The sequence below is a fragment of the Pseudomonas sp. S2_H10 genome (assembly GCF_054668285.1).
Map to the genome: position 1 here is coordinate 3,429,181 of NZ_CP162754.1, position 56,000 is coordinate 3,485,180.

At 61.0% G+C, this 56,000-nt stretch carries 54 protein-coding genes (2 of these 54 only partly in view); 26 read left to right on the forward strand and 28 right to left on the reverse strand.

Features of this window, described 5'->3' with window-relative positions:
• Nucleotides 1-876: the 3' portion of an exopolyphosphatase gene (ppx, locus tag AB4O16_RS15380; RefSeq protein WP_460155266.1), read on the forward strand. Its footprint begins 627 nt before the window's first position; only the last 876 of its 1,503 coding nucleotides appear in the window; the start codon falls outside the window, past its left edge; it ends in the stop codon at nt 874-876.
• A gap of 647 nt (nt 877-1,523) precedes the next feature.
• On the opposite strand, the gene AB4O16_RS15385 is transcribed toward ppx, so the two are convergent.
• From AB4O16_RS15385 to hemB, 3 genes are all read right to left on the reverse strand, one after another.
• The gene (locus AB4O16_RS15385; protein ID WP_460155267.1) at nt 1,524-2,939 is read right to left on the reverse strand and encodes a PAAR domain-containing protein; all 1,416 of its coding nucleotides are present in this window, start codon (nt 2,937-2,939) and stop codon (nt 1,524-1,526) included.
• Nucleotides 2,940-3,331: 392 nt separating this feature from the next.
• Complete coding sequence (ppk1, locus tag AB4O16_RS15390) at nt 3,332-5,554, reverse strand: polyphosphate kinase 1 (RefSeq protein ID WP_460155268.1); 2,223 nt, start codon at nt 5,552-5,554, stop codon at nt 3,332-3,334.
• Between the two features lie 18 nt (nt 5,555-5,572).
• On the reverse strand, nt 5,573-6,586 hold the full coding sequence (hemB, locus tag AB4O16_RS15395) for a porphobilinogen synthase (RefSeq protein WP_160390859.1): 1,014 nt from the start codon (nt 6,584-6,586) through the stop codon (nt 5,573-5,575).
• A 207-nt stretch (nt 6,587-6,793) separates the two neighbouring features.
• On the opposite strand from hemB, the gene AB4O16_RS15400 reads away from it, so the two are divergent.
• Complete coding sequence (locus AB4O16_RS15400) at nt 6,794-7,420, forward strand: DedA family protein (protein WP_160390860.1); 627 nt, start codon at nt 6,794-6,796, stop codon at nt 7,418-7,420.
• Here the strand turns inward: AB4O16_RS15400 and AB4O16_RS15405 are convergent.
• Complete coding sequence (locus AB4O16_RS15405) at nt 7,401-8,636, reverse strand: sterol desaturase family protein (RefSeq protein WP_460155269.1); 1,236 nt, start codon at nt 8,634-8,636, stop codon at nt 7,401-7,403. The genes AB4O16_RS15400 and AB4O16_RS15405 overlap by 20 nt on opposite strands.
• 115 nt (nt 8,637-8,751) lie before the next feature.
• Here AB4O16_RS15405 and elbB point away from each other — a divergent pair, with 115 nt between their 5' ends.
• Nucleotides 8,752-9,420: an isoprenoid biosynthesis glyoxalase ElbB gene (gene elbB / locus AB4O16_RS15410; RefSeq protein ID WP_160390862.1), complete on the forward strand. Its 669-nt coding sequence runs from the start codon at nt 8,752-8,754 to the stop codon at nt 9,418-9,420.
• A gap of 119 nt (nt 9,421-9,539) precedes the next feature.
• On the opposite strand, the gene AB4O16_RS15415 is transcribed toward elbB, so the two are convergent.
• On the reverse strand, nt 9,540-9,995 hold the full coding sequence (locus AB4O16_RS15415; protein ID WP_160390863.1) for a YaiI/YqxD family protein: 456 nt from the start codon (nt 9,993-9,995) through the stop codon (nt 9,540-9,542).
• Nucleotides 9,996-10,094: 99 nt separating this feature from the next.
• Nucleotides 10,095-11,993 carry a cytochrome c/FTR1 family iron permease gene (locus AB4O16_RS15420; RefSeq protein ID WP_160390864.1) on the reverse strand — a complete coding sequence of 633 codons (1,899 nt, stop codon included), beginning with the start codon at nt 11,991-11,993 and terminating at the stop codon, nt 10,095-10,097.
• Nucleotides 11,994-12,316: 323 nt separating this feature from the next.
• Here AB4O16_RS15420 and AB4O16_RS15425 point away from each other — a divergent pair, with 323 nt between their 5' ends.
• The 4 genes from AB4O16_RS15425 to AB4O16_RS15440 are packed head-to-tail and all read left to right on the forward strand — an operon-like array spanning nt 12,317 to nt 15,472.
• Entirely contained in the window at nt 12,317-13,714 is a 1,398-nt protein-coding gene (locus tag AB4O16_RS15425; protein ID WP_460155270.1) for a COG3014 family protein, read from the forward strand.
• Nucleotides 13,715-13,729: 15 nt separating this feature from the next.
• Complete coding sequence (locus tag AB4O16_RS15430; protein ID WP_150716264.1) at nt 13,730-14,101, forward strand: YcfL family protein; 372 nt, start codon at nt 13,730-13,732, stop codon at nt 14,099-14,101.
• Between the two features lie 36 nt (nt 14,102-14,137).
• On the forward strand, nt 14,138-14,725 hold the full coding sequence (gene lpoB / locus AB4O16_RS15435; RefSeq protein ID WP_150716263.1) for a penicillin-binding protein activator LpoB: 588 nt from the start codon (nt 14,138-14,140) through the stop codon (nt 14,723-14,725).
• Between the two features lie 3 nt (nt 14,726-14,728).
• Nucleotides 14,729-15,472 carry a penicillin-binding protein activator LpoB gene (locus AB4O16_RS15440; protein WP_460155271.1) on the forward strand — a complete coding sequence of 248 codons (744 nt, stop codon included), beginning with the start codon at nt 14,729-14,731 and terminating at the stop codon, nt 15,470-15,472.
• A gap of 61 nt (nt 15,473-15,533) precedes the next feature.
• Here the strand turns inward: AB4O16_RS15440 and rhtB are convergent, their stop codons facing one another.
• From rhtB to AB4O16_RS15455, 3 genes are all read right to left on the reverse strand, one after another.
• Complete coding sequence (rhtB, locus tag AB4O16_RS15445) at nt 15,534-16,166, reverse strand: homoserine/homoserine lactone efflux protein (protein ID WP_150716261.1); 633 nt, start codon at nt 16,164-16,166, stop codon at nt 15,534-15,536.
• A gap of 97 nt (nt 16,167-16,263) precedes the next feature.
• Nucleotides 16,264-16,845, reverse strand: coding sequence for a mechanosensitive ion channel domain-containing protein (locus tag AB4O16_RS15450; protein WP_460155272.1), 582 nt, complete (start codon nt 16,843-16,845; stop codon nt 16,264-16,266).
• Nucleotides 16,845-18,755, reverse strand: coding sequence for an ATP-binding cassette domain-containing protein (locus AB4O16_RS15455; protein WP_160390868.1), 1,911 nt, complete (start codon nt 18,753-18,755; stop codon nt 16,845-16,847). The genes AB4O16_RS15450 and AB4O16_RS15455 overlap by 1 nt, the downstream gene beginning before the upstream one ends.
• Before the next feature lie 50 nt (nt 18,756-18,805).
• On the opposite strand from AB4O16_RS15455, the gene AB4O16_RS15460 reads away from it, so the two are divergent.
• Nucleotides 18,806-19,270, forward strand: a complete 465-nt coding sequence (locus AB4O16_RS15460; RefSeq protein WP_160390869.1) for a TIGR02444 family protein — start codon at nt 18,806-18,808, stop codon at nt 19,268-19,270.
• Here AB4O16_RS15460 and AB4O16_RS15465 read toward each other — a convergent pair.
• Nucleotides 19,267-20,490, reverse strand: a complete 1,224-nt coding sequence (locus AB4O16_RS15465; protein WP_460155273.1) for an AlgP family protein — start codon at nt 20,488-20,490, stop codon at nt 19,267-19,269. The two genes, AB4O16_RS15460 and AB4O16_RS15465, sit on opposite strands and share 4 nt — an antisense overlap.
• 192 nt (nt 20,491-20,682) lie before the next feature.
• On the opposite strand from AB4O16_RS15465, the gene AB4O16_RS15470 reads away from it, so the two are divergent.
• On the forward strand, nt 20,683-21,348 hold the full coding sequence (locus tag AB4O16_RS15470) for an FKBP-type peptidyl-prolyl cis-trans isomerase (protein WP_160390871.1): 666 nt from the start codon (nt 20,683-20,685) through the stop codon (nt 21,346-21,348).
• 60 nt (nt 21,349-21,408) lie between these two features.
• On the opposite strand, the gene rsd is transcribed toward AB4O16_RS15470, so the two are convergent.
• The 7 genes from rsd to AB4O16_RS15505 form a co-directional block, all read right to left on the reverse strand.
• Nucleotides 21,409-21,867, reverse strand: coding sequence for a sigma D regulator (gene rsd / locus AB4O16_RS15475; RefSeq protein ID WP_160390872.1), 459 nt, complete (start codon nt 21,865-21,867; stop codon nt 21,409-21,411).
• A gap of 177 nt (nt 21,868-22,044) precedes the next feature.
• Entirely contained in the window at nt 22,045-22,596 is a 552-nt protein-coding gene (locus AB4O16_RS15480) for a disulfide bond formation protein B (RefSeq protein ID WP_160390873.1), read from the reverse strand.
• Between the two features lie 263 nt (nt 22,597-22,859).
• Nucleotides 22,860-24,098, reverse strand: a complete 1,239-nt coding sequence (locus tag AB4O16_RS15485) for a heme biosynthesis protein HemY (RefSeq protein WP_160390874.1) — start codon at nt 24,096-24,098, stop codon at nt 22,860-22,862.
• Nucleotides 24,095-25,261: a uroporphyrinogen-III C-methyltransferase gene (locus tag AB4O16_RS15490; RefSeq protein ID WP_160390875.1), complete on the reverse strand. Its 1,167-nt coding sequence runs from the start codon at nt 25,259-25,261 to the stop codon at nt 24,095-24,097. Before AB4O16_RS15490 ends, AB4O16_RS15485 begins: the two co-directional genes overlap by 4 nt.
• A 16-nt stretch (nt 25,262-25,277) precedes the next feature.
• Complete coding sequence (locus tag AB4O16_RS15495; RefSeq protein WP_160390876.1) at nt 25,278-26,045, reverse strand: uroporphyrinogen-III synthase; 768 nt, start codon at nt 26,043-26,045, stop codon at nt 25,278-25,280.
• The gene (gene hemC / locus AB4O16_RS15500; RefSeq protein ID WP_160390877.1) at nt 26,042-26,983 is read right to left on the reverse strand and encodes a hydroxymethylbilane synthase; all 942 of its coding nucleotides are present in this window, start codon (nt 26,981-26,983) and stop codon (nt 26,042-26,044) included. The genes AB4O16_RS15495 and hemC overlap by 4 nt, the downstream gene beginning before the upstream one ends.
• A 138-nt stretch (nt 26,984-27,121) precedes the next feature.
• Nucleotides 27,122-27,868, reverse strand: a complete 747-nt coding sequence (locus AB4O16_RS15505) for a LytR/AlgR family response regulator transcription factor (RefSeq protein WP_150716249.1) — start codon at nt 27,866-27,868, stop codon at nt 27,122-27,124.
• A gap of 460 nt (nt 27,869-28,328) precedes the next feature.
• Between AB4O16_RS15505 and argH the strand changes: the two genes are divergently transcribed.
• The gene (gene argH, locus AB4O16_RS15510) at nt 28,329-29,723 is read left to right on the forward strand and encodes an argininosuccinate lyase (protein WP_007992239.1); all 1,395 of its coding nucleotides are present in this window, start codon (nt 28,329-28,331) and stop codon (nt 29,721-29,723) included.
• A 101-nt stretch (nt 29,724-29,824) separates the two neighbouring features.
• On the opposite strand, the gene AB4O16_RS15515 is transcribed toward argH, so the two are convergent.
• Entirely contained in the window at nt 29,825-30,484 is a 660-nt protein-coding gene (locus AB4O16_RS15515; protein WP_160390878.1) for a glutathione S-transferase family protein, read from the reverse strand.
• A 124-nt stretch (nt 30,485-30,608) separates the two neighbouring features.
• Here AB4O16_RS15515 and AB4O16_RS15520 point away from each other — a divergent pair, with 124 nt between their 5' ends.
• From AB4O16_RS15520 to AB4O16_RS15530, 3 genes are all read left to right on the forward strand, one after another.
• Nucleotides 30,609-30,893: a hypothetical protein gene (locus AB4O16_RS15520; protein WP_046039010.1), complete on the forward strand. Its 285-nt coding sequence runs from the start codon at nt 30,609-30,611 to the stop codon at nt 30,891-30,893.
• A 208-nt stretch (nt 30,894-31,101) separates the two neighbouring features.
• Nucleotides 31,102-31,347, forward strand: a complete 246-nt coding sequence (locus AB4O16_RS15525; RefSeq protein ID WP_057712785.1) for a TIGR02647 family protein — start codon at nt 31,102-31,104, stop codon at nt 31,345-31,347.
• 193 nt (nt 31,348-31,540) lie between these two features.
• A complete protein-coding gene (locus AB4O16_RS15530; RefSeq protein WP_460155274.1) occupies nt 31,541-34,384 on the forward strand; it encodes a class I adenylate cyclase in 2,844 nt (947 codons plus the stop codon).
• Between the two features lie 7 nt (nt 34,385-34,391).
• Here the strand turns inward: AB4O16_RS15530 and rnk are convergent, their stop codons facing one another.
• From rnk to cyaY, 3 genes are all read right to left on the reverse strand, one after another.
• Nucleotides 34,392-34,802 (reverse strand): nucleoside diphosphate kinase regulator, encoded by a 411-nt coding sequence (gene rnk / locus AB4O16_RS15535; protein WP_007980800.1) that lies wholly within the window; start codon nt 34,800-34,802, stop codon nt 34,392-34,394.
• A 153-nt stretch (nt 34,803-34,955) separates the two neighbouring features.
• Complete coding sequence (locus tag AB4O16_RS15540; protein ID WP_160390880.1) at nt 34,956-35,174, reverse strand: DUF1289 domain-containing protein; 219 nt, start codon at nt 35,172-35,174, stop codon at nt 34,956-34,958.
• A 4-nt stretch (nt 35,175-35,178) separates the two neighbouring features.
• On the reverse strand, nt 35,179-35,511 hold the full coding sequence (cyaY, locus tag AB4O16_RS15545) for an iron donor protein CyaY (protein WP_007980802.1): 333 nt from the start codon (nt 35,509-35,511) through the stop codon (nt 35,179-35,181).
• Between the two features lie 319 nt (nt 35,512-35,830).
• On the opposite strand from cyaY, the gene lptM reads away from it, so the two are divergent.
• From lptM to AB4O16_RS15575, 6 genes are read left to right on the forward strand one after another with little or no spacing between them, the layout of a single operon-like run.
• Nucleotides 35,831-36,007: an LPS translocon maturation chaperone LptM gene (gene lptM / locus AB4O16_RS15550; RefSeq protein WP_007980804.1), complete on the forward strand. Its 177-nt coding sequence runs from the start codon at nt 35,831-35,833 to the stop codon at nt 36,005-36,007.
• Nucleotides 36,008-36,019: 12 nt separating this feature from the next.
• Nucleotides 36,020-37,267, forward strand: a complete 1,248-nt coding sequence (gene lysA / locus AB4O16_RS15555) for a diaminopimelate decarboxylase (RefSeq protein ID WP_218473149.1) — start codon at nt 36,020-36,022, stop codon at nt 37,265-37,267.
• A 4-nt stretch (nt 37,268-37,271) separates the two neighbouring features.
• The gene (gene dapF / locus AB4O16_RS15560) at nt 37,272-38,102 is read left to right on the forward strand and encodes a diaminopimelate epimerase (RefSeq protein WP_460155275.1); all 831 of its coding nucleotides are present in this window, start codon (nt 37,272-37,274) and stop codon (nt 38,100-38,102) included.
• A 13-nt stretch (nt 38,103-38,115) separates the two neighbouring features.
• On the forward strand, nt 38,116-38,841 hold the full coding sequence (locus AB4O16_RS15565; RefSeq protein ID WP_007980809.1) for a DUF484 family protein: 726 nt from the start codon (nt 38,116-38,118) through the stop codon (nt 38,839-38,841).
• A gap of 2 nt (nt 38,842-38,843) precedes the next feature.
• A complete protein-coding gene (gene xerC / locus AB4O16_RS15570) occupies nt 38,844-39,743 on the forward strand; it encodes a tyrosine recombinase XerC (protein ID WP_253558183.1) in 900 nt (299 codons plus the stop codon).
• Nucleotides 39,740-40,456: an HAD family hydrolase gene (locus AB4O16_RS15575; RefSeq protein ID WP_160390884.1), complete on the forward strand. Its 717-nt coding sequence runs from the start codon at nt 39,740-39,742 to the stop codon at nt 40,454-40,456. The genes xerC and AB4O16_RS15575 overlap by 4 nt, the downstream gene beginning before the upstream one ends.
• A 171-nt stretch (nt 40,457-40,627) precedes the next feature.
• On the opposite strand, the gene sutA is transcribed toward AB4O16_RS15575, so the two are convergent.
• From sutA to glnK, 4 genes are all read right to left on the reverse strand, one after another.
• Complete coding sequence (sutA, locus tag AB4O16_RS15580) at nt 40,628-40,951, reverse strand: transcriptional regulator SutA (protein ID WP_008050867.1); 324 nt, start codon at nt 40,949-40,951, stop codon at nt 40,628-40,630.
• A gap of 101 nt (nt 40,952-41,052) precedes the next feature.
• Nucleotides 41,053-41,478 (reverse strand): secondary thiamine-phosphate synthase enzyme YjbQ, encoded by a 426-nt coding sequence (locus AB4O16_RS15585; RefSeq protein WP_150724915.1) that lies wholly within the window; start codon nt 41,476-41,478, stop codon nt 41,053-41,055.
• A 213-nt stretch (nt 41,479-41,691) separates the two neighbouring features.
• On the reverse strand, nt 41,692-43,029 hold the full coding sequence (locus tag AB4O16_RS15590) for an ammonium transporter (RefSeq protein WP_160390885.1): 1,338 nt from the start codon (nt 43,027-43,029) through the stop codon (nt 41,692-41,694).
• 35 nt (nt 43,030-43,064) lie between these two features.
• Nucleotides 43,065-43,403: a P-II family nitrogen regulator gene (gene glnK, locus AB4O16_RS15595; protein WP_002555808.1), complete on the reverse strand. Its 339-nt coding sequence runs from the start codon at nt 43,401-43,403 to the stop codon at nt 43,065-43,067.
• 418 nt (nt 43,404-43,821) lie between these two features.
• Here glnK and AB4O16_RS15600 point away from each other — a divergent pair, with 418 nt between their 5' ends.
• The 4 genes from AB4O16_RS15600 to AB4O16_RS15615 all read left to right on the forward strand — a co-directional run bounded on the left by AB4O16_RS15600 (nt 43,822) and on the right by AB4O16_RS15615 (nt 46,966).
• Nucleotides 43,822-44,082, forward strand: coding sequence for an accessory factor UbiK family protein (locus tag AB4O16_RS15600; protein WP_008015521.1), 261 nt, complete (start codon nt 43,822-43,824; stop codon nt 44,080-44,082).
• 418 nt (nt 44,083-44,500) lie between these two features.
• Nucleotides 44,501-45,019: a BRO-N domain-containing protein gene (locus tag AB4O16_RS15605; protein ID WP_460155276.1), complete on the forward strand. Its 519-nt coding sequence runs from the start codon at nt 44,501-44,503 to the stop codon at nt 45,017-45,019.
• A gap of 108 nt (nt 45,020-45,127) precedes the next feature.
• The gene (locus tag AB4O16_RS15610; protein WP_178120892.1) at nt 45,128-45,298 is read left to right on the forward strand and encodes a hypothetical protein; all 171 of its coding nucleotides are present in this window, start codon (nt 45,128-45,130) and stop codon (nt 45,296-45,298) included.
• Nucleotides 45,299-45,472: 174 nt separating this feature from the next.
• Nucleotides 45,473-46,966: a YifB family Mg chelatase-like AAA ATPase gene (locus AB4O16_RS15615; RefSeq protein WP_460155277.1), complete on the forward strand. Its 1,494-nt coding sequence runs from the start codon at nt 45,473-45,475 to the stop codon at nt 46,964-46,966.
• A gap of 90 nt (nt 46,967-47,056) precedes the next feature.
• On the opposite strand, the gene AB4O16_RS15620 is transcribed toward AB4O16_RS15615, so the two are convergent.
• A complete protein-coding gene (locus AB4O16_RS15620; protein ID WP_460155278.1) occupies nt 47,057-49,033 on the reverse strand; it encodes a methyl-accepting chemotaxis protein in 1,977 nt (658 codons plus the stop codon).
• Nucleotides 49,034-49,220: 187 nt separating this feature from the next.
• Entirely contained in the window at nt 49,221-50,141 is a 921-nt protein-coding gene (locus AB4O16_RS15625) for a LysR substrate-binding domain-containing protein (RefSeq protein WP_160390889.1), read from the reverse strand.
• A gap of 159 nt (nt 50,142-50,300) precedes the next feature.
• Between AB4O16_RS15625 and AB4O16_RS15630 the strand changes: the two genes are divergently transcribed.
• Entirely contained in the window at nt 50,301-51,695 is a 1,395-nt protein-coding gene (locus AB4O16_RS15630; RefSeq protein ID WP_460155279.1) for a NorM family multidrug efflux MATE transporter, read from the forward strand.
• Nucleotides 51,696-51,740: 45 nt separating this feature from the next.
• Here the strand turns inward: AB4O16_RS15630 and AB4O16_RS15635 are convergent, their stop codons facing one another.
• Complete coding sequence (locus AB4O16_RS15635) at nt 51,741-53,414, reverse strand: putative bifunctional diguanylate cyclase/phosphodiesterase (RefSeq protein ID WP_160390891.1); 1,674 nt, start codon at nt 53,412-53,414, stop codon at nt 51,741-51,743.
• A 264-nt stretch (nt 53,415-53,678) separates the two neighbouring features.
• Between AB4O16_RS15635 and rep the strand changes: the two genes are divergently transcribed.
• Both rep and AB4O16_RS15645 read left to right on the forward strand, forming a co-directional pair.
• Complete coding sequence (rep, locus tag AB4O16_RS15640; protein WP_160390892.1) at nt 53,679-55,688, forward strand: DNA helicase Rep; 2,010 nt, start codon at nt 53,679-53,681, stop codon at nt 55,686-55,688.
• 57 nt (nt 55,689-55,745) lie between these two features.
• Nucleotides 55,746-56,000: the 5' end (the start) of a xanthine phosphoribosyltransferase gene (locus AB4O16_RS15645; protein ID WP_008022089.1), read on the forward strand. Its footprint extends 318 nt past the window's final position; only the first 255 of its 573 coding nucleotides appear in the window; its start codon is at nt 55,746-55,748; its stop codon lies off the right edge, out of view.

A 56,000-nucleotide genomic window follows, 5' to 3' on the forward strand; every position in this document is an offset into this window, starting at 1 on the left:
TGGGATGAGGCCATCGGCTCCTCGGGCACCATCCGCGCCATCGGTCTGGCGCTGAAGGCTGGCGGCCACGGCACCGGCGAGGTCAATGCCGAAGGCCTGGCCTGGCTCAAGCGCAAACTGATCAAGCTGGGCGACGTCGAGAAAATCGATTTTGAAGGGATCAAGCCCGATCGCCGGGCGATTTTCCCGGCCGGCCTGGCGATCCTCGAAGCGATCTTCGACTCCCTCGAACTGCAACGCATGGATCACTGCGAAGGCGCCCTGCGCGAAGGCGTGCTCTATGACCTGCTGGGTCGCCATCATCATGAAGACGTGCGCGAGCGCACCCTCACCTCGCTGATGGAGCGCTACCACGTCGATCTGGAGCAGGCGGCACGGGTCGAGCGCAAGGCGCTGCATGCCTTCGATCAGGTGGCCGAGGACTGGGATCTGGAGGATGGCGTCTGGCGCGAACTGCTCGGCTGGGCGGCCAAGGTCCATGAAGTGGGCCTGGACATCGCTCACTACCAGTACCACAAGCACGGCGCCTACCTGATCGAGCACTCGGACCTCGCCGGGTTCTCCCGCGAAGACCAGTTGATGCTCGCGCTGCTGGTACGCGGCCACCGACGCAACATCCCCAAGGACAAATTCGCCGATTTCGGCGACGACGGCATCAAGCTGATTCGCCTGTGCGTGCTGCTGCGCTTTGCGATCCTGTTCCACCACATCCGTGGCACCCAGCAAATGCCTCAGGTGGAGCTCAATGCCCATGGAAACCACCTGGAAGTGGTGTTCCCGGAGAACTGGCTGGACGAAAACCAGCTGACCCAGGCCGACTTCGAAATCGAAGCGCAATGGCTGACCCGGGTCGACATCGTGTTGACCGCTCGCTGAAACAGGTTCGTTGAAAACTAAATGGCGATCCATACGGATCGCCATTTTTCCCTCCAGTTACAATGATCCACTCGCAAGCTGTTTCGGAATCAAAACCATCTCCTGTTCAGCAAATAACGATGAAATCCCGCCAAACATGTACCAACCACCAAGGCGGCTGCCAGCGTTCGAGGTAAAGGATGCAGGCCTATTCGGGAGTACATCCAGTTAAAACTGGATGTATCGAGCGCTGAATTTGATTGTAGATTGTCGCGCAACGAACTAGCCGAGCTTCATTAGAACATAGCCAAACGATACCAAGATTGCACAACCAAAGAGCATCACTGCGTCAATTTGCAGAAGTCGCTTGAGATGAGGAGGGAAATTATTAATATCGACAGGATCCACATCTCCGATGCGAATGTAGGCTTTCGACCACAACACCATGCCCCCAATCTTATTGGTCAATACGAATCTTCCAAACCAACCCTGATCCCTCCATCTCATTCCCCAGATATGGATGTAGCGACTATTGTTCAAGGCTTGAATCATAGCGTCCAGGTGGCGCCGGCTCAGGTACAGACTGAATACGATATGCACAGCCCCCACCAGGATCGGGCCAGCCAGTAGCCAGAAAGCGAACCAGGATGTACGAAACTCTTCCCCCATCATTTCTGCGTTTTCTCGTACAAAATCTCACCAGCAAGCTCACCACCTTCACCAACATATGCCCCACCCGCCCATGCTCCAACTCCTATCACTGCAGCAACGCATATAACTCCTCCAACTACTGTAGTGACTCCCAGGGCGACGCAGATCGGGCCAGCGGTGCGCTGGGCAATTCCCGCACCTACAACGCTACCAACTGTTCCTCCCACGAATTTGCCTCCCTCAGTAAATTTCACTTTTTTGCAGACTGTTCCAGAATCACCAACGCAAACTTCCTGAACAGCAAGCAACGAAGAAACTCCACCAATACCAATACCGATGTAACCCCCCGCCTGCATGTACTTTGCAGCACGACTGATCGCGCTCACGTGATTGGAATACCCAGGTATCGGCCCCGGCGCACCAGCCTTGTCCCAGCGGTACACCAAGCTGTGAGTGGAAATGCCAAGGGCCGTTTTCAGTTTGGGGTGATCGCCCAAGGTAGTCTGGCCACGCAGGCGAGTGGAATTCAGCAGATGTGCATCCAACTGGGTTAGCAGGTGCTTGCGATCAGCGAAGAACGATGGCGACCGCAGATGGCCGTGCTGACGATAATTGTCCTGATGCAGGCGTTCGATGTCTTGAAGGATGTCGCGCAAGCTGGCTAGGTGTTTTTCCAACACCACCGCGCCAACGCCAAGCCAGGTCGACGTATCACCGGTAAAAATGGCGATCTCGGCCGCATGAAGATGCATGAAGTCGGCTTCTTGCGGTGTCAGCGGGTCAAGGGCGGTCTTGACCTCTTGTGCGACCCGCATCAATTGGGCTTCCTGATAGGTACAGGAAGTGTTGTTCGGATCGCTCAGGACGATCATCGAACCCGCCTTGATATCCCCTGTACCGGGGTTGAGCGCCTGAAATTTACTCATTACGGCAGCAGAGCGATAAGGAAACAGCGTGGCTTCCAGCTGTTCGCGGGTCATGCTGTTGGGGACGACGTAAAAGCCCGGCTCCGCCACATCGGCTGTGCTGAATGCTGTTGGCGCTGGTTGGCTGGACGGCGCAAAAGAGGACTGTTGCGGCGCTGTCGAGTGCGGGGTTGTCGCAGGCGCGCTCATCTGAGCGGCCTGCGTGGCGGCCTGCGGTGCAGGCCTTGCGGTATTCCCGTAGATAGCGGTGAGTACCGAGGGGATCAGTTGCGCCTTGCAAGGGCAATTGCTGTAGCTATCCAGCGTGCCCGCCATGCGTTTGCCATGGCTGATAATGTGCGATATGCCGCCGACGATTTGGTAAATCCCCTCACTCTTTCCGCAGGTTACCCTGTCGCCTTCCTTGGCATGGGCGATGCCATACAACATGATCCGGGTATCACCATCCAGGACGGTGCCACCGCAGGTGGTCTTGTCGTTCAGGCCGATGAAGTAACCTTTGCTCATTGGTTGTTTTCCTTTTCATCCGATCGGGTCCAGGATGTTCCGACCATTGGTTGCGACCATCACTGCGTGAGTACCACCTACTAAGGCGCTCAGCTCGACATGCATACGAGCTATGCGGGTGGTCACGTGTGAATAGTGCGATGGACGCTAACAGCGTCGCGATCCCGGCGGCAGGGCCGTCCTGCGGATAAGGAAATTTCGCCTAAGTAAATCAAACTTTTCCTACGACAATATATTGAGAAGGTGTTTCCAGAGGTGGCAGTCCATCATCCAACCACATGATCCGTGGTAAGCGCCCCCACGGTATGCAAAGAACTTTCTCCGCCACCAATTTGTTTCGCACACAAAAAAGGCGATCCCGAGGGATCGCCTTTTTTTACTACGAGCTGGAGTTATCGAACTGTCAGAATCGGGCTACCCAACCGTTCCAGCAACGTCGCCTGGGCGCTGCGCGGGTTCTGGTTGCCGGTCGGTGTGTTACGGATGTAACGACCGTCCGACTGCAGGCTCCAGCTGTGGGTGTTATCGGTCAGATACAGCTCCAGCTCTTTCTTGACCCGCATGATCAGCTTCTTGCCTTCCACCGGGAAGCAAGTCTCGACGCGCTTGTCGAGGTTGCGCTCCATCCAGTCGGCGCTGGACAGGAACATCTGCTCGTCGCCGCCATTGAGGAAGTAGAAAACCCGGGTGTGTTCCAGGAAGCGGCCGATGATCGAGCGCACGTGGATGTTGTGGGAAACCCCGGCGATGCCCGGCCGCAGGCAGCACATGCCACGCACCACCAGGTCGATGCGCACGCCCGACTGGCTGGCCTTGTACAGCGCGCGGATGATCTTCGGATCGGTCAGCGAGTTGAACTTGGCGATGATGTGCGCCGGTTTGCCGTCGAGGGCGAACTGGGTTTCGCGGGCAATCATGTCGAGCATGCCCTTTTTCAGGGTGAACGGCGCGTGCAGCAATTTCTTCATGCGCAGCGTTTTACCCATGCCGATCAACTGGCTGAACAGTTTGCCGACGTCTTCGCACAAGGCATCGTCGGAAGTCAGCAGGCTGTAGTCGGTGTACAGACGGGCGTTGCCGGCGTGGTAGTTACCCGTGCCGAGGTGCGCGTAACGCACGATTTCACCGGCCTCGCGGCGCAGGATCAGCATCATCTTGGCGTGGGTCTTGAAGCCGACCACGCCGTAGATCACCACCGCACCGGCCGCTTGCAGCCGGCTGGCCAGTTGCAGGTTGGACTCTTCGTCGAAGCGCGCGCGCAATTCGATCACCGCGGTGACCTCCTTGCCGTTACGCGCCGCATCCACCAGCGCATCGACGATTTCCGAGTTGGCGCCGGAGCGGTACAGGGTCTGGCGCACCGCCAGCACGTGCGGGTCCTTGGCGGCCTGGCGCAGCAGGTCGACCACCGGCGTGAACGACTCGAACGGGTGCAGCAGCAGGATGTCCTGCTTGCTGATCACGCTGAAAATATTCTCGCTGTTCTGCAGCAGTTTCGGGATCTGCGGGGTGAACGGCAGGTATTGCAGCTCGCGCTGGCTGTCCAGGCCAGTGATGCTGAACAGACGCGTCAGGTTCACCGGGCCATTGACCTGATACAACTCGGTCTCGCTCAGGTTGAACTGCTTGAGCAGGTAGTCGGACAAGTGTTTCGGGCAGGTATCGGCCACTTCCAGGCGCACTGCGTCACCGTAGCGACGGGAGAACAGTTCGCCGCGCAAGGCGCGGGCCAGGTCTTCGACGTCTTCGGAGTCCAGCGCCAGGTCGGCGTTACGGGTCAGGCGGAACTGGTAGCAGCCCTTGACCTTCATGCCCTGGAACAAGTCATCGGCGTGGGCGTGAATCATCGACGACAGGAACACATAGTTGTCGCCTGCGCCGCCGACTTCTTCCGGCACCTTGATGATACGCGGCAGCAGGCGTGGCGCCGGGATGATCGCCAGACCGGAATCACGACCGAAGGCGTCGATGCCTTCGAGCTCGACGATGAAGTTCAGGCTCTTGTTCACCAGCAACGGGAACGGGTGAGTCGGGTCGAGGCCGATCGGGGTGATGATCGGCGCGATCTCGTCACGGAAATAGCGGCGGACCCAGGTTTTGAGCTTGGTCGTCCAGTGGCGGCGACGGATGAAGCGGACCTGATGTTTCTCCAGCTCCGGCAACAGAATGTCGTTGAGGATCGCGTACTGGCGGTCGACGTGACCGTGCACCAGTTCGCTGATGCGCGCCAGTGCCTGATGCGGTTGCAGGCCATCGGCGCCCGCCTGTTCACGGGCGAAGGTGATCTGCTTCTTCAGGCCGGCAACGCGAATCTCGAAGAACTCGTCCAGGTTGCTGGAGAAGATCAGCAGAAACTTCAGCCGCTCCAGCAACGGATAGGACACATCCAGCGCCTGTTCCAGCACGCGGATGTTGAACTGCAGTTGCGACAGCTCGCGATGGATGTACAGACTGCTGTCATCCAGGCCGGGGATGGCAATGGCCGGTGCCGCCGCAACGGCTTCGGCGACCACTGCGGGAGGAGCAGGCTCCAGCTCCGGCGGGGTCTCGGCGATTTGCTCTACCACGGGTTGAGCGTCTTGTACGGCAACTTCAGTGAGTCCTTCGGTATTCATCACATGTTCCTGGGAGGGCTATTTCTGCTCTCGTAACAATTGAGCGGCACGAACGGCAAAGTACGTCAGGATGCCATCAGCGCCTGCACGTTTGAAAGCGGTCAGGGATTCGAGAATAACCCCTTCGCTCAACCAGCCATTCTGGATCGCCGCCATGTGCATGGCGTACTCGCCGCTGACTTGATAGACAAACGTCGGCACTTTGAATTCTTCTTTTACCCGGCACAGGATGTCCAGGTACGGCATGCCTGGCTTGACCATGACCATGTCTGCACCTTCTGACAAGTCCGCCGCCACTTCGTGCAGGGCTTCGTTGCTGTTGGCCGGGTCCATCTGATAGGAGGCCTTGTTGGCCTTGCCCAGGTTCAGCGCCGAACCGACCGCATCGCGGAACGGCCCGTAATAGGCGCTGGCGTACTTGGCCGAGTAGGCCATGATCCGCACATTGACGTGACCGGCCACTTCGAGGGCTTCGCGGATCGCCTGGATGCGACCGTCCATCATGTCCGACGGGGCCACCACCTGAGCGCCGGCTTCGGCGTGGGACAGGGCCTGCCTGACCAGTGCGTCGACGGTGATGTCGTTCTGCACGTAGCCTTCTTCATCAAGGATGCCGTCCTGCCCGTGGGTGGTGAACGGGTCCAGGGCGACGTCGGTGATCACGCCAAGCTCGGGGAACTGCGCACGCAAGGCACGGGTGGCGCGCTGTGCGATGCCTTCAGGGTTCCACGCCTCGGCGGCGTCCAGGGATTTGAGTTGCGCCGGCGTCACCGGGAACAGGGCCAGCGCCGGAATCCCCAGTTCGACCCACTTGGCCGCTTCTTCCAGCAGCAGGTCGATGGTCAGGCGTTCAACGCCCGGCATCGAAGCCACCGCTTCGCGACGGTTTTCACCGTCCAGCACGAACACCGGCAAGATCAGGTCGTCGACGGTCAGCACGTTTTCACGGACCAGACGACGCGAGAAGTCGTCACGACGGTTGCGACGCAGGCGGGTTGCAGGGAATAAACGATTGGCGGGGGTAAAGCTCACGGCAGACTCCTGAGCCCGCGCAGACGGGCGAGCGTGACAGTTATAAGCGGCCATTATGACGAACGTATTACAGTTATGTGCACGCTGTGACACGTAGCCGCATTCCATTGTCGTTGTAGGAAATGTTCACGTCGAGACACATTTGGACACTTTCCTGAATGTGTCCGAAGGGTTAGGCTGCGCGTTCATTTCGCCAGCACCCAGACAATGCTCCAACAATTTCTGCATGACTTCGGCTACTTTGCCCTTTTTCTAGGCACGTTCTTCGAAGGCGAAACCATCCTGGTGCTCGCGGGCTTCCTCGCGTTTCGTGGATACATGGACATCAACCTGGTGGTGGTCGTGGCCTTCTTCGGCAGCTATGCCGGCGACCAACTGTGGTATTTCCTGGGACGCAAGCACGGCCGCAAGCTGCTGGCACGCAAGCCACGCTGGCAGATGATGGGTGACCGGGCGCTGGAACACATTCGCAAGCATCCGGACATCTGGGTATTGAGCTTCCGCTTCGTCTACGGTCTGCGCACGGTCATGCCGGTGGCCATCGGGCTGTCGGGCTATCCGCCGGGACGCTACTTGTTGCTCAACGGCATTGGCGCGGCCATCTGGGCCACCGCCCTCGCCGCTGCCGCCTACCATTTCGGCGCGGTGCTCGAAGGCATGCTCGGCAGTGTGAAGAAGTACGAGCTATGGGTGCTTGGCGCCCTGCTGGTGCTGGGACTGGTGCTGTGGCTGCGTCGGCGTTTCAAGAACGCCCGCCTGGCCAGACAGGTCTACGCCGACGAACAAGCCCTGAAGAAGACCAAAACCGAAGGCCCTACGACGCCAGCCGAGTGACACGGTTTCGACAACAGTACAGACCGACAACGCTCAACAGGCTGTAACTGAGCAGGCCGATCCAGCCCGCCGCGCTGACCGGCCACAGCCCCACCATCGGGGCCAGCCATGCCAATGGCAGATTCGACGCCAGCCGTACCAGCTCCAGCGTCAACGCCCACGGGCGATTCTCCAGGGCCACGCCCAGCACGAACAGACCGAATGCCACCGCTCCCCAGCCCAGCAACAGGGCGGTGACTGACAGATTCGCTTGAAGATTCATCAAGTAGCTGCCCAGCGCGATGTAGACGCAGAACTGCAACAGGACGTAGAACTGTAGACGCCCGTCCAGCGGCACTTCGAATTTGCGGAACCGGGTCAGGTCCGGCTTGTTCAGCGGATATTTCGCCGCCACGTCCGCCGGGCGCCAGCCGGTGCGCATGAACCAGATCCGCAATTTGTCCCAGGGGCTCGCGGCACGCCGCGCATCCGCCCACAACTGCGCGTAGAACTGCACGTTCGCCCACACGGGATTCCAGCTCGCCAGTGGCGTGGTCACGCCGAAAATCACTGGCTCGTTGTCGTCTTCTTCCTGGAACGAGCCAAACAGACGGTCCCAGATAATGAACACCCCGCCGTAGTTGCGATCCATGTAGAGAGTGTTCTGCGCATGGTGAGCCCGATGATTGGATGGCGTGACAAAAAACCATTCGAACCAGCCAAGCTTGGGAATGTGTCGCGTGTGCACCCAGAACTGGTACAGCAGATTCAACGCCGCGACACTGACGAACACCAACAGCGGTACGCCGAACACGGCCATCGGCAGATAGAAGATCCAGCTCAACAGAAATCCGGTGCTGGTCTGGCGCAGAGCCGTGGACAGGTTGTAATCCTCGCTCTGGTGATGCACCGAATGCGCGGCCCAGAGAATGTTGCGCTCGTGCCCCATGCGGTGCAGCCAGTAGTAGCAGAAATCGTAGAAGACAAAGGCAAACACCCAGGTCCAGACGCTGTCGGCAGACAGTTCGAACAATGCCAGGTGCTTGAGGGCAAACGCGTAGCTCAGCAGTCCCACGCCTTTGGTCAGCAACCCCGTGGTGGTCGACAGCACACCGGTGCTGATGCTGTTGATCGCGTCCGCCACCCGATAATTGCTCACCCCGCGCCAACGGTCGGCCAGAAGCTCGACGGCGATCAGCACAAAGAAGAACGGCACCGCATACAGAATGAGGTCCATGACGCGCCCTGGCCGGAATCTTGAGAACTGATGCTATGTGTAACCGTGAATTAACCCTATGGCAACGAGTGACAAATTAGTGGACATTTAACGCCATGAATCTGGAGAAAAGCCCATGAGCAAAAAAGTTGCAGTGATCCTTTCCGGTTGTGGCGTGTACGACGGCGCCGAGCTTCACGAGAGCGTCATCACCCTGCTTCGCCTGGATCAGCGCGGCGCGCAGGTACAGTGTTTCGCACCGAACATCGCCCAGTTGCATGTGATCAATCACCTGACCGGCGAAGAAATGCCCGAATCGCGCAATGTGCTGGTGGAATCGGCACGGATTGCCCGGGGCAACATCCAGGACATCCGTGACGCGAACGTCGATGACTTCGATGCGCTGATCGTGCCCGGCGGCTTCGGCTCGGCCAAGAACCTGTCCAACTTCGCCATCGAAGGCGCCGGCTGCACGGTTCAGCCAGATGTCCTGGCACTGACCGAAGCCTTTGCCGAAGCCGGCAAACCGGTGGGATTGATGTGCATTTCCCCGGCCCTGGCGGCCAAGATCTACGGCCCCGGCGTGACCTGCACCATAGGTAACGACACCGACACCGCAGCCGCAATGAACAAGATGGGCGCGACCCATACCGATTGCGCGGTCAGTGACATCGTCGAGGACAAGGCACGCAAACTGGTGAGCACCCCGGCTTACATGCTGGCGCAGAGCATCAGTGAAGTGGCGACGGGGATCAACAAGCTGGTAGACCGGGTGCTTGAGCTAACCCACGAAAACGACGCCTGACGCCCTTCAAAACTGTGGGAGCGAGCTTGCTCGCGATGGGGCCAGCACATTCAACATCGAGGTTGTCTGTAAGTCCGCTATCGCGAGCAAGCTCGCTCCCACAGGGTTCGTCACTGGTCTTAAGAATTGCGGGCCAGCCGTGTGAGAATCCGGTCCAACGCATTGGCAAACGCCTGCTTCTCACGGTCGCCGAACGGCGCCGGCCCCCCGCCGATTTGCCCCTGTTCGCGCAAATCGGTGAACAGGTTGCGCACCGCCAGACGATCGCCCATGTTCTGCGCATCAAACTCCTTGCCCCGTGGATCGAGCGCTGCCACGCCCTTCTTCACCAGGCGATCGGCCAACGGCACATCGCTGCAGATCACCAGTTCACCGGGGACCGCGTGTTCCACCAGGTAGTCATCGGCCGCATCCGGGCCGCTCGGCACCACGATCAGCTTGACCAGCGCCAGGCCTGGCTTGATCTGCGGCTGTCCGGCCACCAGCACCACTTCGAACTGGCGCTTGAGGGCGAACTTGACCACCAGATCCTTGGCTGCCCGCGGACAGGCGTCGGCATCGATCCACACACGCATTGCATATTCCTCTGTTGAAAAGCACCCGCCCCCACAGATTAACGCCAAACCCTGTGGGAGCGGGCTTGCCCGCGATATGAGCGCAGCGAATGCTGTTCTTTATGAAACCTGCAACCGCCGCTTCTCAACCACCCGACTGCGACCATACAGCACGACAATCGCAATGATCGCCACGGCCTGAGCACTCAGCGAATAGGCATCCGAGTGAATCCCCAGCCAGTCAAAGTCAAAGAACGGCACCGGCCGCGTGCCAAAGATCCCGGCTTCCTGCAGTGCCTTCACACCATGCCCGGCGAACACCACCGACAATGCGCACAACAGGCCGGCGTTGATGCTGAAGAACAGCGCCAGCGGCAGTTTCGCCGAACCGCGCAAAATCACCCAGGCCAAACCGATCAACAGCACCAGCGCCGTGGCCCCGCCGGCCAACACGGCGTTGTGCCCCGCTGGACCTGCCTGCAACCACAGGGTTTCGTAGAACAGAATCACTTCGAACAATTCGCGATACACCGAGAAAAACGCCAGGGTCGCAAAGCCGAAACGCCCACCGCCACCCACCAGGCTGGTCTTGATGTAATCCTGCCAGGCCGCCGCGTGGCGACGGTCATGCATCCACACGCCCAGCCACAACACCATGACGCTGGCAAACAGTGCCGTCGCGCCTTCCAGCAGTTCACGCTGGGAACCGCTGACATCGATCACATAGGCCGCCAGCGCCCAGGTGCCCAAGCCGGCCAACAGCGCCAGGCCCCAGCCGGCATTGACACTGCGCACTGCCGATTGCTGACCGGTGTTACGCAGGAAGGCGAGGATCGCCGCCAGCACCAGAATCGCTTCCAGGCCTTCGCGCAGCAGAATCAGCAGGCCGGAAATGTAGCTCAGGGACCAACTCAGGCCATCGCTGCCGAGCAAGCCGGCAGAGGTCTTCAGTTTGTCCTTGGCCGCTTCCAGACGCTGCTCCACTTGCTCGATCGACAGACCATCCTGCAGCGACTGACGATAAGCCATCAGCGATTTTTCGGTGTCCTTGCGCACGTTGGCGTCGACGTTGTCCAGGGAGCTTTCGACCAGTTCGAAGCCTTCCAGGTAGGCCGCTACCGATAAGTCATAAGCCTGATCATGTTCACCGGCGCGATACGCCGCGATGCTCTTGTCCAGCGTGGCTGCGGTGTAGTCGAGCAGCTGTGCGGGGCCCCGCTTGACCTGCGGCGGCTGCGCGCGTTGCGCGCGGAAGGTCGCGGCGGCTGGCGCGCCGTCGGCGGCCTGCACTTCGGCCGGAGTCCGGCGGGCCAGATCGGCAAGGTTGTAGAGCCTGTCTCCGCTGGCGGTCGCCGGGTCGGCGCTGAAGCTGGCTATATAAGTGGCCAGGTCCCAACGCTGGCGCTCGTCCAGCTGATCGGCGAAGGCCGGCATGTCGGTGCCTTCCACGCCCAGGCCCAAGGTGCTGTAGATCGCATAGAGGCTCAGGTGATCCAGTCGCGCGCTGTCACGCAGATTGGCCGGTGGCGGCGTCAGGCCGACACCCGCCGGGCCATCGCCCGCTCCCGCATCACCGTGACACACCGAACAATGCTGGGCGTACAACGGCGCGCCACGAGCCGGGTCCGGGGTAATGATCGGGGCTTGGCTGACTTCATAGGCTACCGCCAGCTTCGCACCGAGCTGCCGCGCCTGACGGGCGACATCAGCGCCGTCCTGACGTGCGGCAATCGCGTCATGCAGTGCGCCAAGGCCCTGCTCCAGCCCGGCCTTTTCCGGCTTGACCGGCATGGCGGCGACCAAGGCCTGCACGGCCTGGACGAATTCAACCTGTTCGCGGTATTCGGCCTCGTTGACGACCTGGCCCGCCTGCACCGCCTGCGGATAATCCGCGCCGATATAGTCGAGCAAATGCAGGGCTTGCGGGGCGCCTTCCACCGTAGCGGCCAGCAGGTTGAAGCTGCACAAGGCAAGGACCGGCGCTAACAACCAGGCCAGGTAACGGGACGGCGCAATCATGAATGAATCTCATTTGGAAACACGAAGTAACATATTGTTCCTTCCCGATGACTTTCACTCAAGCTTTGTTGCGCTCTCGATGTGTTTCGAGCCTTTTTGTTTCAGTGACTTGGCTATCCCCAGTGATGGCACTTCTGAAAAATTAGCAATTAAAAAGCCATTACAATGCCACCATCCTTGCCTATAATGCCGCGCCTTCGTTATCGCGATTTGGCATCAAGGCTCCTTTTTTAATAAGGAATCGGCAAGCATCCGTTTCTGCCGATAGGTCCCCACAGCCCGACCAGCAACTGCGGCTGCCTATTCAGGGAAGAAGTATCCATATGGCATCCCGCGCCCTCACCGTGCTTGCGCTGAGCACCATCACGCTGCTTTCCGGCTGCTCCGCCTTTCGCAACTACGACTCCGAACTGGCCCAGACCAACCAGCAACTGGCTACCGGCAATGTCGACGCCGCGTTGACCCTGCTGGAAAAGAACAACACGGGCACCGACAAAGACCTGCTCTATTACTTCGAAAAAGGCGAGTTGCTGCGCGCCAAAGGCGATCTCAGCGGCAGCCAGAGTGCCTGGAGCAGCGCCGACCAGGTGGTGGGAGCGTGGGAGGATTCGGTCAAGCTCGACACGGCCAAATACCTCGCCCAGTTCGGCAGCCTGGTGGTGAATGACAAAGTGCGTCGCTACGAAGGCTACGACTACGAAAAAGTCATGCTGACCACACAGATGGCCCTCAACCTGTTGGCCACCAACGATTTCGACGGCGCGCGCACGGCGATCAAGAAAACCCACGAGCGTGAAGCGGTGATTGCCGATCTGCGCGACAAGGAATACCTCAAGAGTGAGGAAGAGGCCGAGAAGGAAGGCGTCACCACTCAATACAAGGATTTGCAGGGCTATCCGGTCGCCAGCCTTGACGCACCGGAAGTGGTCGGCCTGAAAAACAGTTACCAGAGCGCGTTCAGTCACTATCTGGCCGGTTTCGTCTATGAAGCCCTGGGCGAAAAAGACCTGGCTGCGCCGGGCTATCGCAAGGCGGCGGAACTGCGCCCGAACACGCCGCTGCTGGAACAGGCACTGGTCAACCTCGACAAGGCGAACGGCAAGGACGTGGACAGCGACATCCTGATCGTCGTGCAAAGCGGCCTGGCACCTGCCCGGGATTCCATCCGCGTGCCCCTGCCCCTGCCGATCAGCGGCAACGTGGTGATCACGCCACTGTCGTTCCCGATCATCAAGCCTGATACCTCGACTGCCGCGCTGACGCAGATCGGCGTGGACGGCCAGCAACTGAGCCTGACTCAACTCAACAGCACCACCGCCATGTCCCGCCGCGCCCTGCGCGATGATATGCCGGGCATCATCGTGCGCACCACCGTTCGTGCGGTGAGCCGTGGCGTGATGCAGAAGCAGCTCAATGAAACCAACCCTCTGGCGGGCCTGGCCGTGGGCATCACCTCCGCCGTGCTTGAAGGTGCCGATACCCGGACCTGGCGGACCCTGCCGGACAACACCCAGGTGGTACGCCTGCGCCTGAAAAAGGGCGAGCACCAGATCACCCTGCCAAACATCGTCGGCGGCACGGTGGTCAAGGTCACTGTCGATCAGCGCTACCAGGTCATCAGCCTGCGCGCCGTGGGCAACCAGGTGTTCGCCGCCGGCCCGGTCGCTCGCGTGAGCCCGAGCATCAGCCCGGCCACCGTGGCCAGCCTCACCCAACCTTGAGAACGGAGTCTTAGCATGCGTTTCAAATTCATCGCGGCCCTCGGCCTGGCCCTGCTGGCCGGTTGCGCCACCCCGCCGCCACCGGAGCCGGGCAGCGCCGCGAGCAAAGTCGTGGCTCAAGGCAAGCTGAAAAACATCGTGGTCGGCGCCATGCGCGTAGCGCGTGAAAACGGCTTCATGACGGTCAACGCGCAACTGAGCAACACCAGCTTCAACAACAAGACCTTCTACTACCGCTTTGCCTGGCTCGGCCCTGAAGGCTTCCCCATCGCCGAAGAAGAAACCTGGAAGAGCCAGATGATGTACGGCGAACAGACCAGCTTCATCCAGGCCATCGCACCGACCGCCAAGGCCGTGGATTTCCGTCTGGAAATCAAGACGCCTTAAGCCATACCCCTATTCCAGTTTCCAGAGAGCACTCCCATGTTTGCACGCTTTTCCTTCATCGCCGTCATCGCCCTGCTGGCCAGCGGTTGCGCCAACACCTCGCCGACCCTGGGCAGCAAGAACATCGGCTACGGCGACACCAAAGCGGTTGAAACCGTGACCAACGAGTTCGGTTCCACCGACCTGCAGATGATCGCCGAATCCATGACCCGCTCCCTGGCCCAGTCCGGCATCCTCCAGGGTCGGCCGGTGGTGCAGGTCTACGATGTGAAGAACAAGACCAGCGAGTACATCGACACCCGCGAAATCACCACCAGCATCAAGACCCAGCTGATGAAGACCGGCACTGCCCGCTTCTCCAGCGACAACACCCAGATGCAGAGCCAGGTCGACCAACTCAAGCTGCAGAACCAGAGCGGCCTGTACAAGAAGAACACCGTGGCCAAGACCGGCAACATGATCGCCGCCAAGTACCGCCTTGAAGGTTCGATCAGCTCGATCGTCAAGCGCAGCAGCGACTACAAGGACGTCTTCTACAAATTCAGCCTGCAACTGATCGACGTCGAAAGCGGTCTGGCCGAATGGATGGACGAAAAAGAGATCCGCAAGACCACGGAGCGCTGATCAATGCGCGCATGGATTGGCATGATGGCCCTCGCTTGCGCGTTCGGCGCGCAGGCGGCGCCAAAAGTGGCGGTGACGGATCTGGCGTATCAGGAACGTGTGGAGCAGTACATCCACATCGTCTCCGCACAAAGCAATTTCCAGGCGAGTCCCTACAGCGCCAGCGGATCGTCGAGCTACAACGAAATCGAAGCCACCAGCAGTTACATCGAGCAGGGTGAACTGCGCAAGTTCACCGGCGACATCAAGGGTGAAATCCTGCGTACCGGCATGTTCCAGCTGGTGCAGGGCACGCCTTACACGTCGTCGTCCAAGGGTGACGTGTTTGATGTGATCAGGCGGATCAAGGCCGGCAATTTCAAGGGTGCCGATTACGTGCTGTTCGGCACCGTGTCGGACATCGACTTCACCCGCGACGTGACTGAGCTGGCCAATACGGACAGCCATTCCGCGGTGCTGGGGCTGACCCTGGTCGCGGACTTCAGCCTGATCAATACCCGCACCTTCGAGATCACCTCGGCCTTCACGGCGATGGGCGAAGGCCAGGACACCAAGCTGGTGAATGGCCGGGACATCAAGGTTTCGCTGAACCGCCCGCGGGTGGTACGCGAGGTGTCCAAGGCACTGGGTGAGGACGTGGCTGCACAAATGAGCCAGCAGCTTGGCGAAGGTGGTGACGAAGCACCAAGGCAAGCGCCGTTGCGCAACAACCTGCCAGCGGACTCGGCGCCCGTGATTCTGCGCTGACCGGCCGGCCGACAATGCAAAAGGCGACCTGAAAAGGTCGCCTTTTTTGTGCCTGGCGCAATCAGACCGCGGCTTTGCGCAGTGTCGCCATGAACGCCGCCGCGCCAATGAACAGCCCGGCAAAGGTGCGATTCATGCGTTTCTGTTGTTTGGGCGTGCGCAACAGGCGCAGCACCCTGGAGGCCAACCCGGTGTAGCCGGCCATGACGATCAGGTCGACGCAGATCATGGTCACGCCGATGATCACGTACTGGATCAGCAGCGGCGCATGCGGGTCGATGAACTGTGGCAACACCGCGAGCATGAACACCAGGGCCTTGGGGTTGCTGATGTTCACCAGGAAGCCACGGAACACCAGAGCCATCGGCTTGCCGATCTGGCGTACGGCGGCGTCATCGCTCATGTCGCTGGGCAGCGCACGCCATTGTTTGATAGCGAGGTAGACCAGATAGGCCACGCCGAACCATTTGATCGCGTAGAAGGCGCTGGCCGATGCCGTGAGAATCGCGCCAACCCCGGCGCCGACAATCGCAATCTGCACCGCCAGGCCCAGTTGCAGGCCCAGGGCGTTCCAGTAGCCGCGCCAGAAACCGTACTGCAGGCCGCTGGACATCGACGCAATGGCGCCGGCACCGGGGGACAGGCTGATCACCCAGCAGGCGGCAAAAAACGCCAGCCATGTTTGAAGCTCCATTGCACACCTCGACTCAGACTCGTGACAGACGTCTAAGCTAATGCGGGTTTGGATGGATGACTACCGATTTTTTTGCAGGAATCAGCTAACCGCCGGCTTACTTCTCAAACCCGCTGGAAGGAAACACATCCGTCCCGCGCCAGCGCCGTACCGAACGCTGGAAGAACAAGCTGTTGGGCACCTGCACCATGGCGCTGCCCGTGCCGAGCTCTTCGGCCTCGACCAGCGTGGTGTAAAGGAGATTGATCGCCACCACCCGGCCTTTGACGCCAGGTTTGTCGGTGGTGTCCACCAACTCGACCACGTCGCCCAGGCGAAACGGGCCGACGGTAAAGATCAGGATCGCGCACAGCAGGTTCGAGAGCACGCTCCACATGGCGAAAAACGCCACCGCCGCGACCGCGACGAAACCGGATAGCGCGGTCCAGAGCACCGTGGCCGACACACCGAGTCGCTCCAGCACGAAAATCAGCGCGCTGCCCATGATCAGCCAGCGCAAACCGCCCCGCAGCGGCATCATCAGTTGCGGCGGAAACGGGTAACGCTCACCGAGACGGGTCAGGCCCTTGGCGACAAAACGCTGGGTGAAGTAGCCGGCCAGCAGAATCAGCAGGATTTGCACGCCGAGCCAGATCGGCTCGGCCCACACCGCCGGCAACGGCAACTTGAAGGCATCCATCAGGACAGCGCCTCCAGCTCCGCCTGCATGCTTTCCAGCAACTCCAGGGCTTCCATCCACGCCTCTTCCAGTTCCGCCTCACGTACTTTCAGCTTGGCCTGCTCGGCCAGCAGATCACGCAATTCGTTCTTGCGCGCCGGTTCGTAGATGTCGCTGTCACCGAGACTGGCATCGATCTTCGCCAGCTTTTCGTGGAGCTTGCCCAGTTCGGCTTCGAGCTTGTCGGCCTCGCGCTTGTGCGGCGCCAGTTGCTGACGCAACGCCGCTGCGGCCTGACGCTGGGCTTTCTTGTCGGTCTTGTCCGGGTTCACCGGTGTCGTGCTGACCGGGGCGTTGCGCTGGCGATACTCCACCAGCCAGCGGGTGTAGTCCTCCAGATCGCCGTCGAACTCTTCGACCTTGCCGTCCGCCACCAGATAGAAATTGTCGGTGGTGCTTTTGAGCAAGTGACGGTCGTGGGAGACCACCAGTACCGCACCGCTGAATTCCTGCAGGGCCATGGTCAGCGCCAGGCGCATTTCCAGGTCCAGGTGGTTGGTCGGTTCGTCGAGCAGCAACAGGTTCGGCCGGTCCCAGGCAATCAGGGCCAACGCCAGGCGCGCCTTCTCGCCACCGGAGAAATTCAGCACCGGCTCGTCGATCCGCGCGCCACGGAAGTCGAAACCGCCGAGGAAGTCACGCAGGGTCTGCTCGCGCTCGGTCGGTGCCAGACGCTGCAGGTGCAGCAACGGACTGGCCTTGGAATCCAGAGAGTCGAGCTGATGCTGGGCGAAGTAGCCGACCACGGTGTTCTCGCCACGGGTCAAGCGGCCGGCCAATGGCGAAAGCTCACCGGCAAGGTTCTTGATCAGGGTCGATTTACCGGCACCGTTCGGGCCGAGCAGACCGATTCGCGCGCCCGGGGTCAGTTGCAGCTTGACCTTCTCCAGCACGGTTTTGTCACCGTAACCCAAGCGGGCATCGGACAGGTCGATCAGCGGGCTGGAGATTTTCTGCGATTCACGGAAGACAAAGTCGAACGGCGAATCGACGTGGGCAGCGGTCAGCTCTTCCATCCGCTCCAGGGCCTTGATCCGGCTCTGGGCCTGACGGGCCTTGGTGGCCTGGGCCTTGAAGCGGGCGATGTAGCTTTCCATGTGCGCACGTTGCACCTGCTGCTTCTCGTACGCCTGCTGTTGCTGGGCCAGGCGTTCGGCACGGGCGCGCTCGAAAGCGCTGTAGCCACCGCGATACAGGGTGATTTTGCGCTGATCGACGTGGGCCACGTGGTCGACCACGGCATCGAGGAAATCGCGGTCGTGGGAAATCAGCATCAAGGTGCCGGGATAGCTCTTGAGCCATTCCTCAAGCCAGATGATGGCGTCGAGGTCCAGGTGGTTGGTCGGTTCGTCGAGCAGCAACAGGTCCGATGGGCACATCAGGGCCTGCGCCAGGTTCAGGCGCATCCGCCAGCCACCGGAGAAATCCCCGACCGGGCGATCCATCTGCTCGTTGGTGAACCCAAGGCCGGCCAGCAACTTGCGCGCCCGGGCGTCGGCGGTGTAGCCGTCGGCGCTGTCGAGTTCCGAGTGCAGGCGGGCCTGTGCGGCACCGTCATGGGCCGCTTCGGCTGCCGCCAGGTCGCGTTGCACCTGACGCAGGCGCAGGTCGCCATCGAGCACGTAGTCGACCGCCATGCGTTCGAGCGTGTCGACCTCCTGGCGCATGTGGGCGATACGCCAGTCGGCCGGCAGGAAGCAGTCACCCGAGTCCGGGTGCAGCTCGCCCCGAAGCAAGGCGAACAGGCTCGATTTGCCGGCGCCGTTGGCACCGATGAGGCCGGCTTTGTGGCCGGCGTGCAGGGTCAGCTCGGCGTCTTCTAGCAGACGTTGCGGGCCACGCTGTAAAGTCAGGTTCTGAAGTCGAATCATAATGGCGGCGGAGTCTACCAGCTTCGCTCGCAACTGGCGCGAGTAGCACTATGTCCTCTGACCTGTGGAGCTTTTCCCTGAACACCTACGCCCGCCCTGGCATTGAGCAGGCATGCCTGCAATTGCAGGCGGCGGGGGTCAATGTGTGCCTGTTGCTGTGCAGTGCATGGCTGGGACAACGAGGCGTGGCCTGCGATGAGCAGCGTTTGCAGCAACTGCGCAGTGTGGCCTTTGCGTGGGACAGCGATGTCGTGCGGCCGTTACGCGCCTTGCGTACGCAATGGAAGGCCGCTGCCACGGCAGACGCCGATTTGCACAACATGCGTGAACAAGTGAAGGCACTGGAGCTGGAAGCCGAGCGGCATCTGTTGTTGCGGCTCGAGAGAGCGGCGCAGAGTTGGCCGCAAGGTGCCGAGACCGATCTGGCGGCCTGGCTGGAAGGTGCGACGGCGGGTGCCGCCCACCTGCACCGCGACGCGCTGCATCAGCTGCGCGTCGCGGTAACCGGCACTTAGGAAGCGCTGGTCGGGGTGGTTGCTGCGATCGATGCGGCGGCCGGCGTTGGCGCTGGCGTGGCTGTCGAGGTGGCTGCTGCCAAAGCAGACGTTGCTGCCGGAGCCGGGTTGGCTGGCTTGGCAACCGGTGCGGTGGCTGGCTTGGCCGCAACCGGCTTTTTCACTGCGGGCTTGGCTGCTGGTTTTGCAGCAGGTTTTGCGGCAGCCGGTTTGGCGGCAGCTGGCTTCGCAGCGGCGGGCTTCGCAGCGGCGGGCTTCGCAGCGGCGGGCTTCGCAGCGGCGGGCTTCGCAGCGGCGGGCTTGGCGGCAGCGGCTGGTTTCGCTGCAGCCGGTTTTGCGGCTGGTTTTGCAGCAGGTTTAGCCGCGGGTTTGGCAGCCGCTTTTGCGGCGGGTTTTGCCGCTGGCTTGGCTGCTGGTTTTGCAGCGACGGGTTTTGCAGCCGGCTTGGCGGCAGGTTTCGCCGCAGCGGTTCGGGCGGCAGGTTTTGCTGCTGGTTTAGCGGCCGATTTAGCTGCCGGTTTTGCTGCTGGTTTAGCAGCCGGTTTTGCAGCCGGTTTAGCGGCAGTGGTTTTGGCCACTGCCGGTTTGGCAGCGGCGGTTTTTGCAGCGGCAGGTCGGGCAGCGGCAGGTTTGGCAGCTGGTTTTGCGGCGCTGGCAGCAGCCGGTTTTCTCGCAGCCGGTTTTGCAGCAGGTTTGGCTGCGGCAGTTTTCGCTGCTGGTTTGGCAGCAGCAGTTTTTGCAGCAGCAGGCTTGGCCGGTGCTTTTGCAGCAGCCGGTTTGGCAGCGGCTTTCTTCGCAGGAGCCGCAGCAGGCTTGGCCGCACGCAGGGACAACGCCTTGCCGACAGCCTCTTGAACACGACCGACGCCCTGGGCCAGTTTCAGGCTCTCCTGGGCATCGCGCTTGAGTTGCAGAATGTAGCCGCGGGTTTCCGATTGACGATCCTTCAGGGCATCGAGCAGCTCTTCAAGGTCGGCGACTGCGCCCTTGGCCTTGGCTTGCGCCTTGGCTTTTCCGGCCGACGCAGCGTCCTGCAATTTGGTGCGGGACTTGTGCAGTTTTTCTTGCGCTTTTCCGCGCTGCTTTTCCAGTTTGGCGAGCAGTTTTTCAGCATCAGCCAAGGCTTCGGAACAAGCGGTTTCCAGATGCTCGAGCAGGCTGCCCGAGAGTTGTTGGAGCAGGTGCAACGGAGTGCTTACTGGCTTCTTGGTGGCCGACATGGTTTACCTCCTGGCTGAAGTGAGTGCGGCTCATACTAGACCTCTGCTGCAACCGCCGCTAGGGCATGTTGACACTATCGAAAGCGTTGTGTTGCAAAGGACTGAAAAACTTCTGCGTCGACGCGAAAGCAGTTCACCGTTGTGCGCATTCTCACTGGCATAATCGCCCGCAATTCAGGTCGGAGAGTGCCCATGTCGCGCTACCTTTTTTTATCGCTGTGCGTGTTTTTTTCGGTGGCCCAGGCCGCCGAAAAAACACAGGAAAATGAAGCCCGTGATCTCGCTTACAGCCTGGGTGCCAGCCTTGGCGAACGCTTGCGCCTGGAGGCTCCCGACCTGCAACTCCAGGCACTGGTCGAAGGATTGCAGCACGCCTACCAGGGCAAACCGCTGGCGCTGAAGGACGAACAGATCGAGCAGATATTGACCGAACACGAGGCACGGATTGCCATGCAGCCGGCCGAGCCGCAAAGCGAAATGGCGCTGGAAAAGGAACAACGTTTTCTCGCCACCGAGAAAGCCAGGCCCGGTGTGCGCGAACTGGCTGACGGCGTGCTGCTGACCGAATTGACACCGGGCGCTGGCGCCAAGGCAGGACCCAACGGCAAGGTGCAGGTGTTGTACATCGGTCGTTTGCCCGACGGGACGGTGTTCGATCAGAACAGCCAGCCACAATGGTTCAGTCTCGACAGCGTGATCGCCGGATGGCGCAGCGCATTGCAAAACATGCCGGTCGGGGCGAAGTGGCGACTGGTGATTCCATCGGCCCAGGCCTATGGCGCCGACGGTGCGGGCGACGTGATCGCACCGTTCACGCCGCTGGTGTTCGAAGTTGAACTGCGTGGCGCAACCAGCTGACAGCGGAAATGAAAAACGGCGTGCCGTGGCACGCCGTTTAAGGGTCTTGCGGGAAGCGATTCAGGCCTGAACCGGATCGGCTTCCTTGTGCGCGGTGTGCAGCACTTCGATCAGGCAATCTTCCAGTTCGAAGCGTTCGTGCAACAGGCCACCCAGCTCCTTGAACTTCTCCGCAACGCATTTGCCTTCGTCGCAAAGGTCATTGAACGCCAGCAGCTTTTCAGTGATGACATCGATGCGCGGGTAGATGGTCTCGGCGAGCTCCAGGCCACGCTTGTCGTTGAAGGCCTTGGCCTCCCCCGTCAGTTGCTCGTAGATCTCGAAGTGTCCGGCCGATACATAATCGACCAGCACGCCGCAGAATTCCTGCAAAGGCTTGCGATTCGTGGACAGTGCCTCAGGATCGGCACCGAGCTTGTCGTATGCATCGATCAGTTCTTTGCGCTCCTGCAACCAGCGATCGATCAGCAGGTGCACTCCACCCCAGCGTTCCTGAGCATTCTGACAACTTTCGAGCATGGTGATCTCTCTTCCCTTGTGGGTCAGCTGCTCTATGCCCGCTCGCCTCTTGTAACGTCGGTGGGCGGTCAGGCAGAGCGTCATCGAGCAACATAATTCCAATGACACGTGCGGGCCAGATTATGCCCGCACGACACTGGCTTCAAGGTACGCAGGCGATAAAGTTCATACAAGTGTTTAATCGCCCGCAAAGGCCCGGTGCGACGACTCGCCGCTGAGTGGTCGCTGATAGCTGATCCAGACCAGTCGCAACGGCTGGTAAACCGCCAGAATCATCATCGCGACGAAGTACAGCAGGCTCCACTCGGTGAGGCTCAGATCGAACAGACTCCAGGAAACCTCCACACATTCGCCACCGCCCTTGAACAATTGCTGCAGGACGGATAACCACGCAGAACCGGCGAACAGATCCGCCAGGTGGGTCGAACACACCGCCGCGTGCTCCATTGGCAGGCTTTGCAACAGAACCTGCCGCCACGCCGCGACAGTGCCAGCCAGGCTGCAACCAAGACAGAGCAGCCAATACAGAACGGTGCCTGTGCGACCCGGACCATGGACGGAAGCCATCAGGCAGACAACGGTCAGCAGCGCCAGACAAAAACGCTGCACCTGGCACAAGCCGCAAGGCCGCAGGCCGAGCGCATATTCCAGGTAGTAGGAAACGCCCAACGCCAGGGCACCCGCGATGAAAGCCATGAAGAACAAGGAGCGTGAGCAGGCCAAAGACATGGCTTTTCCGTAAAAGTAGTGACAGACCATTACGGTAGAGGAAAGCGCGACGGCCTTTCAAGGCAAGCGCCCGCGGAGACTTCAGCAGAAGCGTAGGGAAATACCGACGCAGGCGAGAGGATAAAAAGTAGTCCTCTGTAGGACTTTGCCTGCGACGAGACTTGATGACCGAGTTTCAGTAAAAAATCGCGCTGCGGCGAGGACATTTGCTTGCTCGCCGCAGCTCACCACTCAGACGCCGGAGCCTGGCGCCAGCGGATCGGTCAAGCGCTGACCGGCACTGGCAGAGGGGCGGCGAGCAAGCGCTCATCCAACAACCCCAGGCCTTCCTGAAACAGCTGGTTGCTGCGCTCGGTATCGCCCATTTGCGCCAGCAACCGGGCCAGCTCCGCACAGGCTTCCGGATTGCGTTGTACACGCAGGCTGCTTTCCAGATAGTCCCGCGCCTTGCCCCACAAACTGTTTTGCAGGCACAGACGCCCCAGGGTCAACAGCAGGCCCGGATCGGCCGGATGTTCCTTGAGCCAGCCTTCGGCGGCCTGCAACTGGCGGGTCGGATCACTGCCGCGCACCAGTCCGTAGAGACGTGCCAAATGACTGTCGTAGTTGCGCTTGAGTGCGGTGCGCAGGACTTCCTCGGCCTGGACCTGAGCCCCCAATTGCCGCAGTTGCTCGGCATAGGCGAGTATCAGTTGCGGCTCCTGGCGTTGTGCCGAGGTCAATTGTTGCCAGGCACGCTCCAGCGATTGCTGCCCGACCGTGCCGTCCTCTTCCCGTTGCGCCGCCAGGGACAGGTTCGCCCCCCAGGCCCGACGCTCCAGTTCGGCGAGTTCGGTCACCGGCAGGACTTTGTCCTTGCGCAGTTCCGGCAGCAGGCGAATCAATGCCGACCAGTCACCACGCTGCGCAAGCAGGCGCTGCAACTGACGCAAGGTCTGTGCGTTGCGGGGATGGCGTTCATGCATGGCTTGCAGGGTGGCGAGGGCGCCGTCGGTATCACCGCGGTCGGTCTGCAACTGGGCGTGGTTCAAGGCGATCGCCAATTCGGCCTGAGGTTGACGCTCCAGGGCGCGCTCCAGCAAGTTGTCGCTTTCTTCGTAATTGCCCAGTTCGTTTGCGGCACGTGCCGCACCGAGGTAATAAAGCAACGGCTGGCGCTCGGCCTCGGCAGCCCGATGCAAATGACGCTGCGCGCTGGCCCAGCGACCCTCGGCCAGATCCAGCTGACCGTGCTCGATCGCCACCTGCACGCGACGGCTGCGGTTGCGCGTGGACCACGGGTTGACCACACCACTGGACGCCATCACCAATTCGACCAGTGTCTTGATGCCCCAGATCACCAGCCACAGCACAGCCACCAGCGCCAACGTAGCCCACAGGCTCGACTCATAGCGGAAGGTCTTGTAGGCAATCAGCACATACCCGGAATGTTCGGCAATCGCCAGTCCCAGCGCAGCGGTAGCGGCGATCACGAGGAACACGACCACATAGAGGCGTTTCATGGCGTGGCCTCCGGCGCGGTGTTCGCGGCAGGCCTGGCCATTGGCTTGACCGAGTCCTCGGCGTTGACGTTGCGCCGCTCCAGGTACCCCTGCACGGCGCTCAGGGTGCCGGTCATATCCGGCGTGACCACGGTGACCGGTTGCTTGCTCAACTCGGCCACCTGCTCAAGCATGACTTTGCTCTGTGCGTTGTCCGGGTTGAAGTTGCCCTTGAGGATGTCCCGCGCCTCGTCCAGCACCTGCGAGTAAACCGCGGCCTGACCGTTGAGTGCGGCCCATTGTGCCTGCTCCAGCGCCAGGCTCAGGGCCAGGCGTACCTGACTCAGGCTCTGACCGGCGAGCAAAGGGCGAACGTTTTTGTCGGCATTGAAATCGATACGGATGTAGCGCGAAATCTGATCCCACCATTGCGCCCAGCGACTGGCACCGTCGCCATCGGCGGTCAGGCCCAGCAACGAGTCGCCACTGTCCTTGTACTCCGGGGCCAGCTCGGTGAGGCTGGTAACTTGATCGCGCAGTGCGCCCAGACGCAGGAACAGCCCGGTACGATCCGGTTGTTCGGTACTGCGCAAGGCGATCAGGGTCTTGGCCACCTGCTCGCGTGCGGCAAAGGAGCCCGGATCGTTCTGCTCGCGCAGTATCTCGTCGGCGCCCTGGACCAATGCCTGGGCGCTGCTGATGTCCTGCAAGGCAGACAGCCGCAGGCTGGCCAGCCGCAGCAGATGCTCGGCCTCGGCCAGGCGCCAGTCCTTGCGGCTGGCGCCGAGTACGGTTTCCAGACGCTGGTTCAAACGCTGCTGATCACCTTGCAGCTGAATCACCAGGCGACTGCGTGCCTCCAGCTCATCGGCGGCAGGCAACTGGGCCAGGCGTGCGCTCAGGCGTTCCTCATTGAGCTTGAGGCTCTGCGCCTGGTCATTCAACGCCTGGACCTGACTCAACTGCTGCTGATTATTGGCCTGCAGGTGACGCACCTGCCAGACACCCCAACCGCCTACCGCGACACCGGCCGCACCCAGCAACAGCGCGACGATAGCCAGGCCATTGCCTCGACGCTGCTCGGCAGCTGGTGGTGGCGGCTGCGGCATTCCATCAACAGGAGCATCGATAGGTGCATCAAGCACCGGTCGCGATTCATCTTTAGGCAAGGCTGTTTCGCTCACGTATCCATCCTTTGCATTAGAAAACGGGTACGGGTTGCTCCCGTAACGCCGTCAGCAAGGCCGCGGCACTGGCGCCGCGACAATCCACAACTGTTTTGGCCCCGGCGGCACGTGCCAGCTCGGCAACCCTGGGGCTCGGTACAAACAACGGCAGCCGCGCCAACTGCGGCCAGGCATCGCCGGCCAATTGATGCAGGTGCTCAAAACCTTGTCCACTGCTGACCACCAGTCCGTTCAGGCGTTCCGCCTGGATCCGTTGCGGCAGTGCCGCCGGCGGGTAAATCGGCAAGGCCCGGCGGTACAGTTCCAGATACTCGACACTAGCACCAAGCTCACGCAAACGCTCAGCCAGCAACTCGCGCCCGCCCTCTCCGCGCAGGATCAACACTCGCGAGCCGGGTTGGGCGATAGCCTCGCGCAGTCGGGAAAGCTCGAGCAAGGCTTCACTGTCATCGCCTTCTGCCGGGAAGCTCACGTTCAATCCGTGATCCTCAAGGATCTGCGCTGTCGCCGCGCCGACGCTGAACCACTGCACGGCGGGCAGCGCAGGCCAAAACCGCTCGAGCAGTTCGACGCCGATGCGGGCTGCCGGCTTGCTGACCACGATGACGGCGCAGAATTGGTCCAGCGTCTGAATCACCTGGCGCATTGTGTCAGTGGCCGCAATGGGCACGATGTCCAAAAGCGGCAGACTGTTACTGAATATCCCCTGCTCGGCCAAAAGACTGCTTAGCGCCGCCGCCTCTTCGGCGGGACGCGTCAGCAGCAAGCGCCAGCCGGTCACTCGTGGCCAGCCTCGCCATAGACCGCCTTGAGGATGTCGTCGGCACCCTGGCTGAGCAGGTCTTCGGCCACTCGTACGCCGAGCGCCTCGGCATCGCCGCGAGGGGCGCGGGCCTGGGCGCTGAGCAGCAGGCCACCGGCCGGGTCACCCACCAGTCCGCGCAACCAGAGCTGCTCACCTTCCAGCACGGCGAAGCAGGCGATCGGCACCTGGCAACCGCCATTGAGGTGCTTGTTCAGGGCACGTTCGGCGATCACGCGGGTGGCGGTGTCCTGGTGATGCAGGGGCGCCAGCAGTGCATGAATTTCACTGTCGACGCTGCGGCATTCGATTCCCACCGCACCCTGTCCGCCGGCCGGAAGGCTGTCGTCGACACTGATGGCCGATGTGATGCGATCTTCAAAGCCAAGCCGGATCAGGCCGGCGGCGGCGAGGATGATGGCGTCGTATTCACCGGCATCGAGCTTGGCCAGGCGGGTGTTGACGTTGCCGCGCAGGAAGCGGATTTCCAGGTCCGGGCGACGGGTCAGCAATTGTGCCTGGCGGCGCAGGCTGGAGGTGCCGACGATGCTGCCCCGGGGCAACTCATCCAGGCTGGCATAGGTGTTGGAAACGAAGGCATCGCGCGGATCTTCCCGTTCACAGATGCAGAACAGGCCGAGGCCTTCGGGGAAGTCCATCGGCACGTCCTTCATGGAGTGCACGGCGATGTCGGCTTCATTTTCCAATAGCGCGGTTTCAAGTTCCTTGACGAACAGGCCCTTGCCGCCGATTTTCGACAGTGGTGAGTCAAGCAGCTTGTCACCACGACTGACCATGGGGACGAGGCTCACCAGCAGGCCCGGATGAGCGGCTTCAAGGCGGGCTTTGACGTATTCGGCCTGCCACAGGGCGAGTGCGCTTTTGCGGGTGGCGATGCGGATTTCGCGAGAGGACATGGATCAATCCGTACTGAATAGATATGACGGATAATAACAGCTCAGCCAAATCCACTTTGACTTGTATCAGATACTACTCGGCCTCCCTGGCCCCGGATCTCCGGCAATCGGGTGTGAAATCAGCCTGTGCACAGCTTTTTAAAGCTGTTGCATCATCTTGCGCACGCCAGCCACATGGCGCCGGCTGACGATCAGCGCATCACCGTTGAGGCCCTTGAGGAACAACTGAAAATGTCCCAGGGGTGTGCGTTGCAATCGCTCGATACGCTCGCGGGCGACCAGTGCATTGCGATGGATACGCACAAAACGGTCACCGAATTCGTCCTCGAGGGCCTTGAGCGGCTCATCGAGCAGCACTTCACCGCTCTCGTGGCGCAAGGTCACGTATTTGTGGTCGGCAATGAAGTACACCACCTGATCCAGCGGAATCAGCTCGATCCCTTTGCGGGTTCGGGCGCTGATATGGCTGCGCGGGCCGCTGCCGCTTTCGGCGGCAGGGCGGGTCAGGGCGCCGAGCTGGGCACGATTGGGGCGCTCGGCTCTCTTTAATGCGTCATGTAATTGTTCAGTTCTCACAGGTTTCACCAGATAGCCTACGGCGCTGGACTGTAAGGCTTCCACGGCAAATTCATCGGGCCCGGTGCAGAACACCACGGCGGGCGGAGTTTCGCGTTCACATAACCGCGCAGCCACTTGCAGGCCATCCAGGCCGGGCATGCGGATATCAAGCAACACGATATCCGGTTTGTGACTGTCGATCAGTGCCAACGCCTCTTCGCCATTCGTGGCACTAGGCTCCAGGACAGTGTATCCCTCGAGTTCGCCAACCATTCGGCTCAGGCGCTCGCGGGCCAAGGGTTCGTCATCAACGATCAGGACATTCATATTGCGCTGGATTCCTGCGTGAGTCTCGCACAAGGATAGCGTAGACAGGTGAAGTGACGTCCGTCACCGCGATCCACGCTAAGACTAGTCCGAGCGCCAAAAAGTGCCGCTGGTCCGGCGGCTAAATTTTCATTTGCCGGGCGATTGGCGGCCCAGGCCCGCATTGGCGACACATCGCCACAGGGTTTGCTGATACGCAATATGAACACCCCCTCTTCTTATAGTCAGCGGCTGAAGCGAGAAGTGCGCTGATCCTACTGTCCAACTGTAGACGGTTGCCGGGACGATACAGCTCAATCGGAAAATATCGTTCGGCAAAAATGCGCATGCCTTGCACGGGCCCGGGCTCTGCTCCCTCCAAAAAACGTATCGACCAGTGTCAGCGACAGGGTTGGCAACCCTGTTATTATCCGCGCCAGCGTTCCACGCCTTCTTTCTTCAAGCCGATACGAGCGAATTCATGAGCACTGACAAGACCAATCAGTCCTGGGGCGGCCGCTTCAGTGAACCCGTCGACGCCTTCGTCGCCCGCTTCACCGCCTCCGTCACCTTCGACCAGCGCCTGTATCGCCACGACATCATGGGTTCGATCGCCCACGCCACCATGCTGGCCAAGGTCGGCGTACTGACCGATGCCGAGCGCGACAGCATCATCGATGGCCTGAAGACCATCCAGGGTGAAATCGAGGCCGGCCAGTTCGACTGGCGCATCGACCTCGAAGACGTGCACATGAACATCGAGGCACGGCTGACCGACCGCATCGGCGTGACCGGTAAAAAACTGCACACCGGCCGCAGCCGCAACGACCAGGTCGCCACCGACATCCGCCTGTGGTTGCGTGACGAAATCGACCTGATCCTGGCCGAAATCACTCGCTTGCAAAAAGGCCTGCTGGAACAGGCCGAGCGCGAAGCCGCCAGCATCATGCCGGGCTTCACCCACCTGCAGACCGCCCAGCCGGTGACCTTCGGGCACCACATGCTGGCCTGGTTCGAAATGCTCAGCCGCGACTACGAGCGCCTGGTCGACTGCCGCAAGCGCACCAACCGCATGCCGCTGGGCAGCGCTGCACTGGCCGGCACCACGTACCCAATCGATCGTGAATACACCGCCCAACTGCTGGGTTTCGACGCGGTTGGCGGCAATTCGCTGGATAACGTCTCCGATCGCGATTTCGCCATCGAATTCTGCTCGGCGGCCAGCATCGCGATGATGCACCTGTCGCGCTTCTCCGAAGAGCTGGTGCTGTGGACCAGCGCGCAATTCCAGTTCATCGACCTGCCAGACCGCTTCTGCACCGGCAGCTCGATCATGCCGCAAAAGAAAAACCCGGACGTGCCGGAGCTGGTGCGTGGCAAAACCGGTCGCGTATTCGGTGCGCTGATGGGCCTGTTGACCCTGATGAAAGGCCAGCCCCTGGCCTACAACAAGGACAACCAGGAAGACAAGGAACCGCTGTTCGACGCCGCCGACACCCTGCGCGACTCGCTGCGGGCCTTCGCCGACATGGTGCCGGCGATCAAGCCCAAGCACGCAATGATGCGCGAAGCGGCCCTGCGCGGCTTCTCCACCGCCACCGACCTGGCCGACTACCTGGTGCGTCGCGGCCTGCCATTCCGTGATTGCCACGAAATCGTCGGTCATGCCGTGAAGTACGGCGTGGACAGCGGCAAGGACCTGGCGGAAATGAGCCTGGAAGAACTGCGCAAGTTCAGCGACCAGATCGATCAGGACGTGTTCGCCGTACTGACCCTCGAAGGTTCGGTCAATGCCCGCAACCACATCGGCGGCACCGCACCGGCTCAGGTGAAGGCTGCCGTGGTGCGCGGCCAGGCGTTGCTCGCCAGCCGCTAAAAGCTTCGCGAGCAGGCTCGCTCCCACATTGATCGTGTTTACACATCGAACTCTGTGGGAGCGGGCTTGCCCGCGATGACTGACTTCAAAACCCCACAGAACTACTTCTTGGCCGCGATCATCGCCATGAACGCCGGCATCGCTGCTTCCTTGTCCGCCGCAATTCGCTGCACGTTCGGGTTTTGCTCCAACAGCGCCAGCAAGGCCTTGGCCGCCGGCAGCTCGGCCAGCAGATCAATGCCAAAGAGTTTCTTCGCGACCCCACACGCCAACGGCACGCTGTACAGGAAATACAGGTCCGCCACGCTCAGGCTGTCGCCAGCCACGTAAGGACTGAATTTGCCGTGCCGGCCCAGCGCCGCTATCCCCAGCAACAGTTCGGCCTTGGTCTTCTCCTTGATTGCATCCGGCACGGTCACGCCAAAGAACGCTTCGCCGTAACTGGCGCGCCCTGGCAATTCGATGTACAGCTCGATTTCCTTGGCCAGTGCCAGCACCTGCGCGCGCTCGAACGGATCGCTCGGCAGCAATGGCGTGCCGCTCTGGCTTTGCTCGATGTATTCGAGGATGACGCTGGTTTCATTGATGAAACCCTGCTCTACCTGCAGGACCGGGACTTTTCCGCGAGGGCTGATCGCCAGTGCCTCGGGGCTGCTGCCGGCGTAAAACGGTACCTCTTCGAAGGGCAGCCCTTTTTCCAGCAGCGCCAGCTTGACCATGTTGTAGTAGTTACTGACGGAGAATCCATAAAGCTTGATCATCACAAAGCCTCCAGGCCGTGCGGGGTGGGCAGTGCCTGTTTATAGAACGCCGCCGGGATTCTTGCCAGCAGCATCACGCCGCTGAATGCAGGTAAACTGGCCGCCTTTCCCTGAGGAGCCTGCCATGAGCGAGCCAACCGATATCGACAACGACGAAGAAGAGTTCGCCGAAAGTACCCTGATCCAGGCCATCGAAAACCAGATCGAAAGCGACAACCCGCCAGCGGCCAAGGCGACGTTCAACAAGCTGACGCTGGTGGGTTACGAGCGCGAAGAAATCCTCAACCTGATGGCCCACGTTTTGGCGGTAGAAATCGACGCGATCCTCGAAGAAGACCGCGCGTTCAATACCGAATGGTATGAAGCCGCACTGCGCGCATTGCCCGAGTTGCCGCCGGAAAAGCAATAAGCCCACGCCCCCTGTAGGAGCGAGCCTGCTCGCGAAAAACCCGAGAGCGCCGCGGGGCATCAGGTTTCCAGCGTTATCGTTGACGACCTTCGCGAGCAGGCTCGCTCCTACAGAGGTAAAAAACCCTGTCGCGAGCACTGGACATGCCGCGCAAGCGGGTTCACCTTAGGGACGCTGTCGTCCAATTCCTAGAAAGTCTGGAGTCCTTATGTCGCTTACCCCTGAGTTGGTTGCCGAACTGGAAGTCCTCGCACTCTTCAACCTGGACAGTTCCCAGGAAGGTCTGAAAATTCATCAGACCGCTGCCCCGAAACACATTGCCGCCGCCAAACGTCTCTTTGAAAAAGAACTGACCGACCAGCCTGATGGCGGTTACCTGACCAGCCTGGGTCGTGACGCCGCGCAAAATGTGCAAACCGTGCTGACCATTCTTAACGCCGAAGTAACAGCCTGAATTCTGCCGTGTCGCCCACGGAGACCCCGATCCAGGGATTTCCGCGGGCACATACCCTGATGCCTGTCTCCAGCCGTTGGAAACCTGACGCCAGAAAAACAAATTCAGCTTAAAAGTCCTCGCCTCAAGGCGCTAAACTGCCCCTCATCCGAAGAGCCCCACGTCCGAGCCCTGCGAGCCGGTTTGAGCTGACATGACGCGCACCCATGAAATCCGCCCTGATCTGGACGAAGGAATCGACCGCAAGGTACTCAGCCAGCTGCGCGCACGCTTTCTGAAACTCAACGAAGGACGCATGGCTCGCGCCATGGAAGGCTTGTCGACCCGCCAGCAAGGAGTCCTGACCTTGCTGCCGCTGTTTTTCCACGTCAATCATCCGCTGTTGCCCGGCTATGTTTCCGGCAGTACGCCGGCGGGGCTGTCAAATTTCGAGCCGGATGCCAATGTACTCGCTGAAGCCCAGCGCCTGACCCGTTCGTTTTCCTACAAACCGCGCCACGGCAGCAACCCGCCCCGGCCGATTCACGGACTGTTCCTGATGGGCAGCCTCGGCACTCTGGCCCAGGCCGACCAGAGCGACATGGATGTGTGGGTGTGCCATGGACCGGACCTGACCGAGAACGAACTCGCCGAACTGCGCAAAAAATGCCAGCTGCTGGAAACCTGGGCTGCCAGCCAGGGTGCCGAGGCGCATTTTTTCCTGATCGACCCGAGCCGTTTCGTCCGTGGCGAACGCGATACCCAACTGAGCTCGGAAGATTGCGGCACCACCCAGCACTACCTGTTGCTGGACGAGTTTTACCGCACCGCGATCTGGCTCGCCGGGCGCACGCCGATCTGGTGGCTGGTGCCGGTCTACGAGGAAGCGAGCTACGACCGCTACACCCATACCCTGATTTCCAAACGCTTCATCCGCGCCGACGAAACCCTCGACCTCGGCAACCTGGCCTTCATTCCGCCCGGAGAATTCATCGGAGCCGGGCTCTGGCAGCTGTTCAAGGGCATCGAGTCGCCCTACAAGTCGGTGCTCAAGCTGTTGCTGACCGAGGTTTACGCCAGCGAACACCCCAGGGTCCATTGCCTGAGCCTGCGCTTCAAGCAGGCGGTGTTCGCCAACCGCCTCGACCTCGACGAGCTGGACCCGTACGTCGTGGTGTACCGGCGCATCGAGGAATACCTGGTCGCCCGCAACGAACCGGAACGACTGGAACTGGTGCGTCGCGCGCTGTACCTGAAGGTCAATCGCAAACTGACCGGCAACAGTCGCACCCAGAGCTGGCAACGTTCATTGCTTGAGCGCCTGGCCCACGAATGGCACTGGGACCAGCGCCAACTGGCCCTGCTCGACAGCCGCAGCCAGTGGAAGGTCCGTCAGGTCAGCTCCGAGCGGCGGGCACTGGTCAACGAGCTGAACTACAGCTACCGCTTTCTCACACAGTTTGCCCGTCACGAACAAACCGTCAGCCGCATCAACAAGCGTGACCTGAGCGTCCTCGGCCGTCGGCTGTACGCCGCCTTCGAGCGCAAGGCCGGCAAAGTCGAGTTCATCAACCCCGGTATCGCTCCGGACCTGGCCGAAGACACCCTGACGGTGGTGCACGCGCCGAACAAGAAAGAACCGGGGCAAGGCCAATGGGGTTTGTATAACGGCAGCCTGACGGCGCTGGAGTGGGAGCATTTCGCGCCGATCAAACGCAGCCGTCACTTGCTGGAACTGCTGACCTGGTGCCACCGCAATGGCGTGATCGACAGCAGTACCCGCCTGGCCTTGCACCCCGGCACCAGCGACTTGAGCGAATTCGAGCTGTTCAACCTGCTCGGCAGCCTGCAACAGACCATTGCCCTGCCCTTGCCCACCGTCGCCGAAGAGCCTCTGTTGCGCGCCAGCGTTCCGAGTGAAGTGCTGATCCTGGTGAATGTCGGCATCGATCCGCTCAAGCACCATCGTGACCTGAACATCCTCATGACCACCGAGCGCACCGACTCCCTGAGCTACGCCGGCGTCCGGGAAAATCTGGTGCTGACCCTGGACCAGGTCACGCTCAATAGCTGGAACGAAGTGCTGGTCGCTCGCTATGACGGCCCCCACGCTCTGCTCGACTGCATCCGCGACTATCTCAACAACCTGCCGGCCGGACCGCAACAGCCGAAGCTGCGGGTGCGCTGTTTCTGCCACAACCGCGCGCAGTTCATCGCCCAGCGCGTGGAAGACATCCTCGATACCGCGCAGAACCTGCTGCTGAGCCGGCTCAATCACCGCTACCTGATCCAGGTCCAGCAGCACTACCACGTGCTCGAGCTGGTGCCGGGCCAGGTCCAGCACATCGCGCTGGCCAACTTGCCGGCGCTGATCGATTACCTGGGCGCGGAAATGGCCAGCTACAGCCCGCTTCACCTGGACCCCAATGCACTGCAAGAGCACGACCTTGCGCTGTTTCTGCCGACGGGCCAGCCGGACTGCATTCAAGTGTTCTATCGGGTCAACGAGAATCAGGCTGATCTGTACGTGCTCGATGAGTTCAATGCCCTGTGGCAGCAACGCCTGCCCTGGCACGACGAGCAAAGCCTGCTGGTGCCGCTGCAGCGCTTCCTGCAATCGATTCAGTACCGTCGCGATGCCCTGTTGCCGATGGACGCAGCCCATCCCTTGAACCTCGACATCCTGTATAGCCAGTTGCTGCCGTCAGGTCCTGGCCGGGCGCGTCGCATCGAGGCCCGACCGGTACCGCAGACACCGGTGAACAAACCGTTCTACGACGTGCAGGCGATCGTCGGCAAAGCCGCACCGGGTCAGGTGCAGGTCACGTTGTATTGCAATCAACGGGAGTTTTCCGAGTTGGAGCATGGCGACCAGCTGTTCAGCGTGGTCGCCCGGGAAATCGTCGGGCAGCGCCGGGAAACCGAACGCTATCGCTGCTACATCACCGATCTCGACCTGTCAGGCCTGCTCGGTGAAGGGCAGAGTTCGACCCATCTGTATCTGCGTTACAAAGCTGACCTGGAGCAGGCATTGAACGAGGCGCTCGATCAGGTCTGAAGGGATGTCACTCGGGGAACGCGCCGCCATTGGCCGGCTGCGATTCGACTTCCAGCAGCGTCAGTTTCAGGGTCTTGCCGCCCGGAGCCGGCCAGTCGATATGCTGGCCAACCTTCAGGCCGAGCAACGCGCTGCCCACCGGTGCCAGGATCGAGACCTTGCCTTCGTCGGCATTCGCATCCTTGGGGTACACCAGGGTCAGGTGGTAGTCCTTGCCACTGCCTTCTTCGCGGCAATGCACGCGGGAATTCATGGTCACGACATCCGCCGGCACTTCATCGTGACCGACCACTGTATCGGCGCGATCCAGCTCGGTTTGCAACGCGATAACGCCCGGCAACGTGTCGTCCAGGCTGTCGATCAGGCGCTCCAGGCGCTGGACGTCCAGACGGGTAAGGGTGATGGAAGGTGCGGTCATGATCTGGGCAGACTCCTTTCTTCTGCACGAAAAAAGCAAAACCCCGCCAGAAAAAGGCGGGGTTTTCATAAACCTCGATGGGTTGAGGCGTTTCCGGACACTATCACAGCTCAAAAAATATACAAGCTGGGCGATACAGCTTCCGCGCGGCCTTTATGCCAAGGATTTGCGGTGAGCAGCCTCGGCGCAAATCACCCGTCGACGCTGATCATCGGCCGAGCGCCATTCGCGGATGTCTTCGACATGGCGAAAGCAGCCCAGGCAGACTTTCTGCTCGTCCAGCCGGCATACACCGCTGCACGGCGACGGCACTGCGGGGCTGACATTGCTGTATAGCGGCTTTGGCGCACGGACCGGAACGGGTTGAGTCACAGACTTACAGACCTTCGAAATCCAGTTCGACACCGGCCTGTTGCTGGACGATGCGCTCAAGCATTTCACCCAGTTGCTCTTCACTCTTGTCGCACATCCAGCGCTCGCTTTCTTCGTCGTAGTCGAAGTGGAAACCACCGGACACCGCCGCCAGCCACAGCTGACGCAGAGGTTCCTGGCGACTGAAGATCAACTGGCTGCCGTTCTCGAACTTGACGGTCAGCACACCGGCCGAGCTTTCGAGGTCGATGTCCAGGTCGCTGTCGTCAAAGATGTCCTCCAGGGTTTGCTGGGTGGCATCGACCAGGTCGTGGAAACGCGCTTCGGACAAACTCATTACGGCAACCTCAAAAAGTGTCTGATCAGGCTCAAGCGCCGCAAGATACGACCGAGCCCCGTCGATTGCAAAGGATAACGACCAAGGACCGTAATCAACAGGCCTGGCACTGCAACGGTGGGAGCGGGCTTGCCCGCGATGGGGCCGGCACATTCAACATCATTGTCGACTGAACCACCGCTATCGCGGGCAAGCCCGCTCCCACAGGGTTCGATGTGCTTGCGGCCAACCCCCGCCGGACGGGCGGTCCGTTGCATAGGCAAGCTGCCGGGTGGCCGGTATACTCTGGCGCAATTAATGCATTTTCAAGGATTTCGCCATGAAGCGCCTGATCTCTTCCCTTGCTGCGCTCCTCGCGGTTGCCTGCCTTGTGTCGGCCTGCGGTCAAAAAGGCCCGCTGTACCTGCCCGATGAAGACCAGGACCCTGTCGAGCAAGCCAAGTCGTCGCAGCAACAGCCTGCCTCCAAAGCACACAAGCACGACGTCTACCAATAATAAGGGAACCTCATGGACGCTTTTAACTACCGTGACGGTGAACTGTTCGCGGAAGGTGTTGCCCTGTCTGCCATCGCCGAGCGCTTTGGTACACCCACCTACGTTTACTCCCGTGCACACATCGAAGCCCAGTACCTGGCTTACGCCGATGCACTGGTCGGCACGCCGCACCTGGTGTGCTTCGCGGTCAAGGCCAACTCCAACCTGGGCGTACTGAATGTCCTGGCGCGTCTGGGCGCCGGTTTCGACATCGTCTCCCGTGGCGAGCTGGAACGTGTACTGGCCGCTGGCGGCAGCGCCGACAAGATCGTGTTCTCCGGTGTCGGCAAGACCCGTGACGACATGCGTCGCGCCCTGGAAGTCGGCGTGCACTGCTTCAACGTCGAATCCACCGACGAGCTGGAACGCCTGCAAGTGGTCGCCGCCGAACTGGGCGTTCGCGCGCCGATTTCGCTGCGTGTGAACCCGGACGTCGATGCCGGCACCCACCCGTACATTTCTACCGGTCTCAAAGAGAACAAGTTCGGCATCGCCATCGCCGACGCCGAAGACGTTTACGTGCGCGCCGCGCAGCTGCCGAACCTGGAAGTGGTCGGCGTCGATTGCCACATCGGTTCGCAACTGACCACCCTTCCACCGTTCATTGACGCCCTCGACCGCCTGCTGGGCCTGGTCGACCGCCTCGGCGATTGCGGCATCTACCTGCGCCACATCGATCTCGGTGGTGGCCTGGGCGTGCGCTACAAGGACGAGGAGCCGCCATTGGCTGCCGACTACATCAAGGCCGTGCGCGAGCGTCTCGACGGTCGTGACCTGGCGCTGGTGTTCGAGCCGGGCCGCTTCATCGTGGCCAACGCCGGCGTACTGCTGACGCAGGTCGAATACCTCAAGCACACCGAGCACAAAGACTTCGCCATCGTCGACGCCGCCATGAACGACCTGATCCGCCCGGCGCTGTACCAGGCCTGGATGGACGTCACGGCCGTGCGCCCGCGCCAATCCGCGGCCCGCGCCTACGACATCGTCGGCCCGATCTGCGAGACCGGCGATTTCCTGGCCAAGGATCGTCAGCTGGCGCTGGAAGAAGGCGACCTGCTGGCCGTGCATTCGGCCGGTGCCTACGGGTTTGTCATGAGTTCCAACTACAACACCCGCGGTCGTACCGCCGAAGTGTTGGTGGACGGTGATCAGGCATTTGAAGTGCGTCGCCGTGAAACGGTAGCCGAGTTGTTTGCTGGCGAAAGCCTGCTGCCGGAGTAAAACCATGCTGCTGCGTTTTACCAAGATGCACGGCCTGGGCAATGACTTCATGGTCCTCGACCTGGTCAGCCAGCACGCGCACATCCTGCCCAAGCATGCCAAGCAATGGGGCGACCGGCATACCGGCATCGGTTTCGACCAGTTGCTGATCGTCGAAGCACCGAGCAACCCGGACGTGGACTTCCGCTACCGGATCTTCAACTCCGACGGTTCCGAAGTGGAACAGTGCGGCAATGGTGCGCGCTGCTTCGCCCGTTTCGTGCTCGACAAGCGCCTGACCGCAAAACGACTGATCCGCGTCGAAACCAAAAGCGGCATCATCGAGCTCGACGTGCGTAACGACGGCCAGATCGGCGTCAACATGGGCGCCCCGCGCCTGGTGCCAGCGGATATTCCGTTCCAGGCGCCGGAGCAGGCCAAGAGTTATCAGGTCGACGTCGACGGCACGCCGGTCGATCTGGCCGCCGTGTCCATGGGCAACCCCCATGCCGTGCTGCGGGTCAGCGACATCAACAATGCGCCGGTGCATGAACTGGGACCGAAAATCGAACATCACCCGCGCTTCCCGGCACGGGTCAATGTCGGCTTTCTCCAGGTCATCGACCGGAGCCGCGCGCAATTGCGCGTCTGGGAGCGTGGAGCCGGGGAAACCCAGGCTTGCGGAACCGGCGCCTGTGCCGCCGCAGTGGCCGCGATCAGCCAGGGGTGGATGGATTCGCCCCTATTGATCGACCTGCCTGGCGGGCGCCTGTCCATCGAATGGGCAGGCCCTGGCCACCCGGTGATGATGACCGGCCCGGCAGTGCGTGTATACGAAGGACAAGTGCGTCTTTGAGTGAGCGAAACCCATGACCGACAAGCCTCAGGTACCCGCACGACAAGCTGACGAATCACCGTCCGAAAGCCTGGAGGCGGCGGCTGTTGCCGCGTACCTGGAGGCTCACCCGGACTTTTTCGTCGAGCACGAAGAACTGCTGCCGTCCCTGCGCATTCCCCATCGGCGCGGCGACACCGTGTCGCTGGTGGAGCGTCAGATGACCATCCTGCGCGACCGCAACATCGAGTTGCGCCACCGTCTTTCTCACTTGATGGACGTGGCCCGGGACAACGATCGGCTGTTCGAAAAGACCCGTCGCCTGATCCTGGCGCTGATGGATGCCGCCAGCCTGGAAGACGTGGTGATGTGCGTCGAAGACAGCCTGCGCCAGGAGTTCCAGGTACCCTTCGTCAGCCTTATCCTGCTGGGTGACAACGCCATGCCGGTCGGCCGCTGGGCCACTCACGCCGAGGCACAGGTGGCCATCGGCGGCTTGCTCTCGGAAGACAAAAGCGTCAGCGGCAGCCTGCGTGAGCATGAACTGGACTTCCTGTTCGGCGAAGAGCAGCGCAAGCAGATCGGCTCCACCGCAGTCGTTGCCATCAGCCATCAGGGCATTCACGGCATCCTGGCCATCGCCAGCCGCGACCCGCAGCACTACAAAAGCTCGGTGGGCACCCTGTTCCTGAGCTACATCGCCGAAGTCATGGGCCGCGTGCTGCCACGGGTCAACAACTCCCTGCGCTCGGTACGCTGAACATGGAACGGCAACTGGACGCTTACTGCGAACACCTGCGCAGTGAGCGACAGGTGTCGCCGCACACGCTGTCGGCCTACCGCCGCGACCTCGATAAAGTACTGGGCTGGTGCGTCAAACAGAACATCGGCAGCTGGGCGGCGCTGGACATCCAGCGCCTGCGCAGCCTGATTGCCCGCCTGCATGCCCAGGGTCAGTCATCGCGCAGTCTGGCGCGATTGCTGTCCGCCGTTCGCGGGCTTTATCACTACCTGAACCGCGAAGGCCTGTGCGACCACGATCCGGCCAATGGCCTGGCGCCGCCGAAAGGTGAACGTCGCCTGCCGAAAACCCTGGACACCGACCGTGCCCTGCAACTGCTTGAGGGCGGCGTTGAAGATGATTTTCTGGCACGTCGGGACCAGGCGATTCTGGAATTGTTCTACTCCTCCGGACTGCGGCTATCGGAGCTGACGGGGCTCAATCTCGATCAGCTCGACCTCGCCGACGGCATGGTCCAGGTGCTCGGCAAAGGCAGCAAGACCCGCGTGCTGCCGGTAGGAAAAAAAGCCCGCGAGGCGCTGGAGCAGTGGCTGCCACTTCGAGCCATGGCTAACCCGGCGGACGATGCAGTGTTTGTCAGCCAACAGGGTCGACGTCTCGGACCGCGAGCGATCCAGGTGCGGGTCAAGGCTGCCGGCGAGCGCGAACTGGGGCAAAACCTCCACCCGCACATGCTGCGGCACTCCTTTGCCAGCCATTTGCTGGAATCCTCCCAGGATCTGCGCGCGGTGCAGGAACTGCTCGGGCACTCGGACATCAAGACCACGCAGATCTACACCCACCTGGACTTCCAGCACCTGGCCACGGTCTATGACAGCGCCCACCCACGGGCCAAACGCATGAAAGGCGACGATTCATGAGCATTCAGTTGATCACCTTCGACCTCGACGACACCCTGTGGGACACCGCCCCCGTCATCGTCAGCGCCGAAGCCGTTTTGCGTGCATGGCTGACCGAGCACGCGCCCAATCTGGGGGCTGTGCCGGTAGAACATTTGTGGGCCATCCGCGAACGCATCCTGAGCATCGAGCCGAACCTCAAGCACCGCATCAGCGCCCTGCGCCGGCGCGTGTTGTTCCAGGCCCTGGAAGAAGCCGGTTACCCCCACGCACAAGCGTCAGACCTGGCCGACCAGAGCTTCGAAGTGTTTCTGCATGCCCGACATCAGCTGGAAATCTTCCCGGAGGTGCAACCGACTTTGGAAGCGCTGGCCAACCACTACGCCCTAGGCGTGGTCACCAACGGCAACGCTGACGTGCGGCGGCTGGGGCTGGCGGATTACTTCAAGTTTGCGTTGTGCGCCGAAGACATCGGCATCGCCAAACCCGATGCACGACTGTTTCATGAGGCGTTGCAACGGGGTGGTGCAACCGCCGAAACCGCGGTGCACATCGGCGATCATCCGGGCGACGACATTGCCGGGGCACAGCAGGCGGGGCTGCGTGCAATCTGGTTCAACCCGGCGGGCAAGACCTGGGAAGCGGAGCGCTTGCCGGATGCCGAGATCCGCAGCCTGACCGAGTTGCCGGCGTTGTTGGCGCGGTGGAATAGCGGCGCAACATCGAATCTGTAGGAGCCGGCTTGCTGGCGAATGCGTTTTATCATTCAACAATAATGTTGGCTGACTTGTCGCCATCGCCAGCAAGCCGGCTCCTACAGAGATTACGTCAGGCCTGAGGGTTTTGTTTCAGGCATGAAAAAGCCCGCAGCGACGGCGGGCTTTTTCAGCAAGCGGGCAACAGGCTCAGATAGGCCGGCTGCCATACTTGTTGTCAGGCTTCTTGGGAGGATCGGCGACCACATTGGCCTCCACTTCCTGCACCTTGCCACCCTTCGCCAAAAACTCCTCCATGGCCCGCGCGAGAGCGTCGCGCTCCTTGTTCTTGGCTTCGACACTCGGCAGCTCATCGACCGATACCGCTGCCTTGGCCTTGCCTTTGGCGGTCGGAACCGGCGCATCACCGCCGTCGTCTTCAGCGACGTCTTCCGCCGCTGCTTCCAGACCTTCTTCGGTTTCGTCGTCGTCGCCTACTTCGAGGTCGTCGTTTTCCAGATCATCGTCGCTCATGTTCTACCTCATGACTTGCGAAAAGCAGATTAGTTATAGCCCAGCTTTGCCCTCTGTCGAAGGCTGCGGGAAAAAAATCAACAGCCGCTGCTGACCAGCGGCTATGCCTCTTCACCGTGCACGGTGGCGAGGACTTTACGGGCACCGCCATGATCACGGTGCTCGCCCAGATAAACGCCTTGCCAGGTCCCCAACGCCAGCCGGCCTGCCGCAATCGGCAAACTGAGCTGACAGCCAAGCACGCTGGCCTTGAAGTGCGCCGGGAGGTCGTCCAGGCCTTCGTCGTTATGCTCATAGCCGTCTGTTCCTTGTGGGATCAGACGATTGAAAAACCGTTCGAAGTCGCGACGTACCGCCGGATCGGCGTTCTCGTTGATGGTCAACGACGCCGAGGTATGCTGCAGCCACAAATGCAACAGACCGACCCGACACGCCTTGAGTTCAGGCAGGCCGGCGAGTAACTCGTCCGTTACCAGATGAAAGCCCCGGGGCCTCGCCCGCAAGGTAATCAGAGTCTGTTGCCACATACAGTTCTCCGCACGTTCGGGGCGCATTCTAGCGCGCTCTGGGAAAAAACAAAGGCCCTAATATTCCTTCAATCCTGTAAGCCTTCGACGGCACAAAAACACCCGACGTAAACATCGTAAAACCTGTAGGAAAAAACCTTTCAGCTCAGCCTTCAATGACAAATTTCAGACAAAAAAATGCCCGGCAAGCCGGGCAGTTTTTTATGCGCGTGCTTACAAGTTGTAGCCGCGTTCGTTGTGAAGCGCCAGATCGATGCCGACCGCTTCTTCTTCTTCGTTGATGCGCAGCCCCATGACCATATCCAGCACCTTGAGGATGATGTACGTAGCGATCGCGGTGTAGATCACCGTGAAGCCGACGCCTTTGCACTGAATCCATACCTGTGCGCCGATGTCGGTCACGGTGCCGAAGCCACCCAGGGACGGCGCGGCGAACACACCGGTCAGGATCGCGCCGAGGATACCGCCGATACCGTGCACGCCGAAGGCATCCAGGGAGTCGTCATAGCCGAGCTTGCGTTTCAGGGTGGTGGCGCAGAAGAAGCACACCACGCCAGCCGCCAGACCGATCACCAGAGCGCCCATCGGGCCTACGGTGCCGGCCGCCGGAGTGATGGCGACCAGACCTGCAACCACACCCGATGCGATGCCCAGTGCGCTTGGTTTGCCGTGGGTGACCCACTCGGCAAACATCCAGCCCAGTGCCGCAGCGGCGGTAGCGATTTGCGTTACCAGCATCGCCATGCCGGCGGTGCCGTTGGCCGCAGCGGCGGAACCGGCGTTGAAGCCGAACCAGCCGACCCACAGCATGGCCGCGCCCATCAGGGTATAACCAAGGTTATGCGGGGCCATCGGCGTGGTCGGAAAGCCTTTGCGCTTGCCCAGTACCAGGCAGGCAACCAGACCGGCCACACCGGCGTTGATGTGCACCACGGTGCCGCCAGCGAAATCGAGCACGCCCCAATCCCACATCAGGCCGCCGTTACCCGACCAGACCATGTGTGCAATCGGTGCATAAACCAGGGTGAACCAGATGCCCATGAAGACCAGCATCGCGGAGAACTTCATCCGCTCGGCGAAGGCGCCGACGATCAACGCCGGGGTAATGATGGCGAAGGTCATCTGGAAGGTGACGAACACTGCCTCAGGGAACAGCGCCGCAGGACCGGTCAGGCTGGCTGGCGTGATGCCGGCGAGGAACGCCTTGCCCATGCCGCCGAAGAACGAGTTGAAGTTGACGACGCCCTGCTCCATGCCCGTGGTGTCGAACGCGATGCTGTAGCCATAGATGACCCACAGGACGCTGATCAGACCGGTAATGGCGAAGCACTGCATCATCACGGAAAGAATGTTTTTCGACCGAACCATGCCGCCGTAGAACAGCGCGAGGCCGGGAATGGTCATGAACAGCACCAAGGCTGTCGAGGTCAACATCCAGGCGGTGTCGCCGGAGTTGAGGACTGGAGCCGCCACTTCGTCTGCCGCCAAAGCAAGGCTGGGCATTACGATAGACAACAGGGCTCCTAGCCCTGCGAATTTACGCAGAGTCATATTGTTTTCTCCTGGGGCGTTGGGTTTGTGGCGGCTTAGATTGCGTCGGTATCGGTTTCGCCGGTACGGATGCGAATCGCCTGTTCCAGATTGACCACGAAGATCTTGCCGTCACCGATCTTGCCGGTGTTGGCAGCCTTGGTGATGGCCTCGATTACCCGGTCCAGATCCTTGTCGTCGATGGCGACGTCGATCTTCACCTTGGGCAGGAAATCGACCACGTACTCCGCGCCGCGATACAGCTCGGTGTGACCCTTCTGCCGGCCAAAGCCTTTGACTTCAGTGACGGTAATGCCCTGCACGCCGATCTCGGACAGCGACTCGCGTACGTCGTCCAGCTTGAACGGCTTGATGATGGCAGTGACTAGCTTCATGAAAACTCTCTCCCGAATTGGTGGACTTGCCCCAGGAAAACAAACCCGTCTCAAGTCTAAGCGCAGTGCCTGGCTTTGTAACGCATCGTCGGCCTTACCTGCCCGTCCGACGCCAGCTAACCGCTCCTGCGAAACACTCCCCGCGTTCCGCCTGGCGCACTGCATTCGTCACAGCGACTGCATCAGTGCATGGGTCACCTGCATCTAAGCAGAAAGCTTGCCATGTCCACAAAACTGACTGTTTTCAAGTGTTTACCGGATGATGGTGGAGACATCGCAACAACACCCTGCACGTTACGCACAACAACGGTGCGACACCGTCCGTCTCCATGCGCGAAAAGCGTGCACCTCCCGCCTGCGAAAATGACTATAGACACTGCGTGGTACACTGCCCGCCATTGTTTCCAGGACATTGCCCATGCTCGCGCCAAAAGACTTCCTCGACGCCCTGACCGGCACCGCCTCCCGCCTCTTCAGTGGCGACACCCCTCTGCCAAAAGCCGAAATCGAAAGCCAGTTCAAAATGTTGCTGCAAAGCGGCTTCAGCAAACTGGATCTGGTGAGTCGGGAAGAGTTCGATAGCCAGATGGTTGTGCTGGCGCGCACGCGGGCAAGGCTGGAGAGCCTTGAGGCGAAGGTGGCAGAGTTGGAAGCGAAGCTGAATCCACCCGCCGAGTAACCCCCAATCCCTGTGGGAGCGGGCTTGCCCGCGATTGAAGGTCGGCACGACCTTCAGCTTTTCCCGTAGGAGCTGCCGCAGGCTGCGATCTTTTGACCTTCAGCCCGCAACAATCCAAGCAACGTCCTACAAAGTTCTCATCCGCCGTCCGATTGCGTCGCTAAGCCCCGGTTCCTAAGCTCATCTCGGCTGAATATTCAGCACCGGGTTTGGCGACCCGGACAGCATGTGACGCACCGCAACCACGTTCGATACTGGGCATTATTCCCTTCTCGAATTATGGCGGCTGGGCGTGGGAGACCTTCGGGTCTGCCGGTTTTTCGCATGCACCGGTTCGCCAACCCGCGCACGGCTGCCACCCTTTTCGTTTGGCGACGATCAGCGGCAGCTTCCTTCATGCGAATTTGGGTACTGCTCGATGGACGAAAACTATCTAATCCCTCACGTCTTCACCCGCCACAAACTCCACCTCCACGCCCTCCTGATACAAAACCAACCCTGGTTCAGCGCCAGCGACCTAGGGCGACTTCTACGCATCTACCTCAACGACCGCCAACTCCGAAAACTCGATCCCGACCAATACCAAACAGCCGAAACCCTCATCCACGGTCACATCGAAAACTCCCTGCTGATCAGCGAATCCGGCGTCTACGCATTACTGGTCTACCACTACTGCCCCGAGTACCGAGCTCTGCGCGAATGGCTCACCCACGAAGTCATCCCCGCCCTGCGAGACGCCCAACACCCCACCACAACCGAACGCCCACAACTAAGCCTGCTCAATTGGCCGGAAATGTCGTTGAGCCTGCTGCACTGGAACAACCAGCCGTGGATTCGGCTGCAGGATGTGCCGCAGATGATGAGAGAGCGGGCGCAGGCAACACGCCCGGTAGAACCGTGGTGGAAGCGGGCTTCACGGGTCTTGCAGTCGCTTTGAGCATTTAACGTTCAACCACGCTCAATCCAGGCTGCGCGCAATTCGTAGGTCGATTGCAGACACAGCCAGAAATCGTATCGATCTCACTCCCAGGCACAGGAGGTGTCCATGATTCACAGAAAGCGAAAAGCCAAGCTTTTACTCATCATTCAATATCATGCTGAAGCACTTCGGCTAGGCGGCAAGATTTCAGCCAATCAACAACGATTTCTTGATGTCGCTGCGTCTCACGGCAAAGACCTTGAGCCTCCGGGCTTGCTTGCCGGTAAAAGAGCCTGAAACTGTCTACCGAAGAACCGCCTGAATGGCGGTTTTTTTCTGCCCGCCCGTCCGGCGATAGCTCGCAACATCCTGCGAAAGTTCACCTTCCCTCCCGCCACGCAAAATCCCCATCCCCTGACTACCCTTGAAAAACCCGCAGGAAGCGGCCCTCGTTTAGCTCAAGGAACGACCATGTCCCTCTCCATCGTCCACAGCCGCGCCCAGGTCGGCGTGGAGGCGCCTGCCGTTACTGTTGAAGTCCATCTGGCCAATGGTTTGCCGTCGCTAACCATGGTTGGGTTGCCCGAGGCGGCTGTAAAGGAAAGCAAGGATCGGGTGCGCAGTGCGATCATCAATTCCGGGCTGCAGTTTCCGGCACGACGGATCACCTTGAATCTGGCACCGGCAGATCTGCCCAAGGATGGCGGGCGGTTCGACCTGGCGATTGCCCTGGGGATTCTCTCGGCCAGCGTGCAGGTGCCGACCCTGACACTGGATGACGTCGAGTGCCTGGGGGAGCTGGCACTGTCAGGTGCGGTGCGGGCGGTTCGAGGGGTGTTGCCGGCGGCGCTGGCGGCGCGCAAGGCCGGGCGCTGGCTGATGGTGCCGCGGGCGAACGCGGAAGAAGCGTGCCTGGCGTCGGGACTGAAAGTGATTGCTGTCGACCATTTGCTGGAGGCCGTCGCGCACTTCAACGGGCATACACCGATCGAACCTTATGCTTCCGACGGACTGATCTGCGCCAGCAAACCCTATCCCGATCTGAATGAAGTGCAAGGGCAGCTTGCGGCCAAGCGGGCGTTGCTGATTGCGGCAGCAGGCGCTCACAACCTGCTGTTGAGCGGACCTCCAGGGACCGGAAAAACCTTGCTGGCCAGTCGCTTGCCCGGATTGCTGCCGCCGCTGAGCGAAAGCGAGGCGCTGGAAGTGGCGGCGATTCAATCGGTCACCAGTTGTGTACCTTTGCGCCACTGGCCGCAGCGCCCTTTTCGCCAGCCCCATCACTCCGCTTCCGGCCCCGCTTTGGTGGGTGGCGGTTCGAAACCGCAACCGGGTGAAATTACCCTCGCCCACCACGGCGTCTTGTTTCTTGACGAGCTTCCCGAGTTTGAACGCAGAGTCCTGGAAGTCCTGAGGGAGCCAATGGAATCGGGGCATATCGTGATCTCCCGAGCAAAGGATCGCGTGCGTTTTCCGGCGCGTTTTCAATTGGTGGCGGCAATGAATCCGTGCCCCTGTGGATATCTTGGCGAGCCGAGCGGACGCTGTTCCTGCACGCCGGACATGGTGCAGCGTTATCGCAACAAACTCTCGGGGCCGCTGCTGGATCGCATCGACCTGCATCTGACCGTCGCCCGGGAAGCCACGGCGTTGAATCCGGCGACGAAGCCAGGAGAGGACAGTGCGAGCGCTGCGAAGCGGGTTGCCGAGGCACGTGAACGCCAGCAGAAACGTCAGGGCTGTGCCAATGCGTTTCTGGATTTGCCGGGGCTGCGTCGGCACTGCAAGTTATCCACAGTCGATGAGCACTGGCTTGAATCCGCCTGTGAACGATTGACCCTTTCACTGCGTTCGGCGCACCGTTTGCTCAAGGTGGCGCGAACGCTGGCGGATCTGGAACAGGTTGATGCGATCAGCCGAGCGCATCTGGCGGAGGCGTTGCAGTATCGGCCTGCGACTCAATAAGTGCTGAAGACAGTTGCTCCCACAGGTTCTGCGTCGTTCAAAAATCCTGTGGGAGCGTGGCTTGCCCGCGATGGCGATTTCAGCGGCACATCAACGAAAGCGATCAACCTCTGAACGCAAGTCCGCCGCCAATGATTCCAACTCTTTCGCAGTCACCGCGAGATTGGAAACCACCTCCCGCTGCTCACTGTTGGCCAGCGCAATACTTTGCAGATTGCTGCTGAGCAAGGTCGCGGTGCTGCTTTGCTCCTGCGTTGCGGTGGTGATTGCCGTGAACTGCTGACCGGCCGAACGACTTTGCTCGTCAATCCGCGCCAGCGCCGAAGCCACGTTGGCATTGCGCGACAGCCCTTCCTGCATCAGCACATTGCCCTGCTCCATGGTGCTGATAGCGTTGCCGGTTTCCTGCTGGATGCTCTGGATCATGCCGGAAATTTCGTTCGTGGCCTCGCGGGTACGGGATGCCAGGTTGCGAACCTCATCGGCCACCACCGCAAATCCCCTGCCCTGCTCGCCAGCACGCGCCGCTTCGATGGCGGCGTTGAGCGCCAGCAGATTGGTCTGTTCGGCAATCGAGGTGATCACGCCGACGATGCCGCCGATTTCCTGGGAGCGCTGGCCCAGGGTATTGATCACTGTCGCGGTGCTGTTCAACGCACCGGCGATTTGCTCGAGCGACGAGGACGCTTCGTCCATCGAGGTACGACCGATTCGGGTTTGCTCGGCATTTTCCTGAGCCAGGCGCTGGGTGCTGCCCATGTTGTCGGCAATGTTCAGGGAGGTTGCGCTGAACTCCTCCACGGCGCCGGCCATGCTGGTGATTTCGCCGGACTGCTGCTCCATCCCCTCGTAGGCGCCGCCAGACAGACCGGACAACGCCTGGGCACGGCTGTTGACCTCTGCCGAAGCCTTGCGAATGTGCTCAACCATCGTCGACAAGGCTTGGCTCATCTGGTTGAACGCGCGGGCCAACTGGCCGATCTCGTCGTTGCTCGACACGCTCAGGCGCACGCTCAAATCGCCGGCGCCCAAAGCTTCGGCCTGACGTACCAGATCACCCAAGGGCGCCAGTTTGCTGCGCAGCAACCAGACGGCCGAACCCACCGCCAGCAACATGGCCAGCAAGCTGCCGATGGCCAACTGGAGACCGACGCTCCAGGTCACCGCGCGAATTTCGCTTTTCGGCATGCTCGCCACCACCGACCACGGTCCCCCTTCGAACGGCACGGTCAGGCTGTAGAAGTCTTCGCCCCTATCGCTCCAGAACTCACCCTGGCCCGGGGTTTTCGCCAGGCTGGCGATGGTCGGGACGGCCTGATCCAGTGCCTGGACACCGGCGATGGGTACCAGCCATTTGTTTTGCTCGTCGAGCAGCGCCAGGGAGCCGGTCTGGCCGATGCGGAAGCGCTTGAGGTTGTCGAATTGCGCGTTCTGCGCTTCGGTGTAATCGAACCCCACGAACAGCACCGCAATGACTTTGCCGCTGTTATCGCGCACCGGCGTGTACTGCGTCATGTAGGAACGTTCGAACAACAGCGCACGGCCCACGTAGCTTTGCCCTGCCATCAGGCGCGCGTAGGCCGGATGAGCATGATCGAGCAGCGTGCCGATCGCGCGATTGCCGTCCTGCTTGGTCAGCGAGGTGCTGACCCGGATGAAGTCCTCGCCACTGCGCACGAATACCGTGGCGACACCGGCGGTCATTTGCTTGAACTCGTCGACTTCGTTGAAGTTGTTGTTCAGCACCTCACTGCCCAGATGCAGACCCGGTGTCTGCACGCCACCCACGGTGACCGGTTCATCCGGGTGCACGCTCAGGCCCGCGCTGAAACGCTTTTCAAACAACCCGCTCAGGCGCTGAGTGCTTTCACGCAAGGTGCCGTGGAAGGTGCTCAACTGATCGGCCAGCAATCGGGCTTCGCTGGCCAGATGCTCCTCACGGGTCGCGAGGTTGGCCGAGTCCAGCGAACGCAGAGCGAACAGGGTACTGCCGCTGATGACGATCGCCAGTATCACGGCGAGCGCGAGTCCCAGTTGAGAGGCGATGCGGGCGCGAGGTTGAGACATGACAGCTCCTGGCCGAGTGAGCGGATCATCCTGATCGCGACGCAGACTCGGCAAAATTTCCGGTAGTAGGGGGAAAACGAGGGACCTGAACGAAGGTTCCATTTGCCAATATTCGGCGGCAAACGGGAATACTTGAGTGGTTCACCGGGAGATAGCCTGAAGCCGTCATTGCGGCGGCTTCATCGTTTCAGCTCAGGTGCACGACATCCGGTAGCTCCATGGATCGGACTTCGTTTTGCAGAAAGTCGCTGAGCCGGCGCATGCGCTCGCCGCCGGGCCGGGTTTTCGGCCACACCAGGTAATAACACAAGCCGCTGGCCACCGCGGTCGGCCACGGCAGGCTCAAGCGTCCCTGGGCCACATCCTCCGCGACCATCAGCAGATCGCCCATGGACACGCCATAGCCCCGGGCAGCGGCAATCATGCCCAGCTCCAGGGTATCGAACACCTGGCCGCCCTTGAGCGACACCTGTTCGGCCAGGCCCATGCGCTCCAGCCAGTTGCGCCAGTCACGCCGGTCCGGCGTCGGGTGCAGCAACTCGGTATGGGTCAGGCGTTCGACATCCCAGGGCTGGTCATCCCGCAGGTTGGGCGCACCGACCGGGATCAATTCCTCGGGGAACAGGTAGCTCGCCTCCCAGTCCGGAGGGAAATGGCCGTTACCCAGGAGCACGGCGCAGTCGAACGGCTCGTCGTTGAAATCCACCGAGTCGACGTCCATCCACGCACTGGTCAATTGCACTTCGTTGCCGGGCTGCAAGTGGCGGAAGCGACTGAGGCGCGCCAGCAACCAGCGCATGGTCAGGGTCGACGGGGCTTTCATGCGCAGGATGTCGTCTTCGGCGCGCAAGGTATTGCAGGCGCGCTCCAGGGCCGTGAAGCCTTCGCGAATGCCCGGCAGCAGCAGGCGCGCCGACTCGGTCAGTTGCAGGTTGCGGCCACTGCGATGAAACAAGCGGCAGGCAAAATGCTCTTCGAGCGTACGAATATGCCGGCTGACCGCGCTCTGGGTAATCGACAACTCCTCGGCCGCCCGGGTGAACGAACTGTGCCGCGCCGCCGCTTCGAATGCGCGCAGGGCATACAAGGGAGGAAGACGACGTGACATTCGGAAAGCTCCTATAGCGGGATTCGGCAACCCTATCAGAAAGTTACCAAGCATGAGTTTTAATCATGTAACCCATCCTTTTTATCCCTTTGTGCATTCCCCGCAAAGCGCCGAGAATCGGTGCTTTCCTGTTTCCTTTGATAATCGAGCGTGATGACCATGCAGCATCCAGCACGTACTGAACTCTGGGCCATCCTGCGGCTGGCGGGGCCGCTGATTGCCTCGCAGTTGGCGCACATGCTGATGGTCCTCACCGACACCCTGATGATGGCGCGCCTGAGCCCCGAAGCGCTGGCCGGTGGCGGGCTCGGTGCGGCGACCTATTCGTTCGTGTCGATTTTCTGCATCGGCGTGATCGCGGCGGTCGGCACCCTGGTGGCGATCCGTCAGGGTGCCGGCGATATCGTCGGGGCTACCCGGTTGACCCAGGCCGGGTTGTGGCTGGCATGGCTGATGGCGCTGGTCGCGGGGTTGCTGCTGTGGAACCTCAAACCGGTGCTTTTGCTGTTCGGCCAGACCGAAAGCAACGTCCAGATGGCCGGGCAGTTCTTGATCTTCCTGCCGTTCGCCCTGCCCGGCTACCTGAGCTTCATGGCCCTGCGCGGATTCACCAGCGCCATTGGCCGGGCGACGCCGGTGATGGTCATCAGTGTGGGCGGCACGGTCGCCAATTTCTTGCTCAACTATGCGTTGATCACCGGCATGTTCGGCCTGCCGAAACCGGGGCTGATGGGCATCGGGCTGGTCACGGCGGTCGTCGCCAACCTCATGGCGCTGGCGCTGGCGTGGCACATTCGGCGGCATCCGGCTTATGAGGCCTATCCGCTGCGTCAGGGCCTGTCGCGGCTCAACCGGCAGTATCTGAAGGAGCTGTGGCGCCTGGGTCTGCCGATTGGTGGCACCTATGCGGTGGAAGTCGGGCTGTTTGCCTTCGCCGCGCTGTGCATGGGCACCATGGGCAGCACGCAGCTGGGCGCACACCAGATCGCCCTGCAAATCGTTTCAGTAGCGTTCATGGTCCCGGCGGGTATTTCCTACGCGATCACCATGCGCATCGGTCAGCACTACGGTGCCGGGCAATTGCTGGATGCACGGCTGGCCGGGCGGGTCGGCATTGCGTTCGGGGCGGCGGCGATGCTGTGTTTCGCCATGGTCTTCTGGCTATTGCCAAACCAGTTGGTCGGCCTGTTTCTCGACCACAACGACCCGGCGTTTCGCGATGTCATCAACCTGGCGGTGAGCCTGTTGGCGGTGGCGGCATGGTTCGAGCTGTTCGACGGCGTGCAAACCATTGCCATGGGCTGCATTCGCGGGCTCAAGGATGCCAAGACCACTTTCCTGGTCGGCCTGGGCTGCTATTGGCTGCTCGGCGCTCCGGCGGCGTGGTGGATGGCGTTCCACCTGCACTGGGGGCCGACGGGCGTGTGGTGGGGCCTGGCGCTGGGGCTGGCGTGCGCGGCGGTGAGTCTGACCCTGGGGTTTGAGTGGAAGATGAAGGGGATGATTCGGCGCGAGCCGGTGTCACAACGATTCGAGGCAGTTCAGGCAGAGTGAGATCCCCTGTGGGAGCGGGCCCTGTGGCGAGGGGACTTGTGCGCCTTAGCTGACGATTTCCAGCATCGGCTGCTCGCCGGAGCCAAACGTCAGATACTCCACCAGCTCGGCCAGCGGCAATGGCTTGCTGATCAAATATCCCTGCACCTGGTCGCATTCAAACCCACGCAACAGATCCAGTTGCTCCGGCGTTTCCACGCCTTCGGCGACCACTTCGAGGTTGAGGTTGTGCGCGAGGTTGATCATCGCGTGGACCAGTTTGCGGTTTTCTTCACGCTGTTCCATGCCGCCGACGAAGCTCTTGTCGATCTTCAGCAAGGTGATCGGCAGGCTGTTGAGGTGCACGAACGACGAGAAGCCGGTACCGAAGTCATCGAGGGAGAAGCGCACACCGAGGCGCCCCAGTGCGTCCATGGTCTGCTTGACCAGGTCGCTGCGGCGCATGACCGCGGTTTCGGTCAGCTCGAACTCCAGCCACTGCGCCTCGACGCCGCGCTCGGCGATCAGGCGGCTCAGGGTCGACAGCAACTGACTGTCCTGGAACTGCCGGAACGACAGGTTGATCGCCATGTGCAACGGCGGCAAACCCAGCTCAAGCAGCGCCTGCATGTCGCGCAAGGCCCGGGAGATCACCCAGTAGCCCAGCGGCACGATCAGGCCGCTCTGCTCGGCCAGCGGCACGAACTCGCTCGGCGGCAACAAGCCGCGCTCGGCATGGCGCCAGCGCACCAAGGCTTCGAGGCCGACGATCTGCCCGTCCTCAAGGTTCAGGCGTGGCTGGTAGTGCAGTTCCAACTCGTCGCGACGCAACGCCCGGCGCAGCTCGGTTTCGAGGTCGGCGATGCTGCGGGCATTGCGGTTGATGCGCTCGTTGAAAATGTGAAAGGTGCAGCCTTGGGTGCTTTTGGCCTGCTGCATGGCGATATGCGCGTGCCACATCAGCGGGTCCGCGCCGGCCTGGGCCCGGGCGTGGGCGATGCCCAGGCTGGAACCGATCAGCAGGCTTTCGCCATCGACCCAATAAGGCTCGGCCAGCGCTTCGCTGATGCGCTCGGCCATCCACTCGGCACGCTGGGGTGCACGGCGGGTGTCGATCAGCAGCGCGAATTCATCACTACCCAGGCGTGCCAGTTGATCGCCGGCCTCGAGCTGGCTCTTGAGCCGCGCCACCACTTGCAGGATCAGGCGGTCACCGGCCTGATGGCCAAGGGCGTCGTTGGCGTAACGGAAATTGTCGAGGTCGAGATGACCGAGGGCCAGGCCACGACCGTCGTTTTCCGCCAGTCGGGCTGTCAGCAGGGTCTGGAAGCCCTGGCGGTTGGCGATGCCAGTCAACGGATCCTGTTCGGCCAGGCGTTGCAGGGTGTTTTCCAGGACGCCACGCTCGCGCACATGGCGCAGGCAACGGCGCAGCATGCCGGGGTCGAGATGGTCACGCACCAGCCAGTCACTTACGCCGTCGGGCGGGGTCAGTGGCTCATGGTCGAGCAGCAACACCGTCGGCAGGCTGCAACGGCCCGGCGCCGGTTGAAGTTGCGGGATGGTCAATAACACCGCGCTGCGGTTGTCATCGAACAGGCTGCTGACCGACTCCCAACTCGGCGCGCTGATGAGCACAACCGAGCTCCCCATCGGAGCCAGACACTCGCGCAACAACGCTGCCCACGCTGGCTCTTCGGCCAGTAGCAGCAAACGCAAGGGTTCGACAGGCGTAGACAAGCTAGCTCCCTAGACTCTGCAAAGATGTAGGCGACGGGCATTATGCCGTTCCGATGACCAATGACAATGACATCAGTGAGCAAAACCAGCCCTTTGTATCCGGAATTACGAACATTAGCCGCAAATTCGTTGCGCATCCTGCGTGAAAGTAACAAAACCGGCAATTACAGATAGCGTGGTACGTCACAAGTCGGACAGAGCAGCACAATTCGCTGAGCCTGTTAAAATGCCGGCCCATTTCGTGACTGAATCCTGAATTTACGTATGTCCCGACTCAATCCCCGGCAGCAAGAAGCCGTGAACTACGTCGGCGGCCCTCTATTGGTGCTCGCCGGTGCAGGCTCCGGCAAGACCAGCGTGATCACGCGCAAAATCGCGCACCTGATCCAGAACTGCGGCATCCGCGCCCAGTACATCGTCGCCATGACCTTCACCAACAAGGCCGCCCGCGAAATGAAGGAACGGGTCGGCACCCTGCTGCGTGCCGGTGAAGGTCGCGGGCTGACGGTCTGCACCTTCCACAACCTGGGCCTGAACATCATCCGCAAGGAGCACGTGCGGCTGGGCTACAAACCGGGCTTCTCGATCTTCGACGAGACCGACGTCAAGGCCCTGATGACCGACATCATGCAGAAGGAATATTCGGGCGACGACGGTGTCGACGAGATCAAGAACATGATCGGCGCCTGGAAAAACGACCTGATCCTGCCGGCCCAGGCCCTGGAAAACGCGCGCAACCCCAAGGAACAGACCGCCGCCATCGTCTACACCCACTATCAGCGCACGCTCAAGGCGTTCAACGCGGTGGACTTCGACGACCTGATCCTGCTGCCAGTGAAGCTCTTCGAAGAGCACGCCGACATCCTCGAAAAGTGGCAGAACAAGGTGCGTTACCTGCTGGTCGATGAATACCAGGACACCAACGCCAGCCAGTACCTGCTGGTGAAAATGCTCATCGGCAAACGCAACCAGTTCACCGTGGTGGGTGACGATGACCAGTCGATCTACGCCTGGCGCGGCGCCCGCCCGGAAAACCTGATGCTGCTCAAGGACGACTACCCGTCCTTGAAAGTGGTGATGCTGGAGCAGAACTACCGCTCCACCAGCCGCATCCTGCGCTGCGCCAACGTGTTGATCTCGAACAACCCGCACGAATTCGAAAAGCAGCTGTGGAGTGAAATGGGCCACGGCGACGAGATCCGCGTGATCCGCTGCCGCAATGAAGACGCAGAAGCCGAGCGCGTGGCCATGGAAATCCTCAGCCTGCACTTGCGCACCGACCGCCCGTACAGCGATTTCGCGATCCTCTATCGCGGCAACTACCAGGCCAAGCTGATCGAGCTGAAGTTGCAGCATCACCAAGTGCCGTATCGCCTGTCCGGCGGCAACAGCTTCTTCGGGCGCCAGGAAGTGAAAGACCTGATGGCCTACTTCCGCCTGATCGTGAACCCGGACGACGACAACGCCTTCCTGCGCGTCATCAACGTGCCGCGCCGCGAGATCGGCTCGACCACGCTGGAAAAACTCGGCAACTATGCAACCGAGCGCAAGATCTCGATGTACGCCGCCACCGACGAAATCGGCCTGGGCGAGCATCTGGACAGCCGCTTCACCGATCGCCTGTCGCGCTTCAAGCGTTTCATGGACAGGGTTCGCGAGCAGTGCGCCGGCGAAGACCCGATCTCGGCCCTGCGCAGCATGGTCATGGATATCGACTACGAAAACTGGCTGCGCACCAACAGTTCCAGCGACAAGGCCGCCGACTACCGCATGGGCAACGTCTGGTTCCTGATCGAGGCGTTGAAAAACACCCTGGAGAAAGACGAAGAAGGCGAGATGACCGTCGAGGACGCCATCGGCAAACTCGTCCTGCGTGACATGCTTGAGCGTCAGCAGGAAGAGGAAGACGGCGCCGAAGGCGTGCAGATGATGACCTTGCACGCCTCCAAGGGCCTGGAATTCCCCTACGTGTTCATCATGGGCATGGAAGAGGAAATCCTCCCGCACCGCTCCAGCATCGAAGCCGACACCATCGAAGAAGAACGTCGCCTGGCCTACGTGGGCATTACCCGCGCCCGCCAGACCCTGGCCTTCACCTTCGCGGCCAAGCGCAAGCAGTACGGCGAAATCATCGATTGCGCGCCGAGCCGCTTCCTCGATGAGCTGCCACCGGACGATCTGGCCTGGGAAGGCAACGACGACACGCCGCCCGAAGTCAAAGCGGTTCGCGGCAACACAGCATTGGCAGATATACGCGCGATGTTAAAGCGCTAGAATTGACCACTTTTTTAAAACCTTAGGGCGCACAAGGCGCCAACAGAGGACAGCTTCATGGAAGCCCTGCACCAGAAAATCCGCGAACAAGGCATCGTGCTTTCCGACCAGGTCCTGAAGGTCGACGCCTTCCTGAACCACCAGATCGACCCGGCCCTGATGAAGCTGATCGGCGACGAATTCGCCACGCTGTTCAAGGATTCGGGCATCACCAAGATCGTCACCATCGAAGCCTCGGGCATCGCGCCTGCGATCATGACCGGTCTGAACCTGGGTGTGCCGGTGATTTTCGCCCGCAAGCATCAGTCCCTG

Bases quoted from the DNA above. Each gene is read 5' to 3' on its own strand.
- glnK (WP_002555808.1), bottom strand. From the start codon at position 43,403: ATGAAGCTAGTCACTGCCATCATCAAGCCGTTCAAGCTGGACGACGTA.
- AB4O16_RS15415 (WP_160390863.1), bottom strand. From the start codon at position 9,995: ATGCGTGTGTGGATCGATGCCGACGCCTGTCCGCGGGCAGCCAAGGAT.
- AB4O16_RS15575 (WP_160390884.1), top strand. From the start codon at position 39,740: ATGAGCATTCAGTTGATCACCTTCGACCTCGACGACACCCTGTGGGAC.
- AB4O16_RS15565 (WP_007980809.1), top strand. From the start codon at position 38,116: ATGACCGACAAGCCTCAGGTACCCGCACGACAAGCTGACGAATCACCG.
- lptM (WP_007980804.1), top strand. From the start codon at position 35,831: ATGAAGCGCCTGATCTCTTCCCTTGCTGCGCTCCTCGCGGTTGCCTGC.
- xerC (WP_253558183.1), top strand. From the start codon at position 38,844: ATGGAACGGCAACTGGACGCTTACTGCGAACACCTGCGCAGTGAGCGA.
- AB4O16_RS15485 (WP_160390874.1), bottom strand. From the start codon at position 24,098: ATGAAACGCCTCTATGTGGTCGTGTTCCTCGTGATCGCCGCTACCGCT.
- AB4O16_RS15400 (WP_160390860.1), top strand. From the start codon at position 6,794: ATGCTCCAACAATTTCTGCATGACTTCGGCTACTTTGCCCTTTTTCTA.
- AB4O16_RS15425 (WP_460155270.1), top strand. From the start codon at position 12,317: ATGGCATCCCGCGCCCTCACCGTGCTTGCGCTGAGCACCATCACGCTG.
- AB4O16_RS15525 (WP_057712785.1), top strand. From the start codon at position 31,102: ATGTCGCTTACCCCTGAGTTGGTTGCCGAACTGGAAGTCCTCGCACTC.
- AB4O16_RS15630 (WP_460155279.1), top strand. From the start codon at position 50,301: ATGCAGCATCCAGCACGTACTGAACTCTGGGCCATCCTGCGGCTGGCG.
- AB4O16_RS15585 (WP_150724915.1), bottom strand. From the start codon at position 41,478: ATGTGGCAACAGACTCTGATTACCTTGCGGGCGAGGCCCCGGGGCTTT.
- lysA (WP_218473149.1), top strand. From the start codon at position 36,020: ATGGACGCTTTTAACTACCGTGACGGTGAACTGTTCGCGGAAGGTGTT.
- argH (WP_007992239.1), top strand. From the start codon at position 28,329: ATGAGCACTGACAAGACCAATCAGTCCTGGGGCGGCCGCTTCAGTGAA.
- ppk1 (WP_460155268.1), bottom strand. From the start codon at position 5,554: ATGAATACCGAAGGACTCACTGAAGTTGCCGTACAAGACGCTCAACCC.
- lpoB (WP_150716263.1), top strand. From the start codon at position 14,138: ATGTTTGCACGCTTTTCCTTCATCGCCGTCATCGCCCTGCTGGCCAGC.
- AB4O16_RS15430 (WP_150716264.1), top strand. From the start codon at position 13,730: ATGCGTTTCAAATTCATCGCGGCCCTCGGCCTGGCCCTGCTGGCCGGT.
- AB4O16_RS15470 (WP_160390871.1), top strand. From the start codon at position 20,683: ATGTCGCGCTACCTTTTTTTATCGCTGTGCGTGTTTTTTTCGGTGGCC.
- AB4O16_RS15385 (WP_460155267.1), bottom strand. From the start codon at position 2,939: ATGAGCAAAGGTTACTTCATCGGCCTGAACGACAAGACCACCTGCGGT.
- AB4O16_RS15465 (WP_460155273.1), bottom strand. From the start codon at position 20,490: ATGTCGGCCACCAAGAAGCCAGTAAGCACTCCGTTGCACCTGCTCCAA.
- AB4O16_RS15625 (WP_160390889.1), bottom strand. From the start codon at position 50,141: ATGTCACGTCGTCTTCCTCCCTTGTATGCCCTGCGCGCATTCGAAGCG.
- AB4O16_RS15620 (WP_460155278.1), bottom strand. From the start codon at position 49,033: ATGTCTCAACCTCGCGCCCGCATCGCCTCTCAACTGGGACTCGCGCTC.
- AB4O16_RS15455 (WP_160390868.1), bottom strand. From the start codon at position 18,755: ATGATTCGACTTCAGAACCTGACTTTACAGCGTGGCCCGCAACGTCTG.
- rnk (WP_007980800.1), bottom strand. From the start codon at position 34,802: ATGACCGCACCTTCCATCACCCTTACCCGTCTGGACGTCCAGCGCCTG.
- AB4O16_RS15530 (WP_460155274.1), top strand. From the start codon at position 31,541: ATGACGCGCACCCATGAAATCCGCCCTGATCTGGACGAAGGAATCGAC.
- AB4O16_RS15605 (WP_460155276.1), top strand. From the start codon at position 44,501: ATGGACGAAAACTATCTAATCCCTCACGTCTTCACCCGCCACAAACTC.
- hemC (WP_160390877.1), bottom strand. From the start codon at position 26,983: ATGTCCTCTCGCGAAATCCGCATCGCCACCCGCAAAAGCGCACTCGCC.
- rep (WP_160390892.1), top strand. From the start codon at position 53,679: ATGTCCCGACTCAATCCCCGGCAGCAAGAAGCCGTGAACTACGTCGGC.
- cyaY (WP_007980802.1), bottom strand. From the start codon at position 35,511: ATGAGTTTGTCCGAAGCGCGTTTCCACGACCTGGTCGATGCCACCCAG.
- AB4O16_RS15615 (WP_460155277.1), top strand. From the start codon at position 45,473: ATGTCCCTCTCCATCGTCCACAGCCGCGCCCAGGTCGGCGTGGAGGCG.
- rhtB (WP_150716261.1), bottom strand. From the start codon at position 16,166: ATGGAGCTTCAAACATGGCTGGCGTTTTTTGCCGCCTGCTGGGTGATC.
- dapF (WP_460155275.1), top strand. From the start codon at position 37,272: ATGCTGCTGCGTTTTACCAAGATGCACGGCCTGGGCAATGACTTCATG.
- AB4O16_RS15480 (WP_160390873.1), bottom strand. From the start codon at position 22,596: ATGTCTTTGGCCTGCTCACGCTCCTTGTTCTTCATGGCTTTCATCGCG.
- rsd (WP_160390872.1), bottom strand. From the start codon at position 21,867: ATGCTCGAAAGTTGTCAGAATGCTCAGGAACGCTGGGGTGGAGTGCAC.
- AB4O16_RS15600 (WP_008015521.1), top strand. From the start codon at position 43,822: ATGCTCGCGCCAAAAGACTTCCTCGACGCCCTGACCGGCACCGCCTCC.
- AB4O16_RS15450 (WP_460155272.1), bottom strand. From the start codon at position 16,845: ATGGATGCCTTCAAGTTGCCGTTGCCGGCGGTGTGGGCCGAGCCGATC.
- AB4O16_RS15610 (WP_178120892.1), top strand. From the start codon at position 45,128: ATGATTCACAGAAAGCGAAAAGCCAAGCTTTTACTCATCATTCAATAT.
- AB4O16_RS15405 (WP_460155269.1), bottom strand. From the start codon at position 8,636: ATGGACCTCATTCTGTATGCGGTGCCGTTCTTCTTTGTGCTGATCGCC.
- AB4O16_RS15420 (WP_160390864.1), bottom strand. From the start codon at position 11,993: ATGATTGCGCCGTCCCGTTACCTGGCCTGGTTGTTAGCGCCGGTCCTT.
- AB4O16_RS15460 (WP_160390869.1), top strand. From the start codon at position 18,806: ATGTCCTCTGACCTGTGGAGCTTTTCCCTGAACACCTACGCCCGCCCT.
- AB4O16_RS15440 (WP_460155271.1), top strand. From the start codon at position 14,729: ATGCGCGCATGGATTGGCATGATGGCCCTCGCTTGCGCGTTCGGCGCG.
- AB4O16_RS15520 (WP_046039010.1), top strand. From the start codon at position 30,609: ATGAGCGAGCCAACCGATATCGACAACGACGAAGAAGAGTTCGCCGAA.
- AB4O16_RS15515 (WP_160390878.1), bottom strand. From the start codon at position 30,484: ATGATCAAGCTTTATGGATTCTCCGTCAGTAACTACTACAACATGGTC.
- AB4O16_RS15590 (WP_160390885.1), bottom strand. From the start codon at position 43,029: ATGACTCTGCGTAAATTCGCAGGGCTAGGAGCCCTGTTGTCTATCGTA.
- elbB (WP_160390862.1), top strand. From the start codon at position 8,752: ATGAGCAAAAAAGTTGCAGTGATCCTTTCCGGTTGTGGCGTGTACGAC.
- sutA (WP_008050867.1), bottom strand. From the start codon at position 40,951: ATGAGCGACGATGATCTGGAAAACGACGACCTCGAAGTAGGCGACGAC.
- AB4O16_RS15505 (WP_150716249.1), bottom strand. From the start codon at position 27,868: ATGAATGTCCTGATCGTTGATGACGAACCCTTGGCCCGCGAGCGCCTG.